Genomic DNA, 54,313 nt, shown 5'->3' on the forward strand with positions numbered 1-54,313 from the left:
GAGACGGGCGAACCCGGCCCAGTCATCGTCGACCTCGATCTCGTCGACGATCGAACGGTTGGTTTCGACTTCCGTCGTATGCCAGCCGGCGTCAATCGCGCCGTACCAGCCGTTCGGATCGGCAGACGCAGCGCCGGCCGAAAACAGCCCGGCCAGCGCGACGCCAGCTAATAGCTTGACCTTCATGATATCCCTCACACTCAAGGTTGCCCGAATGCCCACGCTTTACACGGGACGCTCCGGAGCCGAACGGCAATGTACGGTTCCGGTTCCTCGTTTTCGCTCGGAATGCGGCGACTGTGGCGCCATTCCAACACATTCTCGCAGGGGCTGTCTCAAGCCGGGACGCCTGCTAGGAGGTCTGGCGCATCAAGGAGCAGACGGATGGCGATGAGGTTCGACGGTCGGGTGGCGATCGTAACGGGGGCCGGCGGCGGTCTGGGGCGCGAACATGCGCTGGCGCTGGCGAAGCGCGGCGCACGGGTGGTGGTCAACGATCTGGGTGGCGCCCGGGACGGGTCCGGCGCCTCGGCGACCGCCGCGGAGACCGTGGTGGCCGAGATCGAGGCCGCCGGCGGCGAGGCCATGGCCAACGCCGCCTCGGTGACCGACTGCGCGGCGGTCCAGGCCATGGTCGACGCCGCCATGGCCAGATGGGGCCGGGTCGACATCCTGGTCAACAATGCCGGGGTGTTGCGCGACAAGACCTTCGCCAAGATGGATCTGGACGATTTCCGTTTCGTCATCGACGTCCACCTGATGGGGGCGGTCAATTGCACCAAGGCCGTCTGGGACATCATGCGCGAAGCCAATTACGGCCGCATCGTGATGACCACCTCGTCCTCGGGCCTGTACGGCAATTTCGGCCAGTCCAACTATGGCGCGGCCAAGATGGCGCTGGTCGGCCTGATGCAGACGCTGTCGATCGAGGGTGCGAAGAACGACATCCGGGTCAACTGCCTCGCCCCGACCGCCCACACCCGCATGACCGAGGATCTCGGCGCGCGCCTGCCGCTGGAGCTGCTCGGACCCGAGATGGTCACGCCGGGCCTGCTTCATCTGGTCAGCGAAGACGCGCCCAGCCGGTGCATCCTCGCCGCCGGCGCGGGCGGCTTCGAGCGCGCCTATGTGACCCTGACCCAGGGCGCATGGATCGCCGGCGAGGACGCGCCGGAACAGGTGGCGGCGCGCTTCGCCGAAATCTCGGACCGGAGCGGCGAGATCGTCCCGGATATGGGCGCGGCGCAGGGTTTCACCGAACTGACCAAGGCCCAGGCCGCACACAAGGCTTGACCCTTGCCTTGACGTGGCGGCAGGACGCTAACCTGCAGTCGAACATCTGGAGAGTCCCATGCGTGAAGCGGTTATCGTGTCGACGGCCCGCACCCCGATCGGCCGCGCCTACCGGGGCGCGTTCAACGACACCCAGCCGCAGCAGCTGGGCGCCCACGCCGTGCGTCACGCCGTGCAGCGCGCCGGCCTGGACCCGGCCGAAATCGAGGACGTGGTCATGGGGGCGGCCATGCAGCAGGGGCCGACGGCGCCGAACATCGCCCGCCAGGTCGCCCTCGCCGCGGGCCTGCCGGCGACCACGGCCGGCATGAGCCTCGACCGGCAGTGCGCCTCCGGCCTGATGGCCATCGCCACGGCCGCGAAACAGGTCGTCCACGACCGTCAGGTCGTCGCCGTCGGCGGCGGGCTGGAGTCGATTTCGCTGGTCCAGAACCAGCACATGAACCTGTACCGGATGAAGGACGAGGCGCTGCTCAGACTGCATCCGCACGTCTACATGGCCATGCTGGAGACCGCCGAGGTTGTCGCGGCGCGTTACGGCGTCAGCCGCGAGGCGCAGGACGAGTACGCCCTGCAGTCCCAGCAGCGCACCGCCGCCGCCCAGGCCGAGGGCCGTCTCGACGCCGAGATCGTGCCGATGACCACCACCATGCAGGTCGTCGACAAGGCCACCGGTCAGGCGTCGGCGAAGGAGGTGACCCTCTCGAAGGACGAGGGCAACCGCCCGGACACCACGCTGGAAGGCCTGTCTTCGCTGAAGCCCGTGTTCGGCGGCGGCGAGGAGATCGAGCAGGGCCGCTTCATCACCGCCGGCAACGCCTCCCAGCTTTCGGACGGAGCCTCAGCCAGCGTGCTGATGGATGCGAAGGAGGCGGAGCGCCGCGGTCTCCAGCCGTTGGGCGCCTTCCGCGGCATGGCCGTGGCCGGGTGCGAGCCTGACGAGATGGGCATCGGTCCGGTCTTCGCCGTTCCCCGCCTGCTGGAACGCCACGGCCTGACCGTGGACGATATCGGCATCTGGGAACTGAACGAGGCCTTCGCCGTGCAGGTGCTCTACTGCCGCGACTTGCTCGGCATTCCCAATGACCGCCTCAATGTCTCCGGCGGCGCCATCTCGATCGGCCACCCCTACGGCATGTCGGGCGCCCGGATGACCGGCCATGTCCTGATCGAGGGCAAGCGGCGCGGCGCGAAATACGGCGTCGTGACCATGTGCGTCGGCGGCGGCATGGGCGCGGCGGGTCTTATCGAAATCTACTGACCGGTCAGCCGCGCCCATCCCTGACAAGAAGTCGACCCGCTCTGCGGTTCGGCGGCGGCGCGGCGGGTCTGTTCGAAATCTACTGAGGCCGGGGCGCCGGTCCGTCGCAGCCGCGGCCCCGGCGCTCCGCCTCCATCGCCGTCTGCCAGCGCGCTCTCAGCACCGCCGGCCGGCCCGGATAACGGTCCTCCAGGAACTCCGCCTCGACCACCCGGTCGGTGCGGAAGGTGCGGAAGTCGTTGCGCATCTCGCACCAGCCGACCAGCAGCCGGGTGGTTTCGCGGTAGCCGATCAGGAACGGCCAGATGACGCGCCGGCTCTCGCGCTCCTGTTCGTCGCGGTAGTCCAGCCTCAGCTTGCGCCCGGCGTGGATCCAGGCGCGCACCCGCGACATGTCCAGCGTCTCGGCCTTGACGTTCCAGGCCGGCGGCGTCGCCACCGCCGGCTCCAGCACGACGGGCCGCAGCCGCTCCGGCACCGTGGCGGCGATCTTGGCCACCAGATCACGGGCGGCCCGCGCCAGCGCCGGATCGGCCCGGCCGGCGACCCACTGGGCCCCCAGCACCGCCGCCTCGATCTCGTCGGAGGTCAGCATCAGCGGCGGCAGGTCGAAACCGCCTTCCAGCACATAGCCTAGGCCCGCCTCACCCCGGATCGGGACCCGCTGGCCCATCAGGGTGGCGATGTCGCGGTAGATGGTCCGCTTCGACGTCTCCAGCTCCGCCGCGATGGCATCGGCCGTCAGCGGTCTCGACGACCGCCGCAGCACCTGGATGATCTGGAACAGCCTGTCCGCGCGTCTCATTCCGCCAGTCTTGTGTACGCCTGCTGACAGCATGGTGGCAGCAGGGTGGCAGTAGTCAATCTCATCGGCGCGGCGAGGGGCCGCCCATTCCCGGAGGTTGATCATGCTGACCCTGTTCCACGCCCCCTGGTCGCGGTCGTCGCGTCTGGTCTGGTTGCTCGAGGAAATCGGCGCGCCCTACGACATCTGCTACTGCGACATCGCCCGGGCGGACGGCTCCGGCGCCCGCGACCCGCGCAATCCGCATCCCGACGGCAAGGTCCCGGCCTTGCTGCACGGCGACGCCTTGGTGACGGAGTCTGCCGCCATCGCCCAGTATCTGACGGACCTCCTGCCTGAGGCCGGGCTCGGCGCCCCCGTCGGCTCGCCCGAACGGGCGGCCTATGTGACGTGGCTGGCGTGGATCGCCGGTGAGATGGAGCCCGCCCTGTGGTCGAAGATCAGCGGCTCGATCGAGGGCGACGCCCAGGCCCTGGCCCGCTATGACGCCGTGGTCGCCCGCCTGTTCACGGCGCTGGAGCGCGGCCCGTACCTGATGGGCCAGAGGTTCACCGCCGTCGACGTCATGGCCGGCAGCGCCCTTGCCTGGGCCCGGGACCACGTCCCGGCCAGCGCCACGGTCGACGCCTGGCTGGAGCGGATTCTCGACCGGCCGGCCAATGCCGTGGCCGCGACGAAGGACGGGACGCCGCCGGCGCTGGCGCAGGTCGCCTGAGGCGGATCAGGCCGCGTTGACGGCGTCGCTCGCGGCGCTGTCGGCCGGCTTCTCCACGGCCCGCAAGGTGGCCACGAAATCGTTGCGCCAGACGCCGACGTCCGTGTCCTGCACCACCTGCATCAGGCACTCCCATTTCCGCTTGCGCTCGGCCAGCGGCATGGTCAGGGCCCGCTTGATGGCGTCCGCCACCTCTTCGCGGCTGAACGGATTGACCAGCAGCGCCTCGCCCATCTGTTCGGCCGCCCCGGCGAACCGCGACAGCACCAGCACCCCCGGATCGTCCGGGTTTTGCGCCGCCACATACTCCTTGGCGACCAGGTTCATGCCGTCGCGCAGCGGCGTCACCAGCCCGACCTTGGCGGCGCGGTAGATGCCCGCCAGCTGGTCGCGCCGGTAGGTCCGGTTCAGGTAGCGGACCGGCTGCCAGTCCATGTCGGCGTATTCGCCGTTGACGCGGCCGGCCAGGGCGTCGAGCCGGGCGCGGATGTCCTGGTAGGTGTCGACGTCGTCGCGGCTGATCGGGGTCACCTGCAGCAGGAACACCTCGCCGCGCATGTCGGGGTTGTCCGCCAGGAACTGTTCGAAGCCGAGCAGCCGCTCCTCCAGCCCCTTGGAATAGTCCAGCCGGTCGACCCCGACGATCATCGAGCGGAAGGCCGACGACGCCGCCATCCGGTCGTAGGTGCGCGCGCCGAAAGTCGAGTTGCGCGCGGCGAGGAAGGCCTCGACATCGATGCCAATCGGGAACACGCCCGTCTGGACCGTCTTGCCGAAGGCCTCCAGCGCGTCGTTGGGCAGCAGCCGTCCGTGCACGCTCGGCTCCGAGGCGACATAGTCCCTGAACAGGTCCAGCCACTCCCGCGTCTGGAAACCGATCAGGTCATAGTCGAACATCGATTCCACCAGCCGCCGGTGATGGGGCAGGGTCACCAGCAGCTGCCGCGCCGGCCACGGCGTGTGCAGGAAGAAGCCGATCCGGTTCCTCACCCCCAGCCGGCGCAGATCCCGGGCCAGCGGGATCATGTGGTAGTCGTGGATCCAGATCAGGTCATCCGCTTCAAGCAGGGGCGCCAGCACCTCCGCAAAGCGGGCGTTGGTGCGCTCGTAGCCCTCGCCGTACGACCGTTCGTAGGACGCCAGGTCGGTGCGGTGGTGAAACAGCGGCCACAGCGTCTTGTTGGCGTAGCCGTTGTAGTATTCCTCGACGTCCTGGGCCTCGAGATCGACGAGGGCGACGGTGACCCCGGCCCGGTCCTCGACCTTGGCTTCCGGCACGAAGCTCTCGACGGTCTCGCCCGACCAGCCGAACCACAGGCCGTCATACTTCCGCAGCGCCGCCGACAGGGCCATGGCGAGCCCGCCCGCCGACCCGGCCCCCGGATCCTTGGGGGCCGAAACACGATTGGAAACAACGATCAACCGGCTCATGGCGTGCAAACGCCTCCCACCGGCCCAAGGTCGCAACGCAATGTCGTGAAACCGCTCATCGGGCGTCCGTCCACGACCGGCTCAGCAGCACCGCGCAGTTGATGATGCCGACGAGCGAGTAGGTCTGCGGGTAGTTGCCCCACAGCTCATTGTCGCCCAGCGAGATGTCCTCCGACAGCAGCCCCGCGTGGGTGCGCCGGCTCAGCATCTCGGCGAAGATTTCCCGCGCCTCCTCGACACGACCGTTCTGGTGCAGGGCCTCGATGAACCAGAAGGTGCAGAAGTTGAACGCCGTCTCCGGTTCCCCGAAGTCGTCCGCCTCGACGTAGCGGAACAGGTAGGGGCCCTTCTTCAGGTCACGCTCGATGGCCTCGAAGGTCTTGACCTGCCGCGGGTCCAGCGCATCGAGGAAGCCGAGGTCGGTCAGCTGCAGCAGCGAGGCGTCCAGCTCGCGGTTCCCGAAGCTGGCGGCGAACCGGCCCTCGTCCGGCAGATAGGCTTCCGCCTCGATCCGCTCGCGGATCGCTGTCGCCCGTTCGCGCCACAGGCCCGCCCGCTCGGGCAGGCCGAGATGCTCCGCCGCCTTGGCGAGACGGTCGCAGGCGGCCCAGCACATCACCGACGAATAGGTGTGCACCCGGGCGATGGTGCGGAACTCCCACAGGCCGGCGTCGACCTGGTCGTGCATGGCGAAGGCGCGCTCGCCGACCTTCTCCAGCGCATAGAAGTCGTCGATCGTACCCGGGCGCAGCAGCCGCTGGTCATAGAAGGCCTGCACCAGCGGCAGAACGATCTGGCCATAGACGTCGTGCTGCAGGTGTTCGTGCGCCTGGTTGCCGATGCGCACCGGCTTCATGCCGCGATAGCCCTCGACGCTCTCGATGATCCGCTCGCCGATGCCCGGCTCCAGCCCGACCCCATAGACCGGCTGCACATGACCGCCCGCCGAGTTGTCGACGAGGTTGCGCAGATAGCTGAGGTAGTTCTCGAGGATGTCCACCGCGCCCAGCCGGTTCAGCGCCCGCACCACATAATAGGCGTCGCGGATCCAGCAGTAGCGGTAGTCCCAGTTGCGCCCGCTCTCCGGGAACTCGGGCACCGACGTGGTCAGCGCCGCCACGATCGCCCCCGTCTCCTCGTAGGCGCACAGTTTCAGGGTGATGGCGGCGCGGATGACCGCCTCCTGCCAGTCCAGCGGCAGATACAGGGTGCGGACCCAGTCCTGCCAATAGGCGATGGTGCGGTCGAGGGCGGCCGCCACCCCCGGCCCGACGTCCTGGTCGTAGCCCTCGTCCGGCCCCAGGAAGAAGGCGTGCGGCCGCTCCAGCCGGAACACCCGCTCGTTGAGGACATGCGACACCGGGCAGTCCGTCGTCAGTCGGAAGGTCACGTCGGTGCACAGATAGCGGATGTGGTTCGAACCGCTGGTGCGCTCCGCCGGCCGCGCGCCCCAGTCGGCCGAGGGCCGCAGCCGCACCCGGATGCGGGGCGAGCCGTTCAGCGGCCGCACCACCCGGGCGAAGGCGAGCGGGCGATAGATCCGGCTGTGTTTGGGGTGGCGCGGGGCGAAGTCGAGAATCTCGACCGAGGCCCCGTCCTCGGCCGTCAGCACCGTCCTCACCACCGGCGTATTGCGGACGTAATCCTGCGAGACCTGCGTCTGCCCCTCCAGCACGATGTCCCAGAAGCCGTGGCCGGGGTCGTCCCCGTCCATCAGGGCCGAGAACACCGGGTCCCCGTCGACCCTCGGCGCGCAGGCCCAGACGTAGCGGCCGCCGCGGTCGATCAGGGCCGAGATCGAACAGTTGCCGATCGGGGCGAGGTCCAGATTGGCGGTCATGCGCTCTCCTCGACGGCGTTCAGCCAGGCCAGCACGGCCTCCACGTCGGGCAGGCCGTAGCGGGCGGCGGTCTCCCGGGGCGAGCCGACCAGCACGCCGAACCCGCCCAGGGCCTCGGCGGCGCGAAAGCCGTCCTCGTCCGTCAGATCATCGCCCAGCATGACTGGAACGGCTCCGGCGAACGGAGGCTCCCGCATGAAGGCGGTGAGGGCGGTGCCCTTGCTGGTTCCCGGCGTCTTCAGCTCCACGACCAGATTGCCGGCCTGCAGCGTCAACCCGGTCCGGGCGGCCAGCCGACGGGCCAGCGTCATGGCCGCCTCCGCCTCGCCCGGCGCGCCGCGAAAATGCAGACCGGCCGACACCGCCTTGTCCTCGACGATGATGCCGGGCCGCGTGCGGGCGAAGGCTTCGAACGCGGCGACGGCGTCCCGCACCTCCGGCGCGGCCTCGGCCCGGTGCAGCGAGCCGTCCGCGCGACGGCGCTCCAAGCCGTGCACGCCCGACGCCGAGGCGGCGCTGGCCTCGGCGATGCGGTCGATCTCGGCGATGGTCCGGCCGCTGATGATGGCGACCCGATGATCCAGCCGGTCCGCGACGGCCCTCAACGCCGCCGTCCGTTCCGGATGAGGCAGGACGGCGTCGGGCGTCTCGGCCAGCGGGGCCAGCACCCCGTCCATGTCGAGGAACAGGGCGGGGCGGGGCAGGCGGCTCGGAGGGGGCGGCAGATGCGACGCGGCTTCGAGCGGCGCGGGCGCGCCGTCGGCGATCAGGTTTGAGGTTCGCATGGCTCCTTCTAACGCAGTCCTGCGGCAAAGGTTGACCCCGGTGGGGCATTTTCTCGCATCGCAGCAATCTTCGACACCGGCCCGGGAGATTGTGAATCTCCGCCCGATGCGCCACATCGCGGGGATGAGCGACGCTGCACGACCTGTCCTGTCCGCCGATCCCGCCGCCATGACCGCCCGCGCCCGCGAGGTCATCCGTCTCAACGTCGAGGCGCTTCAGGCGCTTGAGGCCGGCCTCGACGACAGCCTCGGCAGGGCCTGCGACATCATCCTGTCCCGACCCGGCTATGTCGTCGTCACCGGCATGGGCAAGTCGGGCCACATCGGCGGCAAGATCGCCGCCACCTTGGCCTCGACCGGCACCAACGCCTTCTTCGTCCACCCGGCCGAGATGAGCCACGGCGACCTCGGCATGCTGCGCAAGGACGTCACCCTGCTGGCCATCTCCAACTCGGGCGAGAGCCGCGAGTTGCGCGACCCGCTGATCTTCTGCCAGCGCGAAGGCATACCGGTCATCGGGCTGACTCAGCGACCGAACAGCTTCCTCGGCCGCTCCTCCGCCGTCTGCCTGACCCTGCCGCAGGTCGCCGAGGCCTGCCCCAATGGCCTCGCCCCCACCACCTCCACCCTCATGACCCTGGCCATGGGCGACGCCCTTGCCATGGTGCTGATGGACCGCCGCGGCTTCACCGCCGAGGACTTCGGCATGCACCACCCCGGCGGCAAGCTGGGCATGAGCCTGCAGAGCGTCCGCGACTGGATGGGCGACCGCCCGCCCGCGCCGGCGACCGTGCCGCTGACCGCCGGCTTCGCCGAGGTGGTCTCCGCCATCACCGAGGGCCGCAAGGGCGCCGTCGCGGTGCTCAACGACGACGGAACGCTGGCCGGGATCGTCACCGACGGAGACGTGCGCCGCGCCTTCTCCCGCGGCGAGCTGACCGGCCTGACCGCCGCCGACGTGATGAGCCCGCGTCCGAAGGTCATCGGCCCCGATGCGCGGATGAGCGACGCCATCGACCTGATGACCCAGAACAAGATCGCCACCCTGCTGGTCGTGGAAGAGGACCGCCCCGTCGCCATCGTCCACATCGCCGAGCTGATGCAGGCGGGGTACGTCAGCTAGCCCTGGTCCCTTTCAGTACGCCATCCGCCCGTCGATATTCCCCGGCGGCGCATAGCGGCAGGCCAGCACCGACCGGTCGCCCCGCGTCTCGATGGCGCAGCCGACGTGGGTCGTGCTGCTCCAGACCAGCTGGGTGTAGTGGCCCACGTCGCTCCACTTCCCGGTCCGGCTGACGTTCGGGAAGACGCCGTGGCGATAGTCGGCCTTCTCGGCGATCCAGTCGCCGACCATGTCCTCCGGGGTCCACGTCCGCCCGCCCCAGCCGGTCCACAGGTTCTCGCCGTGGCCATGCCGGGCCGGATCATGCGCGAAGCGGTTGCTGGCGATCAGCTCCCTCGCCCACACCCGGGCCTCGGCTTCCAGCGAGTCGGCCCAGCGCAGGGGCGGAGAGCCGACGCGCGCCCGCTCGGCGTTGTGGGCGGACAGCAGCCGGGCCTCGATCTCGCTGGAAGGTTCGGTGGCGCGCGGCGGCGCGACGGGTTGAACCGGACGGGCCTGCTGCGGCGGCGGTCGTGTCAGGACCGGGCCGGGCGCGGGCGCGCAGCCGGCGGTCCCCGCCATCACGCACAGGACCGCCGCGCCCGCAGCGGTTTGCCGGTAGCGCATCGCCGGGCTCAGCGCAGGCTGGCCCCGTCGCCGAACGGCTGGTCGGTCAGGGCGCTCTCGACGTCGTCGCCCTCCAGCGTCCGGGTCTCGGCGGGCTTGCCGGCCTGGAACTCCTCCATCGCCGTCGCCTTGCGGGCCCGCATCTGATCGGCCAGCAGATCCATGTCGAGGCCGGCCGCGCGGGCCTGGCTGAACATGCCTTCCGAGCGCTTCTCCTCTTCCTCGACGTGGTGCTCGATCATCTCCGACAGCACCTTGACCTTGGCATCGTAGAAATCCTCCTGGGGACCGCCGGCCTCGATCTCGTTGATCAGCAGCTTGGCGCTGTCGTGCTCGACATAGGCCTCGTTGACCAGGTCGTCCTCGATCTTGCCGCGGCAGGCCGGATAGAAGATCTCCTCCTCGATGGCGGTGTGCACCTTCAGTTCGAGGCAGATCTGCTCCGCCAGCCGCTGCTTGGTGGCCTTGCCGTTGGTTTCCTCGAACTTCGCGAACAGCTCCTCCACCTTGCGGTGGTCGGCCTTCAGCATCGCGATCGCGTCCATCTCTTCGTAGCTCTGGGCCATGGGGTGCTCCTCCTGCGGCGGTATGCGTTGCCGGTGTAAGGCGCTCGCGGGCGTCGCGTTCCCGACATAGGGCGACCTGAGAATCGTTCGCTCGTTGTGTGCGTCGGAAGGCCGCCCGCCGCGAAAAAACTTGACGTTGACGTAAACGTAGGTTTTCTGACCCCAACGCCTCGAACCGTCCTTATTGGAGACTGACTCCCATGGCCGACGCCTACATCTACGACGCGGTCCGCACCCCGCGCGGCAAGGGCAAGAAGGACGGAAGCCTGCACGAGATCACGGGTCTGAGCCTTGCGACCCAGGTGCTGGAGGCGCTGCGCGATCGCAACGACCTCGACACCTCGAAGGTCGACGACGTCATCCTCGGCTGCGTCACCCCGGTGGGCGAGCAGGGCGCCGACATCGCCCGCACCGCCGTGCTCAACGCCGGTTGGGCCCAGACCACCGCCGGCGTCCAGATCAACCGCTTCTGCGCCTCGGGTCTCGAGGCCGTGAACATGGCCGCGGCCAAGGTGAAATCCGGCGAGGCCGACTTCGCCGTCGGCGGCGGCGTGGAAGCCATGAGCCGCGTCCCGATGGGGTCCGATGGCGGCGCCTGGCCGGTCGACCCCTCCAGCGCCTTCCAGACCTATTTCGTGCCGCAGGGCGTCTCGGCCGACATGATCGCCTCCAAATGGGGCTTCAGCCGCGACGACGTCGACGCCTACTCCGTCGAGAGCCACAAACGCTCCGCCCGCAGCTGGGACGAAGGCCGCTTCTCGAAGTCGGTGGTGCCGGTGAAGAACCAGCTCGGCCTCGTCCAGCTGGACCGCGACGAGACCATTCGTCCGAACACCGACATGCAGACCCTCGGCGCCCTGAACCCGTCCTTCGCCATGATGGGCGAGATGGCCTTCGACAGCGTCATCAACCAGCGCTACCCCGAGGTTGAGCGGGTCAACCACGTCCACACCCCGGGCAACTCCTCGGGCATCGTCGACGGCTCGGCCGGCGTCCTGATCGGTTCGCTTGAGGCCGGCCAGGCTCTGGGCCTCAAGCCCCGCGCGCGCATCGTCGGCGCCGCCTCGATCGGCTCCGAGCCGTCGATCATGCTGACGGGCCCCGAGTTCGTCACCAACAAGCTCCTCGGCAAGCTGGGCATGACCCCCGCCGACATCGACCTGTGGGAGCTCAACGAGGCCTTCGCCGCCGTGGTGCTGCGCTACATGCAGGCGCTCGACATCGACCACGACAAGATCAACGTCTGCGGCGGCGCCATCGCCATGGGCCACCCGCTCGGCGCCACCGGCGCGATGATCACTGGCGTGGTGCTCGACGAGCTGGAGCGCTCCGGCAAGTCGACCGCCCTGATCACCCTGTGCATCGGCGGCGGCATGGGCACCGCCACCGTCATCGAACGCGTCTGATCGGGAGCTTGAGAGCCATGGAAAACTTCAAGATCGACGTCGACGCCGACGGCATCGCCCTGATCACCTTCGACGTTCCCGGACGGTCGATGAACACCCTGACCTCGGGGGTGATGGCCGAGATCCCGCAGTGGGTCGAACGCATCAAGACCGACGACGCCATCAAGGGCGCGGTCCTGACCTCGGGCAAGGCGAGCGGCTTCTGCGCCGGCGCCGACCTCGGCGACATGGCCGGCGGCATGCTGGGCGGCGCCGACCTGCAGGCCGCCTATGACGCCGGCTGGCGGCTGAACGGCGCCCTGCGCGCGCTGGAGACCTGCGGCAAGCCGGTCGCCGCGGCGATCAACGGTCTGGCGCTGGGCGGCGGCCTGGAGCTGACGCTGGCCTGTCACTACCGCGTGGTCGGCGACAGCCCGAAGATCCAGCTCGGCCTGCCGGAGATCAAGGTCGGCCTCTTCCCCGGCGGCGGCGGCACCCAGCGGCTGTCGCGCCTGATCGGCGTCCAGGCCGCCATGATGGCGATGAGCGAGGGCAAGTCGTTCCGCCCGAATGACGCCAAGGGCGCCGGCATCGTCCATGAGGTCGTCCCGGTCGGCGGCGAGGTCGAGGCCGCCAAGGCGTGGATCAAGGGCGGCGGCAAGGCCGTCCAGCCGTGGGACGACAAGTCCTTCAAGCTTCCCGGCGGCGGCCCCTACCACCCGGCGGGCATCCAGAATTTCCTCGTCGGCAACGCCATGATCCGCAAGCAGTCGTACGGCAACTACCCGGCCGTGCTGAACCTGATGAAGGCGGTCTATGAGGGCGTGCAGGTCCCCATGGACGCGGCCCTGCGCATCGAGACCCGCTACTTCATCAAGACCCTGATGACGCCGCAGGCCCAGGGCATGATCCGCAGCCTGTTCCTGTCCAAGCAGGAGCTCGACAAGGGCGCGGTGCGTCCCGCCGGCGTGCCGAAGTCGGACCCGAAGAAGGTCGCCGTCATCGGTGCCGGCATGATGGGCGCAGGCATCGCCTATGTGCAGGCCATGGCCGGCATCGAGACCATCCTGATCGACCGCGATCAGGAGAGCGCCGACAAGGGCAAGGCCCATGTCGAGGAGCTGCTCAAGAAGCGCCTCTCGCGCGGCCAGCTGACCCAGGACAAGTTCGACGCCCTGCTCGCCTCAGTCACCGCCACCACCGACTATGACCTGATCAAGGGCTCGGACCTGGTCATCGAGGCCGTGTTCGAGAACCGCGAGATCAAGGCCGAAGTGACCAAACGCGCCGAGGCCCAGCTCGAGCCCGGCGCAGTGTTCGGCTCCAACACCTCGACCCTGCCGATCACCGGCCTGGCCGAGGCGTCGGTGCGGCCAGAGGACTTCATCGGCATCCACTTCTTCTCGCCGGTCGACAAGATGATGCTGGTCGAGATCATCCTCGGCGAAAAGACCGGCGAGGCGGCGATCGCCAAGTCCCTCGACTACGTCATGAAGATCAAGAAGACCCCGATCGTCGTCAACGACGGCCGCGGCTTCTACACCTCGCGCTGCTTCGGCACCTATGTCGCCGAGGGTCTGGCCATGCTCGAGGAGGGCTACGCCCCCGCCCTGATCGACAACATCGGGCGCATGACCGGCATGCCGCGCGGTCCGCTGGAGATGCACGACGACGTGGCGCTGGACCTGTCGGTCAAGATCGCCAAACAGACGAAGGAAGATCTCGGCGACGCCTATGAGCCGCTGCCGGGCTGGAAGATCGTCCAGACCATGGTCGAGGACCTCGGCCGCTACGGCCGCAAGAACGGCAAGGGCTTCTACGACTACGAAACAAAGCCGAAAAAGCTGTGGTCCGGCCTGTCCGATCTGGCTCCGGTGAAGATCAACGACTCCACGCCCGAGATGGTCGAGGACCAGAAGCGGCGTCTGCTCTACCGTCAGGCGGTCGAAGTGGCCCGCTGCTGGGAAGAGGGCGTCATCGACGATCCGCGCGAGGCCGACGTCGGCGCCATCCTGGCCTGGGGCTTCGCCCCCTGGACCGGCGGCCCGATCACCCTGATCGACCAGACCGGGCTGAAGGCCTTCGTCGAACAGGCCGACAAATACGCCGCGAAGTACGGCGACCGTTTCTCGCCGCCGCAGCTGCTGCGCGACATGGCCGAGCAGGGCCGCACCTTCTACGGCGACTTCGCCGGCCAGAAGGCCGCGGCGTAACGCGTTCCTTCTCCCCTTGCGGGAGAAGGTGGCCCGCGAAGCGGGTCGGATGAGGGGTCTCTCGGTCGCCGCCGGTACGACCCCTCACCCGACCGCACAAGAACGACGGCTGCGCCGCCGTGTGCGGTCTCCCTCTCCCGCAAGGGGAGAGGGGCGCAGTTACAGGTTCACCACCTCGAACCCGTCCTCGGCCTGCAGCCGCTCCGCCAGGATCGCGCGGTGGCACCCCGCGTGGTCCGCCTCGAAGCAGAGCAGGGCCGTCGGCCGGTCCTTCGCGATCTCCCGCAGCCGTTCGAAGGCCAGCTGCGACGGCGGCTCCTGCATGTGCTCGGCGAAGATGGCCCGCATCTCCCCGACATGCCCCTTGCGCGCCGCGTCCCGCCCGGCCTTGGGCGTGCCGAGGTCCCGCATATGGACATATTCGATCCCGGTCTCGGCAAGGCTGGAGCCCAGCACCGTCTTCGAAAATCCCGCCCGTCGCGAAGCCGCCACCGCCCGCACATCCGCCAGCACCTTGACGCCCGCCGACTTCAGCCGGTCGATCACCGCCGCCTGCGGTTCGCCCTCATAGCCGATGGTGAACAGCTTCATGCCGGCCCCATCCCCGGCACGGCGCCGGCCTCGATAGCCTTGTCGACGCAATCCTGGCGGCCGGCGGCGAACCTGTCCGGCGCCTCTGTCCGCAGCTGTTCGAGATTCGACTTCAGCGCGGTGAGCGCCGCGCCGTCGTCGTCCGGCGCGCCCGCCTCGACCGCCTTCCGTTCCCACCAGCTGCTGATGAACCACGTTGGTCCGGCGACCTGTTCACCCTCCCGGGCCACGTCCTCGATGAACAGTTCCATGTGCGCGCGGCAAGCCTGCGCCTGCTCCAGCGTCGGATCGGCTGTGGTGAGGGCGAGCAGGGCTGAAAGGATCATCGGGGGCTCCTCTGTCCCTCCAAACTTGACGCAGGCCCGATCATAAGGCGAGTCCGGTTTCCGCCAGACTCAGGAATCGTCAGATGCGCCGCACCCTCCTTCTCGCCCTTCTGCTTTCGGGCGCGGCCGCTTCCGCCGCCGCCCAGGACCTGCTGATCCGCGGCGGGCCGATCTACACCGGCTCCGATGCCGCCCCGACCGCCCAGGCGGTGCTGGTGCGCGATGGCCGCATCGTCTGGGTCGGCGCTGAACGCGATCAGCCGGCAGTCCCGACGACCGTTCCGACCATCGACCTCAAAGGCGCCGCCCTGTTCCCCGGTTTCACCGACGGCCACGCGCACCTCGACGGCATCGGCTGGCGCGAGCTGACGCTGAACCTCGAGGGCTCGGCCTCAGTCGCGGAAGCCATGGCCCGCCTGACCGCCTGGGCCGAGGCCCACCCCGACGGTCCGATCGTCGGGCGCGGCTGGATCGAGACCCACTGGCCTGAGGCCCGCTTCCTGACGCGTCAGGACCTCGACGCCGCTGCGCCCGGACGGGTGGTGCTGCTGGGCCGCGCCGACGGCCATGCCGTGGTCGCCTCCAGCGCCGCCCTCGCCGCCGCTGGCGTCACCGCCGACACCGTCGCTCCGTCGGGCGGTGAAATCCTCAAGGACGAGGCCGGTCAGCCGACCGGTCTGCTGGTCGACGCCGCCGAGTCCCTCGTCGGCGGCCTCATGCCCCAGGCCGATCCCGCCGCCCTGCGCGAGGCCTACCGCGCCGGCTTCCGCGTCGAGGCGGCCTATGGCTGGACCGGCCTGCATTTCATGAGCGCCCCCTGGCGCGACATTCCCCTGCTCGAACAGATGGCCGAGGCGGGCGAGGCGCCCCTGCGGGTCTACAACAGCATCACCCCCGATGGCGCGGCCGAACTGATCGCCGGCGGTCCGCGCAGCGTCGCCGACGGCCGGATCATCACCCGGGCGGTCAAATACTACGCCGACGGCGCGCTGGGCTCGCGCGGCGCGGCCCTGTTCGAGCCCTATGCCGACCGGCCGGATACCACCGGCCTGATGCAGATCACCGAGCAGGAGATCGTACCCCTGTATCAGGCGGCCCTGCGCGGCGGCATCCAGATCGCCACCCACGCCATCGGCGACCGCGGCAACGCCTCGGTGATGGAGTGGTACCAGCAGGCCATGGCCGGCGTTGCGCCTTCCGAGCGGCCGAACGGGGCCGACGTGCGCTGGCGTATCGAGCACGCCCAGATCCTGCGCCCGTCTGACTATCACTGGTTCGTCGACCTGCCGATCATCGCCTCGATGCAGCCCAGCCACGCCATCGGCGACCTGCATTTCGCGCCCGCCCGGCTCGGCGACGCCCGCCTCGACGGGGCCTACGCCTGGCATAGCCTGATCGACCGCGGGGTCATCGTCGTCGGCGGCTCCGACGCCCCGGTCGAGCGCGGGGCGCCGCTGATCGAATTCTACGCCGCCGTCGCCCGCCGGGACCTGGAGGGCTTCCAAGGCCCCGACTGGCGCCCCGGCGAAGCGGTCGACCGCCTGACCGCGCTGAAGATGTTCACCCTCTGGCCGGCCTACGCCAGCTTCCGCGAGGCCGAACTGGGCACCATCGAGGTCGGCAAGCGGGCCGACTTCACCGCCTTCGACGTCGACCTGATGACCGCGCCTGAAGCCGACATCCCCAAGGGCCACGCCGTGTTGACGGTGGTCGACGGCGTCGTCGTCCACCGGGCGGAATAGAAGACCCCGCCGGCTTTCGCCGACGGGGCCGTCCAGCCTGCGGGGGCTGCCTCTGGGGGAGGTCTTGCGCAGGCGGACCCTAGAAGGTCTTGCGGACCCGGACCTGGAAGAAGGTCCGCGGGTCGATGTAGCGGTGCTCGACGAAGGCGATCGGCCGGGCCGGCGTGCGGTCGGCGTAGACCGTCCGTTCGACGTCGAAATCGTTCCAGATGTTGACCTGGGCCCGGATCGCCAGGGTCTCGGTGGGCTTGTACTCGGCCCAGGCCTCGAAATAGTCGTGCCCGCGCCAGCCCGAGGTCTGGTCCGGATCGAAGCCCTTCTGGCCGAGGATCGGGATGTAGGCCATGCCGTACTGGAGCTTCCAGCTGGTGATGTCCTGCTCCCAGGAGAACACCGCCTGGCTGGGCCGCACGTTGGAGATCGGGCGGATTTCCCCGGTGGTCGGATCCGTCACCTCGGTGTGGTTCCAGGTGTTGCGGAAGCGGAACATGCCGCCGGCGATCCCCAGCTTGTCCGTCGGCACGGCCACGTTCAGGTTCAGCTGGTCCAGCGTGCCGTCGCCGATGTTGCCGACCGCCGACAGGCCCTGATCCAGCGGGATGACGTCGATCACGTCGGTGATCTCGTCGTGACGCAGGCCGATGCTGACGATGCCGTCGCCCCAGAAGCGCCGCTCGTAGATCAGTTCGCTGATCCAGCGCTGCTCCGGCTCGAGGTCGACATTGCCGCCGAACACGTTGCCGTCCGCCAGTTCAGCGGAGGCGGCGAAGTCGCCGAAGTCCAGCTGGCCGACCTCGCGCTCGAAGCGCACCCGCACCTGGTTGTTGGCCATCGGCGTCCAGGTGGCGAGGAAGCGCGGCTTGGCGAAGAAGAAGCTCTTCTCCTGTTCGGCGTCGCCGGACTGGCTGATGGTCGAGCTCTCCAGCCGCAGCCCGCCTTCCAGCGTCAGCTCCGGCCGGATCCGCCAGGTGGCCTTGCCGAAGGCCTCCCCGCGCGTCTCCTCGACCTTGACCGAGGCGGAGGGCAGGGCGACGGGCGCGCCGCCGACCGTGAAGGCTTGGTCGACCTCCAGCATGTTGTAGGCGACCTCGCCTCCCGTTTCGAAGGTCACGGCCGCCGAGCGTTCGAACCGCACCAGGCCGCGCAGGATGGATTCCGAAGCCTCGCCTTCGGCGGTGAACAGCTGTTCCGGACCGTCGACGCCCCCGATCCGGTCGCGCGAGGTCGACTCCGACTCGAAGGCGTTCCACTCGTGGATCAGCCGGGTCTCCATGGTCAGCCGCTCACTCAGCGGCCGGGTGTAGACGGCCCCGACCTCGCCCCCGTCGCCGTCCTCGGCGTAGAGGCTCTCGCGCCGGACATCGGTCGCGGTCTGCAGGTTGACCGCCTCGAAGTCGTTGAGGCCATAGCGGGCGGTCAGGTCGATCTTGCCGCCGAACAGCGGGGTCGCGTAGTTGCCGCGAACGGACTGGCCGCCGCCCCAGGAGTCGTTGAAGTAGTTCTCGTTGCGGGTGACGTTCCCGTTGGCGTCGGTGCGGACCACCGGGCCCACGCCGTTGGCGTCGCTCATCGACAGGCCGTCGCTGAGGGTCACGCCCCAGGTGCGCTCGCCCTCGCGGGCGGTGAACTGGTAGGAGCCGTTGAACTGGTCCCGGCCGCCTTCGAAGAAATAGCCGGCGGCGGTGAGGATCGACTGGCGGGTGTTCTCCGTCTTCAGGATCACGTTCACGACGACCGAATAGCCCTGCATGTCGATGCCGGGCGCGCCGCCGCGGATCAGTTCGATGCGCTCGACCTGGCTGGCCGGCGTGCGCGACAGCACGTTGGAGCCGGTGTCGTTCTTGGACGCCGGGCGGGCGTTGTTGATCAGGATGTTGCCGACCGCGCCCTCGAAGCCGCGGTTGCCCGACCCGTCGCTGATGGAGAAGCCCGGCACCCGCGAGACCATGTCCAGCGCCGTGTTGGGGCGCTGGTCGGCGAAGAAGTCGGGGGTGAAGACCAGAACGCCCTGCTGGACCGAGTCGGTCTGCACATCCTGCCCGTTGACGGGGACGGGCGCCTCGGCGACCTGCGGATCGGGCCCATCCGAGGCGGTCTGGGCTGTCGCCGCGCCCCCGGTGAGCAGGATGGCGGTCGTGGCCAGCAGGATGGTCTTGGTCATTGCAGGATTCCCCTCGTCGTGTGACGAAGGTGTGGCGTCCTGACGCGAGCGGCTCCAGTTACAAGACGGCAAGGTGGATTAAAAAGCAGACAGCATTACAGGACTGTCATGCTGGTGTTCTGATAAAGGCGCGCTCTTTTCTTTCTATATTAACGGCGGCAGGTAATCGTGAAATCATTGTTCGGACTGCTTTTCGCCCTCGCGCTTCTCGGCGCTGCGCCGCAGGCCGCCCTGGCCCAGACCGCGGACGACCAGGAGCCGATCGCCGTCGAGGACGTGGTGGTGCTGGCCCGGCGCTCCGGCGCGCCGATGTGGACCGTCAACCGGGGCGACAGCACCCTGATCCTGGTCGGCGCGATCACCGGCATCCCCCGCGACCTGCCATGGCGGCCCGATGATCTCGAAGCCGCCGCCGCGCGGTCGCAGCTGATCCTGACGCCCCAGGAAGGCCGCGCCTCGATCACGGATGTCCTGCGCGTCATCTGGCGCATCCGCACCATCGCCCGCATGCCGCGCGGCCAGACCAGCGCCGACTATCTGACGGCGGACTGGCAGAGCCGGCTCGAGGCTCTGATGGCCGGTGAGCGCAATCAGGACTGGCGGACGAAGAGCCTGCTCATCCTCGGCTTCGACCTGATGCAGGACAAGGCCGGCTACACCGGGCGGGGCGGCGGCGACACTGCCGTGGATGTGATCCGGCGCGCCGCCCGCCGCGCCCGGGTGGAAACGCGCCCGGTCGGCACGGTGCGCGGCGACGAATTGATCGACAGCCTGATCGAGGCTCCGCAAACCGCGCACGTCGCCTGCGTCCAGGCGGCCATCGCCGCCGCCGAGCATGGCTCCGACGCGGCCCGCGAGCGGGCGGAGGACTGGCGCGCCCTGCGCGTCGCCGAGGTCGTCGCCTCGCCGCTCGACCAGGCCCTGAACCAGTGCTGGCCGTGGGGCGATCCGGAGATCGCGCCGCAACTCCATCAGCAATGGGCGGCGGCGATCGAGACCGCCCTGATCTCCCCCGGCGTCACCATGGGCGTGGCCCCGATCCGCCTGCTGGCCGAAGAGGGCGGCGTTCTGGACGGACTGGAGGCCCGCGGTCTCGACGTGACCGGGCCGGAATGGAAGGTGAGGGAGTAAGGCGGCAGGGACCAGGAACAAGGGACTAGGGACTAGGGATGAGGGTTACGGGCCAAAGCTCCAGAGCGGTCCTAGCGGTCCGAACTCATCCCTAATCCCTAATCCCTAATCCCTAGTCCCTCGCCCCTAGACCGCCGTCCCGCCCACCGTCAGCCCGCCGATCTTGAGGCTCGGCTGGCCGATGCCCACCGGCACCCCCTGACCCGCCTTGCCGCAGACGCCGACGCCCGGGTCGAAGGCGAAGTCGTCGCCGATCATCTGCACGTGCTGCAGCGCCGTCGCGCCGTCGCCGATCAGGGTCGCGCCGCGCACAGGAGCGGTGATCCGCCCGTCCTCGATCAGATAGGCCTCGGTGCACTGGAAGACGAACTTGCCGTTGGTGATGTCCACCTGCCCGCCGCCGAAATTGGCGGCGTAGAGGCCGCGCTTCGTCGAGGCGATCATGTCCGCCTGCGAGTCCTTGCCCCCTTCCATGAAGGTGTTGGTCATGCGCGGCATCGGCATATGGGCGAACGACTGGCGCCGGCCGTTGCCGGTGGCGCGGGCCCCCAGCTGACGCGCCGACAGCCGGTCGTGCATCAGCCCGACCATGACGCCGTCCTCGATCAGCACCGTGCGTGAGGTCGGCGTGCCCTCGTCGTCGATGCTCAGCGAGCCCCGCCGCCCGGCGATGGAGCCGTCGTCGACGACGGTGACGCCCGGCGCGGCGACGCGCTGGCCCATCTTGCCGGTGAACACCGACGACCCCTTGCGGTGGAAGTCGCCCTCGAAGCCGTGGCCGATCGCCTCGTGCAGCAGCACGCCGGGCCAGCCGGCGCCGAGCACCACGTCCATTTCGCCGGCGGGGCAGTCGATGGCTTCCAGATTGACGAGGGCCTGGCGCAGCGCCTCGTCGACCTGCCCTTGCCACCGCTCCGGCGCGATCCAGGTCTCGAATCCGGCGCGCCCGCCGGCCCCCGCCGAGGCGCTCTCGCGGCGGCCGTCCTTCTCGACCGTGACCGAGACATTGAGCCGGACCAGCGGACGGATGTCCGCCACGCGCCGCCCGTCGCCGCGCAGGATTTCGATATTGCGGCGCTCGCCGACCAGCGAGGCCGAGACCTGCACCACGCGCGGATCGCGGGCCCGCGCCCAGGCGTCGATCTCGGACAGCAGGGCGATCTTGTCCGAGAAAGCGGGCGAGGCCAGCGGATCGACGGCGTCGTAGAGCTTCTGGTTGGTGGCGCGCGGGGCCTCGGCGGTCACGCCGGCGTGGCCGGCCTTGGCCAGGGCGGCGCTGTTGGCGGCGCGGCGGATGGCCGGGCCGCTGATCTCGTTGGCGTGGGCGTAGCCGGCGGTCTCGCCCGCCACCACCCGCAGGCCGAAGCCCTCGGCGGCGTCATAGGCCGCGGACTTGAGGCGACCGTCGTCGAAGACCAGCGATTCCAGCTCGGACCGTTCGAGGAACAGTTCGCCGTCGTCGGCGCCGACCAGGGCGTCCTGCAGGATGGAGAGGGCTTCGTCGGCGCCGACATCGGCGGAATCGAGAATGGCGGGCGGCGCGGCGTGCAGGGTCATGGCGCTGAAATAGGGTGTGGGGCCGGCGAAGTCACCGGCCCCACGATCGTCCGAAGCGGATTCGGCGTCCTAGCGCTGGTTGACGTCGCCGGACCCGGAGATGTTCTGGGTCACGCTGGCCGGCCGGCGGGTCAGTTCGACATCGCCCGAACCGGTGATGGTGATGCGGGCGGCCCCGGTCGGTCCGACGGCCGCCTCGCCCGACCCGGAGATCTCGACGTCCGCATCGCGGGCCTCGAGGGCCGACAGGTCGGCCTCGCCCGAACCGCGGATATCCAGTTCGAGCGTCTCGGTCCGGCCGGCCGCATCGACGTCCCCCGAGCCGCGGATGCTGACCGCCATCGACGGCTGGTCGTAATCGCGGATGCTGAGGTCGCCGGAGCCGGAGAGGGCGAACGCCCTGACCGACGGCGCCGTGACGGTGATGCGCAGGCCGGGGCTGTTGTGCCAGCCGAACACCACGTGGTCGCTGTCGTCGTCGGCGAAGGCGATGCGGCCGCCGGTGACGCGGATGCGGTCGACCTGCGAACGGACGCCCGAGACCTCGACGGAAGCCTCGGCGCCCTGGACGTAGACGACTTCGGCCGGGACCCGGATTTCCAGTCGGTCGCCGCCGGTCCAGGCGAGGGTGCGGCTCACCCGCGGACCGCGCTCCGCACGGTCGAAGTGAACGGTGTGTTCCTCGCCGTCGTCGTTGAAGGTCCAGGCCCAGCCGTGGCGCGCCAGGTCGTTGCCGCCAAGGGCGGCGGCTCCGCCGAGGGAGGCGGCGCAGAGCACCAGGCTGGCGCCGGTGATGATCAGAAGGGTGCGGATCATGCGGACTCTCCTCAGGCCTGGTCTTGGGTTTGAAGGGCCGGCTTGAGCAGCCGGTAGTGCAGGCGGGCGTACCAGACGGTGGCGTTGACCAGCAGGATGGTGAAGACGGCGGTCAGGGCCCCGATCGCCGTCGCGCCGGCCATCATGCCGAGGCCGCCGAGAATGGCCGCCAGCGGTCCGCCGGGGAAGCCGGCGAACGGTCCGGCCACCATCACGGCGCCGCCGCCGATGAACAGGCCGATGGCGGCCATGAAGAAGCCGAACAGGGCGCCGACCACGCCCATGGCGATGGGCAGCAGGATCAGGATGTCGATCGCGCCCAGCCCCAGCACCGCGAACACGGCGGCGGCGGCGGCGGACGGGTTCTTCTCCTGGTCCCAGCGGCGGGCGCCGGCCTCGGCGCGCAGCTCGCGGGCCAGCCGGTCCGGATCGCCGAGCGCCGCGGCGACTTCAGCTTCGGTGCGGCCGGCGGCGGCGCCGTCCTCGAAATGCATCTCGTAGTCGGAGGCGATCTCGGCGGCGGTCGCGGTCGGCATGCCGACGAGGCCTCGCCTCAACCGGCCCATGAATTCGGCGCGGGTCATTGTTCAGCTCCCCTTTCAGCGGTCTTGGCGGGTTTGGCGGCCGGCGGCGCCGGCTCCGCGTCGGCGTTCATCACGCCCTCCACAGCGGTGACGAAGGCCCGCCATTCGTCGGTCTGCGCCTCGAGGGCGCGGCGGCCGGCGTCGGTCAGGCGATAGTATTTGCGCGACGGGCCGGATGGCGATTCGACCAGATAGGTCTCGACCTGGCCGTCGGACTGCATGCGGCGCATCAGCGGGTAGATGGTTCCCTCGCCCATGTCGATCGCGTCCGCCAGGGTCGAGGCGATTTCGTAGGCGTAGCTGTCGCGGCGGTTGAGCAGGGCCAGCACGCACAATGTGAGCACCCCCTTCTTCAGCTGGATTTCAATGGTTTCAGGCACCTCGGCGTCTCCTTTGATGGCCAAGGGATATCGCAAGGTATCTGGTCATACAAGGTAGCTGTCCAAACATGACAGTCATTTAATCTCCTTGCGAGGGGCGGGTGCGGCGTCCAATCGCTTGGCAAGCGCGGGGCGGGGCGATATGGACCCCGCAAGAACCGCCGCGGCCTCCGCCCCGGCGCCTGCTTGCGATTCAATCGCAAGCGCTTGCGACAGAACGGTTTATGAGGATGTCTCGTATGGGGATGGGCACGCGGGCCCGGGGTCTGATCGGCGGCGGCATGGCCGCCCTGGCCCTGGCCCTTTTCGCCGCCGGACCGGCCACGGCGCAGGAACTGGTGGGTCAGCCGACCGACGGCAACCTCGGCCTGCAACCGGCCGCCTCGCCGCTGATGGTCGAGGCGCACATGTTCCACAACGCCGTCCTGATGCCGATCATCACCTTCATCTGCCTGCTGGTGCTGGGCCTGATCGTGTGGATCGTGATCCGCTACAACAAGAAGGCCAACCCGGTGCCGGCGCGGTGGAGCCACAACACCCTGATCGAGGTGATCTGGACCATCGTCCCGGTCCTGATCCTGGTGTTCATCTCGCTGTTCTCGTTCCGCCTGCTGTTCAACTACCACGACATGCCGCGCCCGGACCTGACCGTGAAGGTCACCGGCAACCAGTGGAACTGGGCCTACGAATATCCCGACCAGGGCATTCCGGAATACATTTCCAACATGCTCCCGGAAGAGGAACTGGAGCAGCGGGGCATGCCGCACAGCCTGTACCGCCTCGCCGCCGACGAGCCGATGGTCGTGCCGGTCGGCGCGACCGTGCGGCTGCTGGTCACCGGCGCGGACGTCATCCACGCCGTGGCCTTGCCGGCCTTCGGTCTCAAGACTGACGCCGTTCCCGGCCGGGTCAACGAGACCTGGTTCCGCGCCGACCGCCCCGGCGTCTATTACGGCCAGTGCTCCGAGCTGTGCGGCGTCGACCACGCCTTCATGCCGCTCCAGATCAACGTCGTCTCGCGCGCCGAATTCGCCAGCTGGGTCGCCTCCAAGGGCGGCTCGATGACGCCGAAGACGCCGGAACAGGCCCCTGGCGGAACGGCGGCGCAGGTCGAGGCCGGCACCACCGGCGCCCCGACCGTCGCCGACGGCGCGACCGCCATCCCGACGGCCCAGACCGCCACCACCCCGACCGTCCAGCCGACCGGAACCGCCGCCGCGCCCGCGCCGGCCGACACCGCCGCCGCTCCGGCCGCCCAGTAACGATACGCGAGAGCCCCAAAGACCATGGCCACCGCAGCTGCGAACCTCGCCCACGACCACGACGGGCATCACGACCACAAGCCGGGCTTCTTCACCCGCTGGTTCCTGTCGACCAACCACAAGGACATCGGCACCCTGTACCTGCTGTTCGCCATCATGGCGGGCATCGTGGGCGGCGCCCTGTCCGGCCTGATCCGCTGGGAACTGGCCGAGCCGGGCATGCAGGTGTTCGTCCCCGGCGGCCTGATCGAGCAACTAGGCTTCGTCGAGGCCTCCAAGCACGGCTACAACGCCACCGTCACCGCCCACGCCCTGATCATGATCTTCTTCATGGTCATGCCGGCGATGATCGGCGGCTTCGGCAACTGGTTCGTGCCGCTGATGATCGGCGCGCCGGACATGGCCTTCCCGCGCATGAACAACGTGTCGTTCTGGCTGCTGGTCGCCGCCTGGATCCTGCTGATCGCCTCGATGTTCGTCGACGGCGGACCGGGCAAGGGCGCCGGCACCGGGTGGACCCTGTATCCACCCCTGTCGAGCACCGGCCACACCGGACCGGCCGTCGACCTGGCCATCTTCTCGATCCACGTCGCGGGGGCGAGTTCGATCCTCGGGGCCATCAACTTCATCACCACCATCTTCAACATGCGCGCGCCGGGCATGACCCTGCACCGCATGCCGCTGTTCGCCTGGGCGATGCTGATCACCGCCTTCATGCTGCTGCTGTCGCTGCCCGTGCTGGCCGGCGCCATCACCATGCTGCTGGCCGACCGCAACTTCGGCACCAGCTTCTTCAACCCGGCCGGCGGCGGCGACCCGGTGATGTACCAGCACCTGTTCTGGTTCTTCGGTCACCCCGAGGTCTACATCATGATCATCCCGGGCTTCGGCATGATCAGCCACATCGTCTCGACCTTCTCGAAGAAGCCCATCTTCGGCTACCTCGCCATGGCCTACGCCATGGTGGCCATCGGCTTCGTCGGCTTCATCGTGTGGGCCCACCACATGTTCACGGTCGGCATGAGCGTGAACCTGCGCGCCTATTTCGTCGCCGCGACGATGATCATCGCGGTCCCGACCGGGGTGAAGATCTTCAGCTGGATCGCCACCATGTGGGGCGGCTCCATCAGCTTCAAGACACCCATGCTGTGGGCCGTCGGCTTCATCTTCCTGTTCACCGTCGGCGGCGTCACCGGCGTCGTCCTGGCCAACGCCGGCATCGACTACCCGCTGCACGACACCTACTACGTCGTCGCCCACTTCCACTATGTGCTGTCGCTGGGCGCCGTCTTCTCGATCTTCGCCGGCTTCTACTACTGGTTCGAGAAGATGTTCGGCGTGAAGTACAACGAGTTCCTCGGCACGCTGCACTTCTGGGTCATGTTCGTCGGCGTCAACGTCGTGTTCTTCCCGCAGCATTTCCTCGGCCTGCAGGGCATGCCGCGCCGCTACGTGGACTACGTCGACGGCTTCGCCTTCTGGAACCACGTTTCATCGGTGGGCTACGTCATCACCATCGTCGGCGTCGGCATCTTCCTGGTCATGCTGATCGAGGCCGCCATCCGCCGCCGTCCCGCGGTCGCCAACCCGTGGGGCGAGGGCGCCACGACGCTGGAGTGGACCCTGTCCTCGCCGCCCCCGCACCACCAGTTCAATGAACTGCCGGTGGTCAAGAGCGACGAACACTAGGACCGGTTCGCCGGACCGGAAGCATCGGGGGCCGCTCCTTGCACAGGGGGCGGCCCTCAAGCGTTAAGAAAGCCCATGACCCGACCCGCCGCCCCGACGATCACCACGGCCCAGCCGGAAGACTTCTTCCAGCTGCTGAAGCCGCGCGTGATGTCGCTGGTGATCTTCACCGCCGTCACCGGTCTGGTGGTGGCGCGGGGCGACATCGACCCGCTGAGCGCGGCCATCGCCATCCTGTGCATCGCCGTCGGGGCCGGGGCGGCGGGGGCGCTGAACATGGCGCTGGAAGGCGAGACCGACGCCCTGATGCGCCGCACCCGGGGCCGCCCGGTGGCGGCGGGGCGGGTGCGCCGGAACGACGCCATGGCCTTCGGAGTCGTGCTGTCCCTGTTCTCCGTCATGCTGCTCGGCATGGTCGCCAACTGGCTGGCCGCCGGGCTGCTGGCCCTGACCATCGTCTACTACGCCGGCTTCTACACCCTGCTGCTCAAGCGCCGGACGCCCCAGAACATCGTCATCGGCGGCGCGGCGGGCGCCTTTCCGCCGGTGATCGGCTGGGCCGCCGCGACCGGCACGGCGCCGTGGCAGGCCTGGCTGCTTTTCCTGGTCATCTTCCTGTGGACCCCGCCGCACAGCTGGGCCCTGGCGCTGTATTCCGCCGGCGACTACGCCAAGGCGGGGATCCCGATGATGCCGGTGGCCCGCGGGGCGAAGTCCACCCGCCTGCAGATCCTGCTCTACAGCCTCGTCTTCGTCCCCGTGGCCGTCGCGCCCGGCCTGACCGGACTGGGCGGGCCGATCTACCTGGCGGTGTCGGTGGTCGGCGGGCTGGGCTTCCTGTGGCTGGCGGCGCGGCTGTGGCGCTCGCGCGCCGGCGACCAGCCCGACAAGGCCGAGGCCGTGGGGCGAGAGGCCGCATTGTATGATGTGCGCGCGGAGGCCAAACCGGCGAGGAACCTGTTCGCCTTCTCCATCCTGTATCTGATGGCCCTGTTCGCGGCCCTGCTGGTCGAGAGCATGACCTCGATGATGAGCCTGTAGCCGCCATGCGTCTGACCCCCGAAGAGCTCGCCGCCCGCAACCGGCGCAACCGCGCCATCGCCGCCGGCCTGGTCGTCTTCATCCTGCTGGTGTTCGGGGTCACCATCCTGAAGCTGGCCAACAACGCCGCAGGCCCGGACGCCGCCGCCCCCGCCCCCGCTCCCGCCTCGGGTCAGGTCCGATGAAGGGCCGCAATTTCATCGCCATCGCCTGCGTGCTGACGGTGATGGCCATGACCGGCGCGGCCTTCGCGGCCGTTCCCCTGTACCGCATGTTCTGCCAGGTCACCGGCTTCGACGGCACGGTGAAGCGGGCCGAGGTCGCGCCCGACACCGTGCTGGACGAGACGGTGTTGATCCGCTTCGACACCAATGTCCGCGACCTGCCGATGACCTTCCGGGCCGAACAGGTCAGCCAGCGGGTGCGCATCGGCGAGACCGGCATCGCCTTCTTCGACGTGACCAACACCTCGGACCAGCCGATCCAGGCCCGCGCCGTCTACAATGTGGTGCCGGAACGGGCCGGGCCGTATTTCCAGAAGCTGCAGTGCTTCTGCTTCGACGCCCAGACCATCCAGCCCGGCCAGACGATGAAATTCCCCGTCCAGTACTTCGTCGCGCCCGAGATCGCCACCGACCGCGAGAGCCGCGGCGTGCGCGAGATCACCCTCAGCTACACCTTCTATCCGACGAAGGACGGCGAAGACGCCGCAAACCCCGTTCCAGCTACTGGCGCGCCCGCATAGCGGACGCTATAGCCTCCCCACCACGACTCTCGACCGTTGCAAGAGACCCAGATGGCCGACGCCCACGCAGTTCCGCATCACGACTATCACCTGGTGAACCCGAGCCCGTGGCCGCTGGTTTCATCGATCGCCACCGTCGTCATGATGATCGGCGCCGTGGTGTGGATGAAGGGCCTGGCGCCCGCCGATTCCGGCCCGCTCGCCGCAGCCCTGCTGGCCGACGGCAGCAAGCCCCTGTTCTTCGCCGGCCTCGCCGGGGTACTGGTGTCGATGTTCGGATGGTGGGCGGACGTGATCAAGGAAAGCCGCCAGGGCGACCACACCCCGGTCGTGTCGATCGGCCTGCGTTACGGCATGATCCTGTTCATCGCCTCGGAGGTGATGTTCTTCGCCGCCTTCTTCTGGATCTTCTTCGAAATGGCGGTCTTCAACGAGGCCCGCGCCCACGTTCCGGAGATCAGCGCCTGGGCTGACACCGCCTCCGCCTGGCAGACCTGGCCGCCCAAGGGCATCGAGCCGCTCGACGCCTGGCAGCTGCCGCTGCTCAACACCATCATCCTGCTGCTGTCGGGCACGACGGTGACCTGGGCCCACCACGCCCTGCAGGTCGGCGACCGCAAGGCCACGAAGATCGGCCTGGCCATCACCATCGCCTTGGGCGTGCTGTTCACCGCCATCCAGGCCTACGAATACAACCACATCATCCACGAGAACCTGTTCTTCAACGAAGAGGCGCTGAACTCCGGCCTGTACGGTTCGATCTTCTTCATGGCGACCGGCTTCCACGGCTTCCACGTGCTGATCGGAACCATCTTCCTGACCGTCTGCCTGCTGCGCATCCTCGCCGGCCAGATGAGCCCGGAGAAGCATTTCGGCTTCGAGGCCGCCGCCTGGTACTGGCATTTCGTGGACGTGGTCTGGCTGTTCCTGTTCGCCTTCGTCTACGTCACCTTCGGGTGACGGAAGGGCCGACAGGCCTTGATCTTCAGCCGGCGCGGATCAACCCGATCCGCGCCGGTCTGCTTTGCCGCTGCCCGAACTGCGGCGAGGGCCGCTTGTTCGCGGGCTTCCTGAAGGTGGTCGACCGCTGCGAGGCCTGCGGCTTCGACTTCACTCGGCTGAACACCGGCGACGGGGCCGCCGTTTTCGTGATGCAGATCGCCGGCGCGCCCGTCGTGTTCGGGGCCCTGTTCGTGCAGGTGGCGTACAATCCCCCGATCTGGGCCATGCTGGCCGTGGCCCTGCCCCTCGTCGGCGGATTGTCGCTGGGCCTGATGCGGCCGGGGAAGGGCGTGATGATCGCCCTGCAGATGAGGAACAAGGCCGGACAATCCCACCATGGCTGACACGATGAAGAACCCCTTCCCGTGGGTCCTGACCGTCGCCTCGGCGCTGGTTTTCGCCGTGCTGATCGCCCTCGGCGTCTGGCAGGTGCAGCGACTGCAATGGAAGCAGGGACTGATCGCCGCCGCAGCGTCTGCGGCCGCGCGTCCTGCAGCCCCGCTGGACGAGGCGATGGCGGGCGGCGCCCCGGAGTTCCGGCGTGTCGTGATCGACTGCCCGGGCCTCGCCACTGCCCCATATGTCGAACTGCGCAGCATCCAGGACGGAAGCGCCGGCGTCCGCCTCATCTCGGCCTGCGCCCCTGACGCCTCCGATGATGTCTATCTGGTCGACCGCGGCTTCGTGGCGGACGAGATCTCGGCCCGGCCCCCTGTGCTCGCCAGGACGGACGCGACCCGGATCGAGGCCGTGATCCGCGCCGCCGCCGCGCCCGGACCGATGGCGGTCGCGCCCGAAGGCCGGCATTTCTACGCCCGCGACAACGCGGCCATGGCCCGCGCGCTCGGCCTCGATCGCCCCGTCGCGCCCTGGACGCTGTACGCGGTGAGTTCGTCCAACCCCGAATGGCTCGCCCTGAAGCCGTCGGCGCCTCCGGCGTCCTTCTCCAACAACCACCTCGCCTACGCGATCACCTGGTTCGGCCTGGCGCTGGCCCTGATCGCCTTCTACGTCGCCCTGCTGCGGCGGAAGGCGAAATCCCCCTCCCGGGAAGAGAGACCCTCCTGACCACCTCGCTCCACACCCTGTCGAACGGCGTCCGGGTCGTCTGCGACCCCATGCCCGGCCTGCGCACCCTCGCCCTGACCGTGACCGTGCGCGGCGGGGCGAAGTGGGAATCCGAGGTCCAGTCCGGCTGGTCGCACTGCCTCGAACATCTCGTCTTCAAGGGCGCCGGCGACATGGGCGCGCGCGACATCGTCGAGCGCATCGAGGCCGAGGGCGGCTCGCTGAACGCCTCCACCGGCTACGAGCGGACCAGTTTCGAGGTGCGGGCCCTGCACGGCTCCCTGCCGCTGGCCATGCAGGTCCTGTCCGATCTGGTGTTCCGCCCGACCCTCGATCCGGACGAGATCGAGCGCGAAAAGGATGTCGTGGCCCAGGAGATCGCCGAGGCCTTCGACACGCCCGACGACCACGTCTTCGAAATGGCCCAGACCCAGGCCTACGCCGGCCAGCCTCTGGGACGGCCGGTTCTCGGCTCGGTCGAAAGCCTGAAGCCGATCACCCGGGCCCTGATCGCCGACTGGCGAGCGCGCCTGTATTCGCCCGACCGGATGGTGGTCGCCGCCTCGGGCGCGGTCGACGAGAGCGAGCTTCTCGCCCTCGCCGAGCGCTGGTTCGGGGGCGAGACTCCGACGCCGGCCGAGGCTCCAGCCCGGCCGCGCTTCACCGGCGGCGACGCCGCCCTGACCCGGCGGATCGAGCAGGCCAATATCGTCTTCCAGCTGCCCGCCCCGTCGGCGGTCGATCCGTCCTATGCGGCGGCCCGGCTGATGACCGAGATTCTCGGCGGCGGCATGGCCTCGCGCCTGTTCCAGAGCGCCCGCGAGGAGCGCGGTCTCGCCTACGCCATCGACGCCTACCACGAGCCCTACGAGGACGCCGGCCTTCTGGGCGTCTATGCCGGGGCCTCTGCGGAGCGGGCGGTCGAACTGGCCCGGGTCTGCGCCGCCGAGCTGAAGGCCCTGGCCGAGAGCGGGCCGACGGCAGCCGAGCTCTCCCGCGCCAAGGCCGTGATGAACGCCGGCCTGTGGATGTCGGACGAGAGCCCGGCCGCGCGCGCCGGACGGGCGGCGGCCCAGGTGCTGATCTTCGGCGAACTCATCTCCTCCCAGACCATGGCCGACCGGATGCTGGCCCAGACCGCCAACGATGTGCGCGCCGCCGCGGCCGCCTCGCTCGCGCCCGGCCTCGCCGCCACCGCCGTGCTGGGACCGAAGGCCGCCGCCGCCGCCGGCCCGGCCTTCCGCGAGGCGCTGTTCGGATCGTGAAGCGGCCGGGTTGCCAGTGCTAGTGAGCAAGAGGTGAGCAAGGCGGAGCCCGACGCCGGCTACATCGGCTCACCCCTCGCTCACTAGCACTGGCGCTCCGGCGCAACGGACCGGTTCACCCGCGGTGAACAGTCGGCTACAACAGGCCATGGCCCTGCTGGACTGGATCAACGAGCCGACCGGTGCGGTGGTGAAGGGCGAAGGCGTGACCCTGCGGCCCCCCCGCGCCTCCGACTATGAGGCTTGGGCCGCGCTGCGCCAGCTGTCGTACGCCTATCTGCAGCCGTGGGAGCCGAGCTGGCCGGAGGACGACCTGACCCGGGCCGCCTTCAAGCGTCGCCTGTCGATCTACGCCCGCGAGATGGACGCCGGCAACGCGTGGCCGTTCTTCATCTTCTCGGCCGCCAGCCAGGCCCTGGTCGGGGCCATCACCCTGTCCAACGTGCGCCGCGGCGTCGCCGAGTCGGGCACGCTCGGCTACTGGATCGGTCAGCCGTTCGCCGGCCGTGGCCACGCCACGGCGGCGGTGCGCGGGGTGGTGGCCCACGCCTTCGACGAGCTCAAGCTGCATCGGGTCGACGCGGCCTGCGTCCCGACCAACGTCGCCTCGCGCCGCGTGCTCGAAAAGGCCGGATTCACCCTCGAAGGGCAGGCCCGGGCTTATCTCAAAATTAACGGCGCTTGGGCAGATCATCTGCTGTTCGGCGTCGTCAACGACGGGGCTGGACGCGGCGGCTGACCTCGGGTGATCCTTGGGGCCGCTTCTCGGGACCGGTCACGCGTTTTGAACACTCGCTCCAGAAGTCTGGCCTGGGACGCGACGACCGCCATCGAGGCGCTGGCCGCCGCGGACACGGCCCTGTGGATCTGGACCCCGTCCGACGACCAGATGCGCTTCACCGGCGCGACCCGCGCGCTGGGTCTCGGCCCGCTGGCGCCGGAGTGTTCGGGCGCCGCCTTCACCGCCGTGGCCGTGCCGCAGGACCGCTCGCTGGCCGAGCGCATCCTCAAGCCCCAGGCCGAAGGGACCGAGGTCGCCGTGCGCCTGCGCATGCGCGAGTCCGAGACCTGCCTGTGGCGCGGCGTCTGGCTCGAGGACGGGCTGCGCGCCGCCGGGGTGGTGGCGCTGGAGACCAAGTTCGCCGCCTCGCACCGCGACCACCTGACCGGCCTGCTGGACCGCCGCACCTTCCTGACCCGCGCCGGCGAGACCCTGACCCAGCCCGGCGACTATGAGCTGGTCGTGGCCGACGTCGACCGCCTGCGCCGCCTCAACGAGGCCCTGGGTCACGAGCGGGCCGACCTGGTGCTGGCGGCGCTGGGCTCGCGCCTGAACGGCGCCTTCGCCCAGGAAGCCAATCCGGCCCGCGTCGGCGAGGACGAGTTCGCCGTCATCGTGCCGCGCGGCTCCGGGGCCGCCTCCGAACGCCTGCGCGAGGCGCTGGAGCAGCCGCTGCGGGTCGCCGGCTTCGACATCTATCCGACCGTCTCGATCGGCGCCGTGGCCGCCGAGGGCGGGCCCGACGCCTCCGATCCCGCCGAACTGCTGCGCCGCGCCGAGCTGGCCGTCGAACAGGCCAAGACCGCGGGGCGCGGCGGGGCCGCCGCCTACGGCCGGGCCCTGGAATCCGACAGCCTGTCCCGGCTGGCCCTCGAGGCCGACCTGCGCAACGCCTTCGTCCGCGGCGAGATCGAGCCCTTCTACCAGCCGATCGTCAACCTGAAGACCGGCGCCGTGGCGGGGTTCGAGGCTCTGGCCCGCTGGCGCCATCCCCAGCGCGGCCTGGTGCCGCCCGACGAATTCCTCGGCCTCGCCGACGAGATGGGGCTGATGAACGACCTCGGCCTGCTGATGATGGGCCAGGCCTCGCGCCAGCTGGCCGAATGGCTGGCCCGGCACCCCTCCGCGGGCAAGCTGTTCTGCAGCGTCAACCTGTCGGTCGGCGAGATCGAGCGGTCCAATCTGGTCGAGGACGTGGCCCGGATCATCGCTGAGGCCGGCCTGCCCAAGGGCGCGCTCAAGCTGGAGGTCACCGAGGGCGACATCATGCGCGACACCTCGCGCGCCGCCGACACCCTGACCCGGCTGCGCGAGGCCGGCGCCTCGCTGGCGCTCGACGATTTCGGCACCGGCTTCAGCTCCCTGACCTGGCTGGCCAAGCTGCCGTTCGATACGCTGAAGATCGACCGCTATTTCGTGCTGACCATGGACAAGGACGAGGGCTCGGCCAAGATCGTCAAGTCCGTGGTCAACCTCGGCCGCGACCTGTCGCTGGAGGTTGTCGCCGAGGGGGTCGAGAACGCCGGCCTCGCCGCCCTGCTGCTGGACGCCCAGTGCCACTACGGCCAGGGTTTCGGCTACGCCCAGGCCCTGCCGGCCCAGGAGGCCGAGGTCTATCTCAACGAGTCCCTCGCCGACGGCACGGCCCCGCTGAAGGCGCGGTCGGCCTGATCCTGCCGATGCGCCCCGGCGCTTCAACCTCAGGCTGGCCCCGTCAACCTTGACGAGCGAAGTCCGTGGCTGTCTTGTCGGGACAGGCCGGTCCCGGCCTGTGCGGGAGGACGACGTATGCGTGTCTCGATCGCGTCCATTCTTCTGGCCGGAGGGGCGCTGGGCCTCAACGCCTGCGCCGCCACGGCCGACCAGAGCCCGCTGATGACCATGGCCGAGCGCGCCGCCGAGTGTCGCGCCGCAGGACAGGCCCCCACCGGCCGGAATACCGGCAACCCCAGCAATGACTGCCGCGGCGTGGGGCTGCACGATCAGCGCGCCGCCCGCGAATCCGGAGCCCGCGGCGCCGCGTCGACCGCCAACGCCGTGGTCGACCGGTCCCTCCGCCGAGGCTACTAGCCGGCCGCCCGCCTACGCCCGCCCGCTCTGCCCCGACAGCTGCGCCGGATCGACGCCCAGCCCGGCCAGGGCCTTGCCCCATTTCCCCTCGTAGTCGGGGTCGAAGATCAGGTCCGTATCGGCCTCGGCGGTCAACCAGACGTTCTCGCCCAGCTCGTCCTCCAGCTGGCCCTCGCCCCAGCCGGCGTAGCCCAGCAGCAGCACCGCCCGGCTCGGACCTCCGGCCGGATCGACCATGGCCGCCAGCGCCTCGCGCGTGCCGGTCATCGCCAGGCCCTCTCCGAAGGCCAGCGAGGCGTCCTCGGCCAGCCAGTCGTCGGTGTGCAGCACGAAGCCGCGCTCGCGCTCGACCGGCCCGCCGACCAGCACGGCGCGCTCGGCGGCGAAGTCCGGGGCCGCCGTCTCCAGCTTGGTCAGGACCGCCTTCAGGTTCACGCCCGGCGCCGGCCGGTCGAGCCGCAGCCCCATCGCATGGTCCGGGCGGTGGGCGCAGACGAGGATGACGGCGTGCTCGAAACGCGGATCGCTGATGCCGGGCATGGCCACCAGCAGCCGGCCCGTCAGGGAGTGGAATTGGTCCATGCCCCTATCATCGGGACGGGGCGCGGCGGGCGCAAGGCCGGGCGGCCACGATAAGGTTGGCGCGGCCTCCCGCAGCGCCTATCTGGACCGGGAGATCCCCTTCAAACCCCGCTTCCGGAGCCCTGCCATGACCGTCCAGATCGGCGACCGCATCCCCTCGGCCACCCTGACCCGCGCCACCGACGACGGTCCCAGGCCGGTGTCCACCGACGACGTCTTCGCCGGCAAGACCGTGGCCCTGTTCGCCGTGCCCGGCGCCTTCACCCCGACCTGTTCGGCCAAACACCTGCCGGGCTTCAAGGATCACCGCGAGGACCTGACGGGCAAGGGCGTCGACACCGTCGCCTGCCTGTCCGTCAACGACGCCTTCGTCATGGGCGCCTGGGCCGACAGCCAGGGCATCGGCATGGACGACATCGTCATGCTGGGCGACGGCAACGGCGACTTCACCCGCGCCCTCGGCCTGTCGATGGACGCCAAGGGCTACGGCATGGGCGAACGCTCGCAGCGCTATTCGATGATCGTCAGGGACGGCGTCGTCGAGCAGCTGAATGTCGAACAGCCGGGCGAGTTCAAGGTCTCGTCGGCCGAGCACATGCTGACGCAGCTCTGAAAACGGGCGCTATCGCTCGCGACGCGGCCGCTTGCGGGCGCGAGGCCGATGTCATGACCGATGTCTTCACCCCCGAGCAGCGCAGCGCCGTGATGCGCCGTGTGAAGGGCCGCGACACGGCGCCGGAGATCGCCGTGCGGCGCATCCTGCGGGCGGCGGGGATCGGCTATCGTCTGGGCGGCGGCGGTCTGCCGGGTCGGCCGGATCTGGTCATGAAGGGGCGGCGCGTGGCGGTGTTCGTGCATGGCTGCTTCTGGCACGGTCACGACTGCGCTCGCGGGTCGCGCAAGCCCAAGGCCAACGCCGACTACTGGACCGGCAAGATCGGGCGCAACCGGGTCCGGGACGCGGCGGCCGTTTCGACGCTGGAGGCGGCCGGCTGGCGGGTGGTCACCGTCTGGGAATGCGGCATGAAGGCCGCGGACTTCGCCGACCGGCTGGTCGCCGAGGTGCGCGGTCAGGCGGCGGCGGTCTCGACCCCGGCGTCCCCGGCGGCCTGAGCCATGGTCATCACGTGGGTGATGGCTCCCAGCAGCATCGGCGGCGTGATCGGCTTGGGCACGAAATAGGTCATGCCGGCGTCGGTGCAGGCGGCGATGTCCTCGGGCGAGGTGTCGGCGGTCACCGCGATCACCGGCACGGCCGCGTTCAGCCCGCCCCCGGCGCGGATCCGGCGGGTCGTCTCGCGCCCGTCCAGCTCCGGCATCCGCACATCCATGAAGATCAGGTCGAAGCTGGAGGTCTCGCAGATCTTCAGCGCCGCCATGCCGTCGGCGGCCGTGGCGATGTCGCAGCCCAGCGGCTGCAGGATCAGCTGGATGGCGCGGCGGTTGATGTCGTGGTCGTCGACCACCAGCACCCGCATCGGCCGGCCCTCGTCCTCATCCTCGTCGGCCGCAGCCGGTTCGTCGTACGCGACGACCGGCGCGACGGCCCGCGCCGGCTCCGTCGCTTCGGGCGCGGCGGGCTCCGCCAGCGACTGCGCCGGAGGGGCGGGCGAGGCCGGGCTGGACGGCCGGTTCGAGACGCGGGTGGACAGGGCGCGGGCGACGGCGTCGCGGCTCTCCTGGTCCAGCGCGGGGGCGACGGCGGCGGCCGTTTCCCCGGCCTCGAGCCGCAGGGCGAGGGTGAAGCTGGCGCCTTCGCCCACGGCGCTGCGCGCGGTCAGGCGGCCGCCCATCAGTTCCGCCAGCTGGCGGCTGATGGACAGGCCCAGGCCGGTGCCGCCATGGCGGGCGCTGACGCCGTCGGCGGTCTGGTCGAACGGCGTGAACAGACGGGCCAGCTGGCCGCGGGTCATGCCGGGCCCGGTGTCCGAGACCTCGATCAGCACGGCGTGGCCGCCGGTGTCCTCGGGCCAGGCCCGGAAGCGCAGGGTGATCGCGCCCTGCTGCGTGAACTTCATGGCGTTCGAAATCAGGTTGTTCAGCACCTGCCGCAGCCGCATCGGGTCGCCGCGGACCGACATCGGCACCACGGAGGCCCCCTCGATGCGCAGCTTGAGTCCCTTGGCCCGGGCCGGGCCGCGCCATAGCCGGGCCGACTGGTTCAGCAGGTCGCGCAGATTGAAGTCGACCGCCTCGACCGTCATGTGGCCCGCCTCGAGCTTGGCATGGTCCAGCAGGTCGTCGAGCAGGGCCTTCATCATGAAGCCGGCGTCGCTGATCAGCCGGGCCTGGGCCCGGGCGGCGCCGTCCGAGGCGCCCCGCTCCAGCTCGGCCGAGCCGGTCAGGATGGCGCTGATCGGGGTGCGCAGGTCATGGCCGACGGTGGCGAGAAAGGCGCTGCGGCCCTCCATGATGCGCTCGGCGTCGGCGCGCTTCTCCTCCGCCTCGATCCGGGCCGCGGTTTCGGAGACCCGTGACTGGTTCATCCGCTGCCAGGTCGACAGGCAATAGGTGATGAACACGGCCACGGCCACCGAGGCCGCGGTGATGAAGGCGGGCGAGGCGCCGAACGCCGCCATGAAGAAGGGCGTCGAGGCCAGATAGAGGAACTGCGGCGTTACGGTGAGGACCAGCACCGGCAGCGAGCGCGGCGCGTTGATCATCGAATAGATGGCCCCGGCCGACAGCAGCATGGCGGCGCAGATGCCGCCCATCGGCCCGCCGACGATCCACAGCGGCACGGACAGGCTGCCGAAATACCCCGCGTTGATCACCAGCAGGGCGCCGCCGGCGAGGTTGCGGACCCCGCGCAGGCGATCCGCGCCGCCGTTGTTGACCGGGCCGAACACCCACAGGTCCAGCAACTGGACGAGGAAATAGCCCAGCACCCAGCCCACGCTGAGGCTCCAGCCGAGCAGCGGGCTGAACACCAGGGCGCTGGCCGCGGCCATGCCCAGCCGCTGCAACAGCGCCTTGCGCCGCTGGCGGATGGCGCCGGCCCAGGTCTCGCCCAGGACGGCGGCAGGCATGTCGGCTTTGGCGATCGCCATGCGGCTCCCCCGAACCGGGCGTATTCGCCCGTGCAGCATCATGCCCCGGGGGCCCTAACGCTCCGTCAACGGCCGGTCCCCACGGCCTCGCCGACTGTGGAAAAGCCGTCGGCCCTGAGCCGCGCCGCGAGGTCGCGCTTGATCCGGCCCACGAGTCCCGGACCCTCGAACACCAGGGCGCTGTAGACCTGCACCGCCGACGCTCCGGCGCGGATGCGGGCATAGGCCTCGGCTCCGGAATCGACGCCGCCCACGGCGATCAGAGGCAGACGCCCCGCTGAAACCTCGGACGCGGCCCGCAGGGCCGCCATGGCCCGGGCCCTGAGCGGCGCGCCTGACAGCCCGCCCGCCTCGTTCCGTTGCGGCGACCGCAGGCTGTCCGGCCGGTCCAGCGTGGTGTTCGAGACGATCAGGCCGTCGATGCGATGGTCGAGGGCCGCCTCGACGATCAGCCCGATCTCGGCCCCCGTCAGGTCGGGCGCGATCTTGAGGAATACCGGCGTCGGGTCGCCCGCCCGCGCCTCGGCGAGGCGGCCGAGCAGGTCGTCCAGCGCCGCGCGGCCCTGCAGGTCGCGCAGGCCGGGGGTGTTGGGCGACGACACATTGACGGTCACGTAGTCGGCCAGTCCCTTCAGCCGTTTCAGCCCGGCGACATAGTCGGCGGCCTTGTCCTCGGTGTCCTTGTTGGCCCCGAGGTTGGCCCCGATCACCGCTGCGGCGGGCCGGCGGGCGAGCCGGGCGGCGAAGGCCTCCAGCCCCGCGTTGTTGAACCCCATGCGGTTGATGACGGCCCGGTCCTCGCTGAGCCGGAACAGGCGCGGCCGCGGATTTCCGGGCTGCGGGCGCGGCGTCACCGAGCCGCATTCGACGAAGCCGAAGCCGAGCCGCGACAGGCCGCGCAGGGCCTCGCCGTTCTTGTCCAGCCCGGCGGCCAGCCCGAGCGGGTTCGGCAGGGACAGGCCGGCGACGCGGGTCGCCAGCAGCGGATCGTCGGCGCGGGCCGCGGGCAGGGGCAGAGCCCTCAGCGCCAGGATCGCGGCCCGGTGCGCCGTCTCCGGATCAAGGGTGCGCAACAGGGCGGCGCCGAGGTCGGTCAGGGCCATCCGACCGCTCCGTCGTCGAAGATCATCGCCCCGTCGTCCCGCACCGCCAGGCCGCGTTCCGCCTCGACCGCCGACAGGGGCAGGGGGCCGTACAGGTGGGGAAACAGGTCGCCGCCGCGCGACGCCTCCCATCTGAGCCCTTCCCCGAGTCGCGTCGTGTCCACCGTGACCAGCACCAGTCCGGACTGTCCGGCGTAGTGGCGGCGCGCGGTCTCGGCCAGCTGCCCGGCCGTCGACATGTGGATGTAGCCGTCGGCGTGGTCCACGGCCGAGCCCTCGAATACGCCCGACGCGCGCGCCCGCGCCCAGGCCTCCCGGTCCACAAGCTTGTAGACCGGATCGGTCATCCGGCGGCGACGTCGCGCGGCTGAAGATAGCCTTCCAGCATGCGGCGGCCGGCGGCGTCGACGCCGAAGATCGCGGCCGCCCCGGGCGGGAAGCCGCCGCTCATCCGGTCCAGCACGGACGGCGAGGCTGCGCCCTCGACCAGATAGTCCACCGCCAGCAGATGGATGCCGGGGTTGTGCGCAACCACCATCAGACAGCCCGCCTCGTCTTCCACGGCCTCGACGAGGCGGCGAAGCGTGTCCGCGCCCCCGTTGAACAGCGCCTCGTCGTCGCGAATCTGGACATCGCCGAAGGCGTCGTGAAGCAGGTCCCAGGTCTGGCGGGTGCGCAACGCTGGCGAGACCAGCGCCAGGTCGGGCCGCAGGCGCCGGGCGGCGAGCGCCTGGCCCATCGCCGCGGCATCCGTCCGGCCGCGGGCCGACAGGGCGCGGTCCCTGTCGCGGCCCGAGCCGGCGGCCCGTTCGGCCTCGGCGTGCCGCATCAGGATCAGTCTCTGCATGTCCGCCCTTTACGGCTTGCCGCCGCGCCTGCAAAGCGTCCGCCAGCGCAAAACCGGGGCGATCGTCAGTCGGGAAGGCGGTGGTCGCGAGACGCGGGCTGGGGTTGCAGGGCCGGCGCCAGAACGGGAGCCGTGGCGACCGCGCCGCCCGGGTGAACCCGGGCGTAGGCCTGCCGCGTGGCTTCCAGCAGAATCACGCCCGCGGCGCCCGGCATGATGCGGCGGCCCACCTGTTCGAAGCCGTCGGCGAACGGCAGCAGCAGGTTCCACGGCGGCACATACAGGGTCTGGGACCAGGCCGTCGGCTCCAGCCCGGCCTCGCGGACCAGCCGCTCGAGCTGGCGGCGGGTGAACGGCCGTCCGTAGCCGAACGGGGTGGTCTCGACCCGGGACCACAGCCCGCCCCGGGCCGCGGCGACCAGGATGATCCGCCCCGCCGGCGTCAGCGCCCGCACGGCCTCCAGCAGCAGGTCGGCGGCGTCCTCCGCCTCCTCCAGCGCGTGGACCAGCAGGATGCGGTCGAAGCTCCCCGCCGCGAACGGCAGGCGGCGGTCGTCGACCAGCACGGTGCGGTTGCGGCCGACCGACGGCCAAAGCTCGACGCCCTGTCCGCCCGGCATGGCGGCCACGACCCGGCGCGCCCCGACGAAGGCGTCCAGCCACGGCGTGGCGTAGCCCAGTCCCAGCACGTCGCAACCGGCCGCCTCGCCCCAGGCGTCGTCCAGACGCCGCGCCAGCAGGCGCCGCGCCAGCGCGCCCGCCGGTTCGCCGTAGAAGATCCGAAGCTCCTCGATGCTGCGCCGCATCCGCTCACCATAGGCCGTGGAAGAGGCCGCTGCTAGAATGCGGCATGACCCTCGACGTTCGCCTGTTCCCCTGCCTTTCCGACAACTACGGCTTCCTGGCGCGGGACGCCGCCAGCGGCCGGGTGGCCGCGGTCGACACGCCCGACGCCGACGCCATCCTCGCGGCGCTGGAGCAGTCGGGCTGGGGACGGCTGGACCTGATCCTGAACACCCACTGGCACCCGGACCATACCCAGGGCAATGCGGCGCTGAAGGCGGCGACGGGCTGCGAGATCATCGGACCGGAGGAGGTGCGCCGGGCCGCCCCGCTGGACCGGGTGGTGCGCGGCGGCGACATCGTCAGTCTCGGCGAAACGACGCTGGAGGTGACCGACACGCCCGGCCACACCCTCGGCCACATCGTCTATCGGGACGCCGCCGGCGATCAGGCCTTCGTCGGCGACACCCTGTTCGCCCTCGGCTGCGGCCGTCTGTTCGAGGGCACGCCGGAACAGATGTGGGACAGCCTGCGAAAGCTCTCCGCCTGGCCCGACCAGACCACCGTCTGGTGCGCCCACGAATATACGGCCGCCAACGCCCGTTTCGCCCTCAGTCTCGATGATCGGCCGGAGATGGCCGCCCGGGCCGCGGCCATCATGGCCGCGCGCGAGCGGGGCGAGCCGACGGTGCCGACCACGATCGGGGCGGAGAGGGCCTTCAATCCGTTCCTGCGCGCCGCCGACGCCGCCGACTTCGCGGCCCGCCGGGCGGCCAAGGACGGCTTCGCGGGCTAGCGCTAGCCGCGGGGCAGGATGGCGCGGATCACCCGGGCCGACGACGGCCGGCCGGCCATGCCCTCGTCCGGATCGACGGTGACGGTCAGAACGCCGCGCGAATAGGTGACGCCCGCGCGTGAGCCCTCCACGATCGATATGCGGCGAAGCTCGGCGACGTACTGCCGGGCGGTGGGCGAACGGGCGACCCGGATGACGGCCTCGGTGGTGACGACCAGGGCCTCGACGCACAGGGCTTCGGACTGGTCGCCGTCCAGATTGACCTGGACCAGGTGGCCGACGACCTGGCTGACCATGGCGCTGCGCTGGGCCATCAGGCGGAACAGCAGCATCGGGCCCAGCGTCGGCGGGGTCAGGCTCTGGCCCGCGCCGGTGAAGGAGGCGGGCGAGCCCCCCGGCGAGCGCGGCGTATAGACCGTCATGCCGCCGCTGGGCGTGACCCGCAGCACCTGGTCGCCGGCGTCGTTGCGGTAGATGACGTCGCCGCGCGGCGCGGCGGTGGGCCTCAGCACCCAGGTCTCGTCGCGACGGTCGAAGCGGAGCAGCGGATGCCGCCCGGAACGGTCGAGGATGAAGCCCTCGCCGGACTCGGCCACATACCGGCCCACGGGGGGCAGGGCGGGCGAGGAGGCGCGCCGGTCCCGCAGGCTCCGGCTCTGTTCGGCCTGGGCGTTGCCGCGGTTCTGGGCGGCCGCTTCGGAGTGCGCGAGAAGCGGCGACAGCACCGCCGCCGCGAGGGCGATCGCCATCGCGGTCAAAAGCGGCCGTCCCGCCGTCCTGACCCTCGCCGTCAACTCCATGGCGACTTTCGTGGAATCGCCGCGCGGCGGATTTTGGGCGGCGAAGCCCTAGCCGACGAGATACTGACCGCCGTTCAGCGACAGGGTGCAGCCTGTGACATATCCGGCACGTTCACCGGCCAGCCACGACACCATGTCGGCGATTTCTTCGCCTTTTCCGAGCCTTCCCACCGGGATCTGGGCGATGATCCCGGCCAGCACCTTCTCGTCCATGGCCCCGACCATCTCGGTGTCGATATAGCCGGGCGCGATACAATTCACCGTGACCCCCTTGCGGGCGTTCTCCAGCGCCAGCGCCTTGGTGAAGCCGATCATCCCCGCCTTGGCCGCCGAGTAGTTGGTCTGGCCGATCTGGCCCTTTTGCCCGTTGATCGAACTGATGTTGACGATCCGCCCGAAGCCGCGATCGCGCATGCCGTTGATCACCTGGCGCGTCATGTTGAAGACGCTGTCCATGTTGACCCGGATCACGTCCGACCACTGCTCGGCGCTCATCTTGTGGAAGAAGCCGTCGCGGGTGATGCCGGCGTTGTTGATAAGGATGTCGATCGGCCCCAGCTGCGCCTCGACCTCGGCCACCGCTCGCTGGCAGTCCTCGAACGAGCCGACGTTGCCCTTCACGACCATGACGCCGAGCGCCTTCGCCGTCGCCTCGGCCGCCTCGACATTGCCGGAATAGCCGGCGGCGACGGCCATGCCGTCCTCCTTCAGCCGCTGCACGATCGCCTTGCCGATGCCGCGGGTGCCGCCCGTGACCAGAGCCACTCGTGCCATGTCCGTTTCCCTGTCCTGCATGGCCCGCTCTGACGGAAGGCCTTCATGCACAGATGTAGCGGCGGGAGGGTCGAGGGTCGAGGGGCGAGGGTCGAAGCAAGGGGCGACCCGCTCCGGGCTGCACCTTTCTCCCTCGCCCCTCGATCCTAAAGCCGCGCCATGTCGATGACGAACCGGTACCGCACATCCGACCGCTCCATCCGCCCATAGGCCTCGTTGATCTGGTCCGGCGCGATCACCTCGATGTCGCAGGCGAGGCCGTGCTCGGCGCAGAAGTCCAGCATCTCCTGCGTCTCGCGGATGCCGCCGATCAGCGACCCGGCGATGCGCCGCCGCCGCCACAGCAGCGGCATGGCATAGACCGACAGGCCTTCGGTGGTCAGGCCCAGCATGACCATGGTCCCGTCCCGCGCCAGCAGGTTCACATGGCTGGCGATCTCGTGGGTGGCCGAGACGGTGTTGATGATCAGGTCGAATTTTTCCGCCGCGGCCTTCATCGCCGCCTTGTCCGAATTGATCAGGAAATGCCTCGCGCCCATCCGTTCGGCGTCGGCCTTCTTGCGGTCCGAGGTCGACAGCACCGTCACCTCGGCGCCCATCGCCGCCGCCAGCTTGACGGCCATATGGCCCAGGCCGCCCAGACCAATCACCGCCACCTTCGAGCCCGGCCCCACGCCCCACTGCTTCAGCGGGCTCCAGGTGGTGACGCCCGCGCACAGCAGCGGCGCGGCGGCGTCCAGCGGAAGGCTGTCGGGGATGCGCAGCACATAGTTCTGATCGACCGTGATCCGGTCGGAATAGCCGCCCTGGGTCATCGTCTGCCCGACCTCGGCGCCCTTCGGATCGGCCGAGCCGTAGGTCTGGGTCATGCCGGGCGCGCAATACTGCTCCTCGCCCTCGAGGCAGGCCGGGCAGGTCCGGCAGCTGTCGACCATGCAGCCGACCCCCACCCGGTCGCCGACCCTGAACCGGCTGACGTTGCCGCCCACCGCCGTCACCACGCCGGCGATCTCGTGCCCCGGCACGATCGGATAGCGGCTCCCGCCGAGGTCGTTCCTGGCCACGTGCAGATCCGAATGGCAGACGCCGCAGAATCTGATCTCGATGGCGACGTCGTCCGGGCCCGGATCGCGGCGCTCGAAGCGGTAGGGCGACAGCGGCGCGTCGGCGGCGGTGGCGGCGAAGGCGCGGGTGGCGATGGGCATGAGCAGGCCTCGGGCGTGGGTAAGGGGAGGGGGTGAGCATGGCTGAACCCGCAGGATCACCAGCCGTTGCGGCCGTCGACCCGACGCACGGGCACGGCCTCCAGGTCGAAGTCGTCGAAAAGGCGCGCGTTGAGCGTGATCCGCGCCGGCCGGGCCTCGCCCCCATCCGTCGTCCACGCGTCGGACTCGGCGAAGACCGCGCAGCCGCAGGTCACGCAGTGGTGGAAGGTCATCATCCGGTCGCCCCACTGGTAGCTGGCGAGCGTTTCCCGGCTCAGGCTGAACTCCACCTCCCCGGGCGCATAGTAGGCGGCCACCGTCCCTCGCTTGCTGCAGGTCGAGCAGTTGCAGTGGGTCACCTCTGCCGGCGGCGGAGCGGCGAACCGCTGCGCCCCGCAATGGCAACTGCCCTGAACCGGTGCGGTCATCGCCCCAGTTTGTCGATCAGCGCCATCGCCGCGGCCGGGTTCCGCACCTTGGCCCCGGCGATGAAGTAGGCGAACACGTCGCCGCGTCTCGCCCAGGTCCGCGCCCGATCCGCGATGGCGTCCAGTTCGGCCGAGGTCATGCCGGTCGGCTCGTCCTCGCGGCTCGACATCAGCCGCGCATAGGTGAAGTCGGCCGTCGGCTGATCGATGCGCGGCCACTCCGGCGCCTCCTCGTCCTCGCCATAGACGATGGCGACGCCGTATTTCGCCGCCAGATCAAAGAACTGCGGCGTGTCGAAACTGGCGTTGCGCACCTCCAGCGCATGCCGCAGCCGCACCCCGTCCTTCTCCTTCGGCAGCAGCTTCAGAAAGCCCTCGAAATCCTCCGGGTCGAACTTCTTGGTGGCCATGAACTGCCAGTTGATCGGCCCCAGCTTGTCGCCCAGCGCCGTCAGCCCCTGGTCGAGGAACCGCCCCATCGACTCGCCCATCTCCGACAGCACCTTGCGGTTGGTGCAGTAGCGGCTGGCCTTGACCGAAAAGACGAACCCCTGGGGCGTCTCGTCGCGCCATTTCATCCAGCTGTCCGGCTTGAAGGTCGAGTAATAGGTCCCGTTGATCTCGATGCTGGTCAGCGCCCGCGAGGCGAACTCCAGCTCCTTCTTCTGGCTCAGGTTCTCCGGATAGAAGACGCCCCGCCACGGCTCATAGGTCCAGCCGCCGACGCCGACTCGAATGGTTCCGGTCATGGAGCGCTCCGTCAGGGCTGGACGAACTGCAGGGTGTCGACCGAGTGGCGGGTGGCGGCGTCGAGCCCGCCGACGCCCTCCGTCGTGATCACGACCGAGCGGCGGCCGTCGCTGAGAACGCCCCAGTAGCATTCGCCGGCGGCGGCGTGGAAACCGTTCTCGTCACTGATCCCGCAGGTGATCACCGCCTGCATGCGCTCGAGTCCCTGGCTGCGGGACCGCGCGACCGCTTGCGGTTCGAAGCGGCCGTAGGTCGTGAACCAGCCGCCGTCCCGCGCCTCGAACCCCGCTTCGGATTGCGCCACCGCCTCCAGCGGCCCGTCAAAGCGCTGGAACATCATCAGCGGCCGGTCGGGCTGTCCTCCAAGCCGGCCATGGAGGGAGACGCAGCGCTCGAATCCCTCCGGGCAGGCGCGCACCTCGCGGTTGGCCAGATATTCGAACGTCAGCCCCAGCGCCGGATTGCGGTAGACCGACCACCCCGCCCGCGGAGAGGCCCGCACCACGCGAATGCGCGCACGGTAGGCCGCGGCGACGCAGGCGCTGTCCGGGCAGGCGTTGCGGGTGCGCAGCCAGGCCCGTTGCGACCGCATCAGCGCGGCCGGATCCGCGGCCATGTCGATGGTATCGCTCCACGCCTCGTTCATCTCGTAGTCCAGCGCGCCCAGCGCGTCGTCGGTGCAGATCATCACCTCCACCCGCTCGAACGCCGCCTCGCAGTCGAAGCTCTGGGCCCGGGCTGGCCCCGTGGCGGCGAGGCCGGCGAGACTCACCGCCAGCGGCAGCGCCAGGCGGAGCAGGATCGGCGTCAGGGTCATGAAGCGCATTGAGGTCTCCGGCGGCAGGCGATCGCCACCATCCGCCGGTGACGCTTGCCGATCAAGCCGCCCCGACCAGCATCCGGTAGGCCGCGGTCGCCTGCGCCCGCGCCGTCTCGTCGTCCAGCAGCCGGCGCGAATGGCCGTAGGCCAGGACGATGCCCTTGAACTGGAACACCAGCACCTCCAGCGTGGCGTCGTCGGCGTTCGGATTCAGCGTCCGGAACTCGCGCTTCAGCACCTTCGCCCAGCGCACCTGGCTGGCCTTCAGCGTGTCGCGCAGCGGACCCGGCTGGTCGTCCAGCTCCATGGCCGCCGCCTTCAGCGGACAGCCTCCGGGCCGGTCCTCGCCGTCGATCCAGTCCAACTCGCCCTGGAAGATGCGGTCCAGCCGCTCCCGCCCGGCGGGCAGGGGCTCGGCCGGGCGCCACACCGCCTCGGTGAAGCGCTCGATCATCGCATCGACCACCTCGGCCTGCAGCGCCTCCTTGGACTGGAAATGCTTCAGCACCGCGCTCTTCGACACCCCCGCCGCGCCGGCCACGTCCTGCAGGCTGACGGCGGCGAGGCCGCGCACGGTGACCTGCGTCATCGCCTCGTCGATCAGCCGGGCGTGGGTGGCGGCGCCTTTGGGCGGCATGGGGCTTCTCCGGAACAAAAGTGATCATGCGGTCACTTTTGTATTGACTCAAAGTGACCGAGTGGTCACTCATATGTGCACGGTCGGTCACTTTCGCACGAACCGCCCGCAATGAACAGCCCCAGATGAGCCAGGAGGCTCCCATGCTTCTCATGACCCTGATGACCGCGGCCCTCGCCGTCGCCCAGCCCGCGCCGATGCTCGACGCCGCCGCTGTCCTTGCGGCCCCGGGCGAGGCGCGTCGCGTCGTTCTTGACGGCCGTTCCTGGGCCTGTGGCCCCGACGGCGTCTGCGTCGCCCGCGGCTCCGGCGCGTCCCAGCCGGTGTTGCGCGAGTGCCGCCGCTTCGTCGCCCGCTTCGGCGCCGTCACCCGGTACGAGCGGGGCGGCGTGGCCCTGACCGGGGCCGAACTGGCCCGCTGCAACGCGGCCGCCGGCTGACGTCGGACGTCAGGTTCCGATCACGGCCTCGATGCCGGCCAGCAGGCTGGCCGCCGTGATCGGCTTGGCGAGGTGGCTGTCGGCTCCGGCGGCGAGGGAGTCGTCGCGGTGTTCGGCCATGGCGTTGGCGCTCAGCATGACCACCGGCGTGCGGGGTCGTTCCGGCGTCGCCGTTTCGTGGGCCCGGATGGCGCGTGTGGCGCTCAGCCCGTCCATGACCGGCATCTGCATGTCCATCAGGACAACGTCGAAGACCCCGGACTCGAAGGCCGCCACGGCCTGGGCTCCGTCGCCGGCGACCACCACCACCGCGCCCTGGCTGGCGAGGATCAGCTGGACGACGCGCTGGTTGGTCGGGTGGTCCTCGGCCAGCAGCACGCGCAGGGCCCGTCCCGCCTCCGGCGAGGCCAGCACCGCCTCCTCGGGTTTTCTGGCGTCATACTCGGCCAGGCTCACGGCCCGCCGCAGCGGCAGGACGAAGCGGAACCGGCTGCCCGCGCCCGGCGTGGAGCGGGCCTCGATATGCCCGTCCATCATCTCGACCAGCGACCGGCAGATGGACAGGCCCAGCCCGGTGCCTCCGAAGCGGCGGGTGATGGTGCTGTCGGCCTGGTTGAAGCGGTCGAACAGCCGCGCGGCGTGGGCCGAGCCGAAACCGACCCCGGTGTCCTCGACCGTGAGCGCAAGGTGATGCGCGTCGCCCCGGCCTTCCGGATCGTCCGACCAGACCTCGACAGAGACCGAGACCGACCCCTCGGCGGTGAATTTGACCGCGTTGGACAGCAGGTTGCCCAGCACCTGCCGGATGCGCGTGCTGTCGCCCAGGAAGACGCCCCGTGCTTCCGGCGAGCGCCGCACATGGAACGTCAGCCCCTTGTCTTCGGCCCGGGCCCGCATCACCGCCAGCGGCTCCAGCGCCTCCTCCAGATCGAACGGACGGCACTCGAGGTCCAGCTGCCCGGCCTCGATCTTGGAGACGTCGAGAATGTCCGACACCAGCCGCTCCAGGGTGACTCCGGAGCTGCGGATCAGACCGACCATTTCGGTCTGGTCGTCGGACAGCGGCGTCCGGGAAAGGGCGTCGACGATACCGATCACCCCGTTCAGCGGGGTGCGGATTTCATGGCTCATATTGGCCAGGAAGTCGGACTTGGCCTGGTTGGCCGCCTCCGCCGCGGCCTTGGCGTCGCGCAGCGCCTGTTCCGCCGCCATCCGGTCGGTGACGTCCCGGGCCACGCCGTAGATGCGGTCGCCGAATCGCTGCGCCCGCCATTCGAGCGTCCGGTAGTGCCCGTCCTTGTGGCGATAGCGATTGATCTGACCGACGACCGGGTCGTCGGCCTGGCGGTTCTCCACCTCCAGCACCCCGTTCTGCGTCGCCGGCAGGTCCTCGGGATGCACCAGGCGCAGCAGGATGGTCCCCTGCAGCTCCTCGGGGGAATAGCCCAGAGCCGGCTGCCACGACTGGCTGACGCGGACGATCCGGCCATCCAGATCGCGGATGACCAGCAGGTCTAGCGAAACATCGAAGAAGCGGGCGAGTTCGGCGTCATCGCCGTCGACCTGCGCGCCGCCGGCGTCGTCGAACAGGGCGGCCGGCGCGCTGCAACTCATGCTGGTGACCGCCTCCCGCCCCTGAGAGCTCAGCCATACCCCGTTCCGGTTAAGACCGCATTGCGTTTCAGTAGGCGAAGTCCCGATATATTCGGGCCACGTCGCCATCCCAGTCGCCGTGATACAACTCCAGCAGCCGGTCGGCCGGGGTGATCCCGCTGTCGGCGATGTCCTCCAGCTCCGACAGATAGCCGCGCTCGTCGACCATGCCGCCCGAGAAACGGGCCCGGTTCTTCAGCCCGTGCCTGGCGATGTCGATCAGGTCGACCGCCACGTCGCGCACCGATCGTCCCGCCACCTCGGCCTTCAGACCCAGACGGGTGACGTCCCGGCGCAACCGCTCGTGGTCCGCAATGTCCCAGTCCTTGACCAGGTCCCAGGCCGCCGCCAGCGACGGCGCGTCGTACAGAATGCCGGCCCACAGCGCGGGCAGGGCGCAGATGCGGCTCCACGGACCGCCGTCGGCCCCGCGCATCTCCAGATACGACTTCAGCCGCACCTCGGGAAACAGCGTGGTCAGGTGGTCGGCCCAGTCCTTGGCGTTGGCCCGCTCGCCGGGCAGGGCGTCCAGCCGGCCCTCCATGAAGGCGCGGAACGACTGGCCCGACAGGTCGACATACCGCCCGTCGCGCTTGGCGAAATACATCGGCACGTCCAGCGCATAGTCGGCATAGGCCTCGAAGCCGAAGCCGTCGCGAAACACGAAATCCAGCATGCCGGTTCGGTCCGGATCGGTGTCGGTCCAGACATTGGCGCGGGCCGAGAGGAAGCCGTTCGGCCGCCCTTCCGTGAACGGCGAACAGGCGAACAGGGCGGTGGCGATGGGCTGCAGCGCCAGCGAGGTGCGGAACTTGGCCACCATGTCCGCCTCGCCGTCGAAGTCGAGGTTGGCCTGGATGGTGCAGGTCCTCAGCATCATGTCGAGGCCCAGCGAGCCGCGCTTGGGCATATAGGCCCGCATGATGTCGTAGCGGCCCTTGGGCATGACCGGCACGTCCTCCCGCCGCCACAGCGGATCGAACCCGGCCCCGAGGAAGCCGAGGTTCAGCTGGTCGGCGACCTGCTTGACCTCCATCAGGTGCTGGCCGGTCTCGTTGCAGATCTCGTGCACGTCCAGCAGCGGCGCGCCCGACAGTTCGAACTGCCCGCCCGGCTCCAGCGAGATCGAGGCGGTGAAGCCCTCGGCGTTCTCCCGCTCGAGGGCGATGACGTGGTCGCCCTCGTACACCTGCCGCCAGCCGAACCGGGTCAGCCCCTCCAGCATCGCCTTGATGCCGTTCGGCCCGTCGTACTCCGGTCGGCGCAGGGTGGACCTGTCGAAGCCGAATTTCTCGTGCTCGGCGCCGATGCGCCATTCGGACTTGGGCTTGGACCCCTTCGACATGGCGCCGATCAGGTCTTCGCGGGTCAGCGGTTCGGCGTCAGCCATGCGGTGGTTCAATGCCCCTGTGTCGCCGCTAGATGGGCGGGCCGACGGCCCCGCTCAAGCCCCATTCTGCTCCGCTATCGATAAGCGCGCCTTGGGCCTATCGTTCCCAGTCGCCGACCGCGGCCTGCCACAGCGTCAGCGCCGCCGTCGCCGCGGTGTCCGCCCGCAACACCCGCGGCCCCAGCGACACCGCCGTGGTGAAGGGCAGGGCCCTCAGCCGTTCCCGTTCCTCCGGCGCGAACCCGCCTTCCGGCCCGATCAGGATGGCCCAGGGTCCTCCCCCCGCCTCGGCCAGCGCCGTCATCGCCGGTTCGCCGCCCGTCTCGTCGCAGAACATCAGCCGCCGCCCGGAGTCCGCGCCTGCGTCCCAGCCGTCCAGCAGCGCCTCCAGCTTCACCGGCAGGTCGATCGCCGGCACGTCCAGCCGCCCGGTCTGCTCGGCGCTTTCGACTGCGATGGCCTCCAGCCGGTCCATCCGCACCCGGTCGCCCTGCGTCCGCCGCGTCGTCACCAGCCCGATCCGCGCCGCCCCGAGCTCCGTGGCCTTCTCCACCGCGAACTCCAGCGCCGCCTTCTTCACCACCGCGATCAGCAGATGCACGTCCGGCCCGGCGTCCTGCGCCCGGACCTGCTCCTCCGCCTTCAGCACCACGCCCTTCTTGAGCACCTCAGCGATGGTGCAGCGCCACTCGCCATCCGCGCCGTTGAACACCAGCAGGGCATCCCCCGCCTTCAGCCGCATCACCTGCGTCAGATAGCGCGACTGGTCGAGCGTCGGCAGGACCGCCGCGCCGGCGGACAGGGGCTGGGGAACGTGCAGGCGGATCATGACCGCCTGTGTGGGCTCAGAGCGTCCGCGCGATCAAGAGCTTCATGATCTCGTTGGTGCCGCCGTAGATGCGCTGCACCCGCGCATCCTTGTACAGCTGGGCGATCGGATATTCGTTCATATAGCCGTAGCCGCCGTGCAGCTGCAGCATCTCGTCGATGACCTCGCCCTGGATGTCGGTGACCCAGTATTTGGCCATCGAGGCCGTTGCCGCGTCCAGCCTGCCCTGCAGATGCAGCCCCAGGCAGTGATCGACGAACACCTTGGCCACGGTCAGCTTGGTCTTCACCTCGGCCAGCTTGAACTGGGTGTTCTGGAAGTCGATCACCCGCTTGCCGAACGCCTTGCGCTCCTTGACGTAGGCCAGCGTCTCCTGCAGCCCGCGCTCCGCCGCCGCCACGCCCTGGATGGCGATGTTCAGCCGCTCCTGCGGCAGCTGCTGCATCAGCTGGATGAAGCCCTGGCCCTCGCCGCCGCCGATGATGTTCTCGCCGGGGACCTTCACGTCGTTGAAGAACAGCTCGGAGGTGTCGTTCCCCTCCATGCCGATCTTGTGCAGGTTCCGCCCCCGCTCGAAGCCCTCCGCCCCGTCGGTTTCGACCACGATCAGCGAGGTGCCCTTGGCCCCCTCGGACGGATCCGTCTTGGCCACGACGATGACGAAGTTCGCCAGCTGTCCGTTGGTGATGAAGGTCTTGGACCCGTTCACCACATACCCATTGCCCTGTTTGATGGCGGTAGTCTTGACCCCCTGTAGGTCGCTCCCGGCCCCCGGCTCGGTCATGGCGATGGCCCCGACCAGCTCGCCCGAGGCCAGCCGCGGCAGCCAGCGCGCCTTCTGCTCTTCCGTGCCGTAGTGCCAGATGTACGGGGCGACGATGGCGTTGTGCAGGCTGATGCCGAAATGGTCCGCGCCCTTCCAGCCCAGCTGGCGCATCAGCACCACCTCGTGCCGGTAATCGCCGCCGATCCCGCCGTACTCCTCCGGCATCGACAGCCCCAGCAGCCCCGCCTCGCCCGCTTGGGTCCACAGCTCGCGCGGCGCCGACGAATTGGCGATCCACGACTGCACCGCTTCCGGGGACGCATGCTCGTCGATCCATTTGCCGACGGAGTCGGAGAAGAGGATGATCTCCTCCTCCTGCATGAAGTCGGGCTCGGGGACGTTGAGGACGTTCATGGGCTCACTCGAATATCTCCCTCCCCGTCCCGGGGAGGGGGGCCGCGAAGCGGCCGGGTGGGGGCGGCTGGGCGAGACAGGCGCGGCGTCGCCGAGCCGTTCCCACCTGGTCGTCGCTGACGCGCCGACCACCCTCCCCGAACGGGGAGGGAGAACTCAGCGCAGTGTCAGAACGCCTCGGCCGGCAGCGCCATCAGCACCTCCGCGCCGGTCTTCAGCTTGGCCAGATGCGCCCCCGCGTCGGGCAGGATGCGCTCCACGAAATACCGGCCGGTTGCCAGCTTGTGGGCGTAGAAAGGATCGCTCGATCCCCCGTCCACCGCCTTCTGCGCCGCCAGCGCCATCTGGGCCCAGACGTAGGCCAGCGCCGTCAGGCCGAAGATGTTCAGGTAATCGGTCGAGGCCGCGCCCGCGTTGTCCGGGTTCTGCATGCCGTTCTGCATCAGCCACATGGTGGCCTCCTGCAGCTTCTTCTTGGCGTCGGTCAGGCCATCGATGAACGGCTTCACCGAGTCGTTGGCGCCGTGTTCGGCGGTGAAGGCGTCGATCTCGGCGAACCAGGTCATGATCGCCCGCCCGCCGTTGGCCGGCAGCTTGCGCCCGACCAGATCCAGCGCCTGGATGCCGTTGGCGCCCTCGTAGATCATGGTGATCCGCGCATCGCGCAGATACTGGCTGGCCGGGAAATGCTCGGTGTAGCCGCTGCCGCCGTGCACCTGCATGGCCAGCGAGGCGGCGTGGAAGCCCTTGTCAGTCAGATAGGCTTTCAGCACCGGCGTGATCAGGCCCATGTAGTCGCGGGCCTTGGTCGCCACCGCCTCGTCTTCCGACCGCTGCAGGTCGGCCTGCAGCGCGGTCCACAGGATGAAGGCCTGGCCGCCTTCGACGAAGGCCCTGGCCTCCATCAGCATGCGGCGCACGTCGGGGTGGACGATGATCGGATCGGCCGGGCCGTCCGGGTTCTTCGGCCCGGTCAGCGAGCGGCCCTGCAGCCGGTCCTTGGCGAACTCCGCCGCCGCCTGATAGGCCGCGGTGCCGATCGACAGACCCTGCAGGCCTGTGCCGAGCCGGGCCTCGTTCATCATGACGAACATCGCCGCCATGCCCTTGTTCTCCTGGCCCACCAGCCAGCCCCTGGCCCCGTCATAGGCCATGACGCAGGTGGCGTTGCCATGGATGCCCATCTTGTGCTCGAGCCCGGCGCAGCCGACGCCTTCGTTGCGCTCGCCCACGCCGCCGTCTTCGGTGACGAAGAATTTCGGCACGACGAACAGGCTGATGCCCTTGATCCCCGCCGGCGCCCCCTCGATCCGGGCCAGCACCAGATGGATGATGTTGTCGGTGAAGTCGTGCTCGCCCGAGCTGATCCAGATCTTCTGGCCGGTGATCGAATAGCTGCCGTCGCCGTTCGGAACCGCCTTGGTGCGGATCATGCCCAGATCGGTGCCGCACTGCGGCTCGGTCAGGTTCATCGTCCCGCCCCACTCGCCGGTGGCCAGCTTGGGCAGATAGGTCTTCTTCTGCTCGTCGGAGCCGTTGGCGTGCAGCGCCTCGTAGCAGCCGTGCGTCAGGCCCGGGTACATCGAAAAGGCGGCCGAGGCGGCGGCGGTCATCTGGCCGAAGGCCATGCCGACGATCGAAGGCATGCCCTGGCCGCCGTATTCCGGATCGGAGCTCAGGCCGGGCCAGCCCGCGGCGACCATCTGCTGATAGGCCTCCTTCCAGCCGGTCGGGCCGGTGACCTTGCCGTTCTCCCATTTGCAGCCTTCCAGATCGCCGACCCGGTTCAGCGGGGCGATGACCTCCTCGGCGAATTTGGCGCCTTCCTCGAGGATCTGGCCGACCAGTTCGGACGACACGTCGGCGAACCCGGGCTGGTTGGAATAGCGGTCGATCTCCAGCACCTCGTTCAGGACGAACGTCAGGTCGCGGACAGGCGCCTTGTAGGCCATGGAGTTACGCTCTCGCTTTGAAGGGCTGGACGGTGTGGTCCGGGTTGAGGCGCGACTTCA

At 69.7% G+C, this 54,313-nt stretch carries 56 protein-coding genes and 1 pseudogene (1 of these 57 cut by a window edge); 24 read left to right on the forward strand and 33 right to left on the reverse strand.

The genetic code is table 11. The annotated features are described in order from the left end of the window. Positions 1-186, reverse strand: a pseudogene (locus VEA98_RS14835) (cell envelope biogenesis protein OmpA); the annotation flags it as partial. Positions 187-384: 198 nt separating this feature from the next. Here VEA98_RS14835 and VEA98_RS14840 point away from each other — a divergent pair. Together VEA98_RS14840 and VEA98_RS14845 are read left to right on the forward strand one after the other, a co-directional pair. Next, entirely contained in the window at positions 385-1,293 is a 909-nt protein-coding gene (locus VEA98_RS14840; RefSeq protein ID WP_324816094.1) for an SDR family NAD(P)-dependent oxidoreductase, read from the forward strand. 58 nt (positions 1,294-1,351) lie between these two features. Beyond that, positions 1,352-2,554 carry an acetyl-CoA C-acyltransferase gene (locus tag VEA98_RS14845; protein WP_324816097.1) on the forward strand — a complete coding sequence of 401 codons (1,203 nt, stop codon included), beginning with the start codon at positions 1,352-1,354 and terminating at the stop codon, positions 2,552-2,554. Between the two features lie 79 nt (positions 2,555-2,633). Here the strand turns inward: VEA98_RS14845 and VEA98_RS14850 are convergent, their stop codons facing one another. Next, positions 2,634-3,359: a YafY family protein gene (locus VEA98_RS14850; RefSeq protein ID WP_324816099.1), complete on the reverse strand. Its 726-nt coding sequence runs from the start codon at positions 3,357-3,359 to the stop codon at positions 2,634-2,636. A gap of 103 nt (positions 3,360-3,462) precedes the next feature. On the opposite strand from VEA98_RS14850, the gene VEA98_RS14855 reads away from it, so the two are divergent. Next, on the forward strand, positions 3,463-4,074 hold the full coding sequence (locus VEA98_RS14855) for a glutathione S-transferase family protein (RefSeq protein WP_324816101.1): 612 nt from the start codon (positions 3,463-3,465) through the stop codon (positions 4,072-4,074). Between the two features lie 6 nt (positions 4,075-4,080). On the opposite strand, the gene VEA98_RS14860 is transcribed toward VEA98_RS14855, so the two are convergent. From VEA98_RS14860 to otsB, 3 genes are read right to left on the reverse strand one after another with little or no spacing between them, the layout of a single operon-like run. Beyond that, positions 4,081-5,505 (reverse strand): alpha,alpha-trehalose-phosphate synthase (UDP-forming), encoded by a 1,425-nt coding sequence (locus VEA98_RS14860; protein WP_324816104.1) that lies wholly within the window; start codon positions 5,503-5,505, stop codon positions 4,081-4,083. Positions 5,506-5,560: 55 nt separating this feature from the next. Next, positions 5,561-7,345, reverse strand: a complete 1,785-nt coding sequence (locus tag VEA98_RS14865) for a glycoside hydrolase family 15 protein (protein ID WP_324816106.1) — start codon at positions 7,343-7,345, stop codon at positions 5,561-5,563. After that, on the reverse strand, positions 7,342-8,130 hold the full coding sequence (gene otsB / locus VEA98_RS14870) for a trehalose-phosphatase (RefSeq protein WP_324816109.1): 789 nt from the start codon (positions 8,128-8,130) through the stop codon (positions 7,342-7,344). Before otsB ends, VEA98_RS14865 begins: the two co-directional genes overlap by 4 nt. Positions 8,131-8,236: 106 nt before the next feature. Between otsB and VEA98_RS14875 the strand changes: the two genes are divergently transcribed. Continuing rightward, positions 8,237-9,253 carry a KpsF/GutQ family sugar-phosphate isomerase gene (locus VEA98_RS14875; protein WP_324816112.1) on the forward strand — a complete coding sequence of 339 codons (1,017 nt, stop codon included), beginning with the start codon at positions 8,237-8,239 and terminating at the stop codon, positions 9,251-9,253. Positions 9,254-9,265: 12 nt separating this feature from the next. Here VEA98_RS14875 and VEA98_RS14880 read toward each other — a convergent pair whose 3' ends face one another. Next, positions 9,266-9,859, reverse strand: coding sequence for a CAP domain-containing protein (locus tag VEA98_RS14880; RefSeq protein WP_324816114.1), 594 nt, complete (start codon positions 9,857-9,859; stop codon positions 9,266-9,268). A gap of 8 nt (positions 9,860-9,867) precedes the next feature. After that, positions 9,868-10,425: a hemerythrin domain-containing protein gene (locus tag VEA98_RS14885; protein WP_324816118.1), complete on the reverse strand. Its 558-nt coding sequence runs from the start codon at positions 10,423-10,425 to the stop codon at positions 9,868-9,870. Positions 10,426-10,625: 200 nt separating this feature from the next. Here VEA98_RS14885 and VEA98_RS14890 point away from each other — a divergent pair, with 200 nt between their 5' ends. Together VEA98_RS14890 and VEA98_RS14895 are read left to right on the forward strand one after the other, a co-directional pair. Further along, on the forward strand, positions 10,626-11,831 hold the full coding sequence (locus VEA98_RS14890) for an acetyl-CoA C-acetyltransferase (RefSeq protein WP_324816120.1): 1,206 nt from the start codon (positions 10,626-10,628) through the stop codon (positions 11,829-11,831). A gap of 17 nt (positions 11,832-11,848) precedes the next feature. Next, positions 11,849-14,023: a 3-hydroxyacyl-CoA dehydrogenase NAD-binding domain-containing protein gene (locus VEA98_RS14895; RefSeq protein ID WP_324816123.1), complete on the forward strand. Its 2,175-nt coding sequence runs from the start codon at positions 11,849-11,851 to the stop codon at positions 14,021-14,023. Positions 14,024-14,182: 159 nt separating this feature from the next. Here the strand turns inward: VEA98_RS14895 and VEA98_RS14900 are convergent, their stop codons facing one another. Both VEA98_RS14900 and VEA98_RS14905 read right to left on the reverse strand, forming a co-directional pair. Then, positions 14,183-14,614, reverse strand: coding sequence for a DUF488 domain-containing protein (locus VEA98_RS14900; protein ID WP_324816125.1), 432 nt, complete (start codon positions 14,612-14,614; stop codon positions 14,183-14,185). Beyond that, positions 14,611-14,940 carry a hypothetical protein gene (locus VEA98_RS14905; protein WP_324816127.1) on the reverse strand — a complete coding sequence of 110 codons (330 nt, stop codon included), beginning with the start codon at positions 14,938-14,940 and terminating at the stop codon, positions 14,611-14,613. Before VEA98_RS14905 ends, VEA98_RS14900 begins: the two co-directional genes overlap by 4 nt. 83 nt (positions 14,941-15,023) lie before the next feature. Between VEA98_RS14905 and VEA98_RS14910 the strand changes: the two genes are divergently transcribed. Then, the gene (locus tag VEA98_RS14910) at positions 15,024-16,682 is read left to right on the forward strand and encodes an amidohydrolase (protein ID WP_324816129.1); all 1,659 of its coding nucleotides are present in this window, start codon (positions 15,024-15,026) and stop codon (positions 16,680-16,682) included. Between the two features lie 79 nt (positions 16,683-16,761). Here the strand turns inward: VEA98_RS14910 and VEA98_RS14915 are convergent, their stop codons facing one another. Continuing rightward, the gene (locus tag VEA98_RS14915) at positions 16,762-18,843 is read right to left on the reverse strand and encodes a TonB-dependent receptor plug domain-containing protein (RefSeq protein WP_324816132.1); all 2,082 of its coding nucleotides are present in this window, start codon (positions 18,841-18,843) and stop codon (positions 16,762-16,764) included. 177 nt (positions 18,844-19,020) lie between these two features. Between VEA98_RS14915 and VEA98_RS14920 the strand changes: the two genes are divergently transcribed. Next, positions 19,021-19,974, forward strand: coding sequence for a TraB/GumN family protein (locus tag VEA98_RS14920; RefSeq protein WP_414642188.1), 954 nt, complete (start codon positions 19,021-19,023; stop codon positions 19,972-19,974). 126 nt (positions 19,975-20,100) lie between these two features. On the opposite strand, the gene tldD is transcribed toward VEA98_RS14920, so the two are convergent. From tldD to VEA98_RS14940, 4 genes are all read right to left on the reverse strand, one after another. Further along, a complete protein-coding gene (gene tldD / locus VEA98_RS14925; RefSeq protein WP_324816138.1) occupies positions 20,101-21,531 on the reverse strand; it encodes a metalloprotease TldD in 1,431 nt (476 codons plus the stop codon). Between the two features lie 69 nt (positions 21,532-21,600). Continuing rightward, on the reverse strand, positions 21,601-22,347 hold the full coding sequence (locus tag VEA98_RS14930; protein WP_324816140.1) for a GIN domain-containing protein: 747 nt from the start codon (positions 22,345-22,347) through the stop codon (positions 21,601-21,603). A gap of 11 nt (positions 22,348-22,358) precedes the next feature. Further along, a complete protein-coding gene (locus VEA98_RS14935; RefSeq protein ID WP_324816145.1) occupies positions 22,359-22,931 on the reverse strand; it encodes a DUF1700 domain-containing protein in 573 nt (190 codons plus the stop codon). Next, entirely contained in the window at positions 22,928-23,311 is a 384-nt protein-coding gene (locus VEA98_RS14940) for a PadR family transcriptional regulator (RefSeq protein WP_324816149.1), read from the reverse strand. Before VEA98_RS14940 ends, VEA98_RS14935 begins: the two co-directional genes overlap by 4 nt. A 245-nt stretch (positions 23,312-23,556) precedes the next feature. Between VEA98_RS14940 and coxB the strand changes: the two genes are divergently transcribed. The 12 genes from coxB (at position 23,557) to VEA98_RS15000 (ending at position 34,234) form a co-directional block, all read left to right on the forward strand. Beyond that, on the forward strand, positions 23,557-24,573 hold the full coding sequence (gene coxB, locus VEA98_RS14945; RefSeq protein ID WP_414642189.1) for a cytochrome c oxidase subunit II: 1,017 nt from the start codon (positions 23,557-23,559) through the stop codon (positions 24,571-24,573). 24 nt (positions 24,574-24,597) lie between these two features. After that, positions 24,598-26,262: a cytochrome c oxidase subunit I gene (gene ctaD / locus VEA98_RS14950; protein ID WP_324816152.1), complete on the forward strand. Its 1,665-nt coding sequence runs from the start codon at positions 24,598-24,600 to the stop codon at positions 26,260-26,262. Between the two features lie 75 nt (positions 26,263-26,337). Then, a complete protein-coding gene (locus tag VEA98_RS14955; protein ID WP_324816155.1) occupies positions 26,338-27,303 on the forward strand; it encodes a heme o synthase in 966 nt (321 codons plus the stop codon). Positions 27,304-27,308: 5 nt separating this feature from the next. Next, complete coding sequence (locus VEA98_RS14960) at positions 27,309-27,488, forward strand: hypothetical protein (protein WP_324816158.1); 180 nt, start codon at positions 27,309-27,311, stop codon at positions 27,486-27,488. Further along, a complete protein-coding gene (locus VEA98_RS14965; RefSeq protein WP_324816160.1) occupies positions 27,485-28,048 on the forward strand; it encodes a cytochrome c oxidase assembly protein in 564 nt (187 codons plus the stop codon). The genes VEA98_RS14960 and VEA98_RS14965 overlap by 4 nt, the downstream gene beginning before the upstream one ends. A gap of 51 nt (positions 28,049-28,099) precedes the next feature. Continuing rightward, positions 28,100-29,008 (forward strand): cytochrome c oxidase subunit 3, encoded by a 909-nt coding sequence (locus tag VEA98_RS14970; RefSeq protein ID WP_324816162.1) that lies wholly within the window; start codon positions 28,100-28,102, stop codon positions 29,006-29,008. 95 nt (positions 29,009-29,103) lie between these two features. Continuing rightward, positions 29,104-29,394: a DUF983 domain-containing protein gene (locus tag VEA98_RS14975; protein ID WP_324816164.1), complete on the forward strand. Its 291-nt coding sequence runs from the start codon at positions 29,104-29,106 to the stop codon at positions 29,392-29,394. Then, positions 29,387-30,118 carry an SURF1 family protein gene (locus tag VEA98_RS14980; RefSeq protein ID WP_324816166.1) on the forward strand — a complete coding sequence of 244 codons (732 nt, stop codon included), beginning with the start codon at positions 29,387-29,389 and terminating at the stop codon, positions 30,116-30,118. The genes VEA98_RS14975 and VEA98_RS14980 overlap by 8 nt, the downstream gene beginning before the upstream one ends. Positions 30,119-30,168: 50 nt before the next feature. Next, positions 30,169-31,383 (forward strand): pitrilysin family protein, encoded by a 1,215-nt coding sequence (locus tag VEA98_RS14985; RefSeq protein ID WP_324816168.1) that lies wholly within the window; start codon positions 30,169-30,171, stop codon positions 31,381-31,383. Positions 31,384-31,531: 148 nt separating this feature from the next. Then, a complete protein-coding gene (locus VEA98_RS14990; protein ID WP_324816170.1) occupies positions 31,532-32,122 on the forward strand; it encodes a GNAT family protein in 591 nt (196 codons plus the stop codon). Positions 32,123-32,167: 45 nt separating this feature from the next. Then, positions 32,168-33,835, forward strand: a complete 1,668-nt coding sequence (locus VEA98_RS14995) for a bifunctional diguanylate cyclase/phosphodiesterase (protein WP_324816173.1) — start codon at positions 32,168-32,170, stop codon at positions 33,833-33,835. Between the two features lie 117 nt (positions 33,836-33,952). Beyond that, the gene (locus VEA98_RS15000) at positions 33,953-34,234 is read left to right on the forward strand and encodes a hypothetical protein (RefSeq protein ID WP_324816175.1); all 282 of its coding nucleotides are present in this window, start codon (positions 33,953-33,955) and stop codon (positions 34,232-34,234) included. A 12-nt stretch (positions 34,235-34,246) separates the two neighbouring features. On the opposite strand, the gene VEA98_RS15005 is transcribed toward VEA98_RS15000, so the two are convergent. Beyond that, positions 34,247-34,816 carry a YqgE/AlgH family protein gene (locus tag VEA98_RS15005; RefSeq protein ID WP_324816177.1) on the reverse strand — a complete coding sequence of 190 codons (570 nt, stop codon included), beginning with the start codon at positions 34,814-34,816 and terminating at the stop codon, positions 34,247-34,249. Between the two features lie 127 nt (positions 34,817-34,943). On the opposite strand from VEA98_RS15005, the gene VEA98_RS15010 reads away from it, so the two are divergent. Both VEA98_RS15010 and VEA98_RS15015 read left to right on the forward strand, forming a co-directional pair. After that, on the forward strand, positions 34,944-35,429 hold the full coding sequence (locus VEA98_RS15010) for a peroxiredoxin (RefSeq protein WP_324816179.1): 486 nt from the start codon (positions 34,944-34,946) through the stop codon (positions 35,427-35,429). Positions 35,430-35,482: 53 nt separating this feature from the next. Then, a complete protein-coding gene (locus tag VEA98_RS15015; RefSeq protein ID WP_324816181.1) occupies positions 35,483-35,929 on the forward strand; it encodes a very short patch repair endonuclease in 447 nt (148 codons plus the stop codon). Here VEA98_RS15015 and VEA98_RS15020 read toward each other — a convergent pair. From VEA98_RS15020 to VEA98_RS15040, 5 genes are all read right to left on the reverse strand, one after another. Beyond that, positions 35,887-37,866 carry an ATP-binding protein gene (locus VEA98_RS15020; protein ID WP_324816184.1) on the reverse strand — a complete coding sequence of 660 codons (1,980 nt, stop codon included), beginning with the start codon at positions 37,864-37,866 and terminating at the stop codon, positions 35,887-35,889. The two genes, VEA98_RS15015 and VEA98_RS15020, sit on opposite strands and share 43 nt — an antisense overlap. 65 nt (positions 37,867-37,931) lie before the next feature. Further along, a complete protein-coding gene (locus tag VEA98_RS15025; protein WP_324816188.1) occupies positions 37,932-38,969 on the reverse strand; it encodes a quinone-dependent dihydroorotate dehydrogenase in 1,038 nt (345 codons plus the stop codon). Further along, the gene (locus VEA98_RS15030) at positions 38,960-39,316 is read right to left on the reverse strand and encodes a DUF952 domain-containing protein (RefSeq protein ID WP_324816191.1); all 357 of its coding nucleotides are present in this window, start codon (positions 39,314-39,316) and stop codon (positions 38,960-38,962) included. The genes VEA98_RS15025 and VEA98_RS15030 overlap by 10 nt, the downstream gene beginning before the upstream one ends. Further along, a complete protein-coding gene (locus tag VEA98_RS15035) occupies positions 39,313-39,816 on the reverse strand; it encodes a SixA phosphatase family protein (protein WP_324816194.1) in 504 nt (167 codons plus the stop codon). The genes VEA98_RS15030 and VEA98_RS15035 overlap by 4 nt, the downstream gene beginning before the upstream one ends. Before the next feature lie 65 nt (positions 39,817-39,881). After that, the gene (locus VEA98_RS15040) at positions 39,882-40,622 is read right to left on the reverse strand and encodes a class I SAM-dependent methyltransferase (RefSeq protein WP_324816197.1); all 741 of its coding nucleotides are present in this window, start codon (positions 40,620-40,622) and stop codon (positions 39,882-39,884) included. 44 nt (positions 40,623-40,666) lie between these two features. Here VEA98_RS15040 and gloB point away from each other — a divergent pair, with 44 nt between their 5' ends. After that, complete coding sequence (gloB, locus tag VEA98_RS15045; protein ID WP_324816199.1) at positions 40,667-41,395, forward strand: hydroxyacylglutathione hydrolase; 729 nt, start codon at positions 40,667-40,669, stop codon at positions 41,393-41,395. Between the two features lie 2 nt (positions 41,396-41,397). Here the strand turns inward: gloB and VEA98_RS15050 are convergent, their stop codons facing one another. The 7 genes from VEA98_RS15050 to VEA98_RS15080 form a co-directional block, all read right to left on the reverse strand. After that, positions 41,398-42,144 carry a DUF4908 domain-containing protein gene (locus VEA98_RS15050; RefSeq protein ID WP_324816201.1) on the reverse strand — a complete coding sequence of 249 codons (747 nt, stop codon included), beginning with the start codon at positions 42,142-42,144 and terminating at the stop codon, positions 41,398-41,400. A gap of 99 nt (positions 42,145-42,243) precedes the next feature. Then, the gene (gene phbB, locus VEA98_RS15055; protein WP_324816203.1) at positions 42,244-42,969 is read right to left on the reverse strand and encodes an acetoacetyl-CoA reductase; all 726 of its coding nucleotides are present in this window, start codon (positions 42,967-42,969) and stop codon (positions 42,244-42,246) included. 146 nt (positions 42,970-43,115) lie between these two features. After that, on the reverse strand, positions 43,116-44,174 hold the full coding sequence (locus tag VEA98_RS15060; RefSeq protein WP_324816205.1) for an NAD(P)-dependent alcohol dehydrogenase: 1,059 nt from the start codon (positions 44,172-44,174) through the stop codon (positions 43,116-43,118). Positions 44,175-44,230: 56 nt separating this feature from the next. Then, a complete protein-coding gene (locus VEA98_RS15065) occupies positions 44,231-44,602 on the reverse strand; it encodes a GFA family protein (protein ID WP_324816207.1) in 372 nt (123 codons plus the stop codon). Beyond that, positions 44,599-45,351, reverse strand: a complete 753-nt coding sequence (locus VEA98_RS15070) for a DUF72 domain-containing protein (protein WP_324816209.1) — start codon at positions 45,349-45,351, stop codon at positions 44,599-44,601. Before VEA98_RS15070 ends, VEA98_RS15065 begins: the two co-directional genes overlap by 4 nt. 11 nt (positions 45,352-45,362) lie before the next feature. Then, complete coding sequence (locus VEA98_RS15075) at positions 45,363-46,178, reverse strand: lysozyme inhibitor LprI family protein (RefSeq protein ID WP_324816211.1); 816 nt, start codon at positions 46,176-46,178, stop codon at positions 45,363-45,365. A gap of 52 nt (positions 46,179-46,230) precedes the next feature. Next, positions 46,231-46,809, reverse strand: coding sequence for a TetR/AcrR family transcriptional regulator (locus tag VEA98_RS15080; RefSeq protein ID WP_324816213.1), 579 nt, complete (start codon positions 46,807-46,809; stop codon positions 46,231-46,233). Positions 46,810-46,952: 143 nt separating this feature from the next. On the opposite strand from VEA98_RS15080, the gene VEA98_RS15085 reads away from it, so the two are divergent. Then, positions 46,953-47,249 carry a CC_3452 family protein gene (locus tag VEA98_RS15085; RefSeq protein ID WP_324816215.1) on the forward strand — a complete coding sequence of 99 codons (297 nt, stop codon included), beginning with the start codon at positions 46,953-46,955 and terminating at the stop codon, positions 47,247-47,249. A 9-nt stretch (positions 47,250-47,258) separates the two neighbouring features. On the opposite strand, the gene VEA98_RS15090 is transcribed toward VEA98_RS15085, so the two are convergent. The 6 genes from VEA98_RS15090 to VEA98_RS15115 all read right to left on the reverse strand — a co-directional run. Further along, the gene (locus VEA98_RS15090; protein ID WP_324816218.1) at positions 47,259-48,863 is read right to left on the reverse strand and encodes a PAS domain-containing hybrid sensor histidine kinase/response regulator; all 1,605 of its coding nucleotides are present in this window, start codon (positions 48,861-48,863) and stop codon (positions 47,259-47,261) included. A gap of 67 nt (positions 48,864-48,930) precedes the next feature. Further along, a complete protein-coding gene (locus VEA98_RS15095) occupies positions 48,931-50,292 on the reverse strand; it encodes a glutamate--cysteine ligase (protein ID WP_324816220.1) in 1,362 nt (453 codons plus the stop codon). A gap of 97 nt (positions 50,293-50,389) precedes the next feature. Next, positions 50,390-51,121, reverse strand: a complete 732-nt coding sequence (locus VEA98_RS15100) for a 16S rRNA (uracil(1498)-N(3))-methyltransferase (RefSeq protein ID WP_324816223.1) — start codon at positions 51,119-51,121, stop codon at positions 50,390-50,392. A 16-nt stretch (positions 51,122-51,137) separates the two neighbouring features. Beyond that, entirely contained in the window at positions 51,138-52,301 is a 1,164-nt protein-coding gene (locus tag VEA98_RS15105; RefSeq protein WP_324816225.1) for an acyl-CoA dehydrogenase family protein, read from the reverse strand. 167 nt (positions 52,302-52,468) lie between these two features. After that, the gene (locus VEA98_RS15110; protein ID WP_324816228.1) at positions 52,469-54,253 is read right to left on the reverse strand and encodes an acyl-CoA dehydrogenase C-terminal domain-containing protein; all 1,785 of its coding nucleotides are present in this window, start codon (positions 54,251-54,253) and stop codon (positions 52,469-52,471) included. Between the two features lie 4 nt (positions 54,254-54,257). Next, positions 54,258-54,313: the final stretch of a MerR family DNA-binding transcriptional regulator gene (locus tag VEA98_RS15115; RefSeq protein WP_324816230.1), read on the reverse strand. Its footprint extends 430 nt past the window's final position; the window shows 56 of its 486 coding nt (coding positions 431-486); its start codon lies beyond the right edge, outside the window; it ends in the stop codon at positions 54,258-54,260.

Origin of the sequence: Brevundimonas sp., assembly GCF_035627055.1 — a bacterium.
Classification (GTDB): Bacteria; Pseudomonadota; Alphaproteobacteria; order Caulobacterales; family Caulobacteraceae; genus Brevundimonas.

Coding starts and splice junctions, on each gene's coding strand:
- VEA98_RS14840 (WP_324816094.1), top strand. CDS start 385: ATGGCGATGAGGTTCGACGGTCGGGTGGCGATCGTAACGGGGGCCGGC.
- VEA98_RS14845 (WP_324816097.1), top strand. CDS start 1,352: ATGCGTGAAGCGGTTATCGTGTCGACGGCCCGCACCCCGATCGGCCGC.
- VEA98_RS14850 (WP_324816099.1), bottom strand. CDS start 3,359: ATGAGACGCGCGGACAGGCTGTTCCAGATCATCCAGGTGCTGCGGCGG.
- VEA98_RS14855 (WP_324816101.1), top strand. CDS start 3,463: ATGCTGACCCTGTTCCACGCCCCCTGGTCGCGGTCGTCGCGTCTGGTC.
- VEA98_RS14860 (WP_324816104.1), bottom strand. CDS start 5,505: ATGAGCCGGTTGATCGTTGTTTCCAATCGTGTTTCGGCCCCCAAGGAT.
- VEA98_RS14865 (WP_324816106.1), bottom strand. CDS start 7,345: ATGACCGCCAATCTGGACCTCGCCCCGATCGGCAACTGTTCGATCTCG.
- otsB (WP_324816109.1), bottom strand. CDS start 8,130: ATGCGAACCTCAAACCTGATCGCCGACGGCGCGCCCGCGCCGCTCGAA.
- VEA98_RS14875 (WP_324816112.1), top strand. CDS start 8,237: ATGCGCCACATCGCGGGGATGAGCGACGCTGCACGACCTGTCCTGTCC.
- VEA98_RS14880 (WP_324816114.1), bottom strand. CDS start 9,859: ATGCGCTACCGGCAAACCGCTGCGGGCGCGGCGGTCCTGTGCGTGATG.
- VEA98_RS14885 (WP_324816118.1), bottom strand. CDS start 10,425: ATGGCCCAGAGCTACGAAGAGATGGACGCGATCGCGATGCTGAAGGCC.
- VEA98_RS14890 (WP_324816120.1), top strand. CDS start 10,626: ATGGCCGACGCCTACATCTACGACGCGGTCCGCACCCCGCGCGGCAAG.
- VEA98_RS14895 (WP_324816123.1), top strand. CDS start 11,849: ATGGAAAACTTCAAGATCGACGTCGACGCCGACGGCATCGCCCTGATC.
- VEA98_RS14900 (WP_324816125.1), bottom strand. CDS start 14,614: ATGAAGCTGTTCACCATCGGCTATGAGGGCGAACCGCAGGCGGCGGTG.
- VEA98_RS14905 (WP_324816127.1), bottom strand. CDS start 14,940: ATGATCCTTTCAGCCCTGCTCGCCCTCACCACAGCCGATCCGACGCTG.
- VEA98_RS14910 (WP_324816129.1), top strand. CDS start 15,024: ATGCGCCGCACCCTCCTTCTCGCCCTTCTGCTTTCGGGCGCGGCCGCT.
- VEA98_RS14915 (WP_324816132.1), bottom strand. CDS start 18,843: ATGACCAAGACCATCCTGCTGGCCACGACCGCCATCCTGCTCACCGGG.
- tldD (WP_324816138.1), bottom strand. CDS start 21,531: ATGACCCTGCACGCCGCGCCGCCCGCCATTCTCGATTCCGCCGATGTC.
- VEA98_RS14930 (WP_324816140.1), bottom strand. CDS start 22,347: ATGATCCGCACCCTTCTGATCATCACCGGCGCCAGCCTGGTGCTCTGC.
- VEA98_RS14935 (WP_324816145.1), bottom strand. CDS start 22,931: ATGACCCGCGCCGAATTCATGGGCCGGTTGAGGCGAGGCCTCGTCGGC.
- coxB (WP_414642189.1), top strand. CDS start 23,557: ATGGGCACGCGGGCCCGGGGTCTGATCGGCGGCGGCATGGCCGCCCTG.
- ctaD (WP_324816152.1), top strand. CDS start 24,598: ATGGCCACCGCAGCTGCGAACCTCGCCCACGACCACGACGGGCATCAC.
- VEA98_RS14955 (WP_324816155.1), top strand. CDS start 26,338: ATGACCCGACCCGCCGCCCCGACGATCACCACGGCCCAGCCGGAAGAC.
- VEA98_RS14960 (WP_324816158.1), top strand. CDS start 27,309: ATGCGTCTGACCCCCGAAGAGCTCGCCGCCCGCAACCGGCGCAACCGC.
- VEA98_RS14965 (WP_324816160.1), top strand. CDS start 27,485: ATGAAGGGCCGCAATTTCATCGCCATCGCCTGCGTGCTGACGGTGATG.
- VEA98_RS14970 (WP_324816162.1), top strand. CDS start 28,100: ATGGCCGACGCCCACGCAGTTCCGCATCACGACTATCACCTGGTGAAC.
- VEA98_RS14980 (WP_324816166.1), top strand. CDS start 29,387: ATGGCTGACACGATGAAGAACCCCTTCCCGTGGGTCCTGACCGTCGCC.
- VEA98_RS14985 (WP_324816168.1), top strand. CDS start 30,169: ATGCCCGGCCTGCGCACCCTCGCCCTGACCGTGACCGTGCGCGGCGGG.
- VEA98_RS14990 (WP_324816170.1), top strand. CDS start 31,532: ATGGCCCTGCTGGACTGGATCAACGAGCCGACCGGTGCGGTGGTGAAG.
- VEA98_RS15000 (WP_324816175.1), top strand. CDS start 33,953: ATGCGTGTCTCGATCGCGTCCATTCTTCTGGCCGGAGGGGCGCTGGGC.
- VEA98_RS15005 (WP_324816177.1), bottom strand. CDS start 34,816: ATGGACCAATTCCACTCCCTGACGGGCCGGCTGCTGGTGGCCATGCCC.
- VEA98_RS15010 (WP_324816179.1), top strand. CDS start 34,944: ATGACCGTCCAGATCGGCGACCGCATCCCCTCGGCCACCCTGACCCGC.
- VEA98_RS15015 (WP_324816181.1), top strand. CDS start 35,483: ATGACCGATGTCTTCACCCCCGAGCAGCGCAGCGCCGTGATGCGCCGT.
- VEA98_RS15020 (WP_324816184.1), bottom strand. CDS start 37,866: ATGGCGATCGCCAAAGCCGACATGCCTGCCGCCGTCCTGGGCGAGACC.
- VEA98_RS15025 (WP_324816188.1), bottom strand. CDS start 38,969: ATGGCCCTGACCGACCTCGGCGCCGCCCTGTTGCGCACCCTTGATCCG.
- VEA98_RS15030 (WP_324816191.1), bottom strand. CDS start 39,316: ATGACCGATCCGGTCTACAAGCTTGTGGACCGGGAGGCCTGGGCGCGG.
- VEA98_RS15035 (WP_324816194.1), bottom strand. CDS start 39,816: ATGCAGAGACTGATCCTGATGCGGCACGCCGAGGCCGAACGGGCCGCC.
- VEA98_RS15040 (WP_324816197.1), bottom strand. CDS start 40,622: ATGCGGCGCAGCATCGAGGAGCTTCGGATCTTCTACGGCGAACCGGCG.
- gloB (WP_324816199.1), top strand. CDS start 40,667: ATGACCCTCGACGTTCGCCTGTTCCCCTGCCTTTCCGACAACTACGGC.
- VEA98_RS15050 (WP_324816201.1), bottom strand. CDS start 42,144: ATGGCGATCGCCCTCGCGGCGGCGGTGCTGTCGCCGCTTCTCGCGCAC.
- phbB (WP_324816203.1), bottom strand. CDS start 42,969: ATGGCACGAGTGGCTCTGGTCACGGGCGGCACCCGCGGCATCGGCAAG.
- VEA98_RS15060 (WP_324816205.1), bottom strand. CDS start 44,174: ATGCCCATCGCCACCCGCGCCTTCGCCGCCACCGCCGCCGACGCGCCG.
- VEA98_RS15065 (WP_324816207.1), bottom strand. CDS start 44,602: ATGACCGCACCGGTTCAGGGCAGTTGCCATTGCGGGGCGCAGCGGTTC.
- VEA98_RS15070 (WP_324816209.1), bottom strand. CDS start 45,351: ATGACCGGAACCATTCGAGTCGGCGTCGGCGGCTGGACCTATGAGCCG.
- VEA98_RS15075 (WP_324816211.1), bottom strand. CDS start 46,178: ATGCGCTTCATGACCCTGACGCCGATCCTGCTCCGCCTGGCGCTGCCG.
- VEA98_RS15080 (WP_324816213.1), bottom strand. CDS start 46,809: ATGCCGCCCAAAGGCGCCGCCACCCACGCCCGGCTGATCGACGAGGCG.
- VEA98_RS15085 (WP_324816215.1), top strand. CDS start 46,953: ATGCTTCTCATGACCCTGATGACCGCGGCCCTCGCCGTCGCCCAGCCC.
- VEA98_RS15090 (WP_324816218.1), bottom strand. CDS start 48,863: ATGAGTTGCAGCGCGCCGGCCGCCCTGTTCGACGACGCCGGCGGCGCG.
- VEA98_RS15095 (WP_324816220.1), bottom strand. CDS start 50,292: ATGGCTGACGCCGAACCGCTGACCCGCGAAGACCTGATCGGCGCCATG.
- VEA98_RS15100 (WP_324816223.1), bottom strand. CDS start 51,121: ATGATCCGCCTGCACGTTCCCCAGCCCCTGTCCGCCGGCGCGGCGGTC.
- VEA98_RS15105 (WP_324816225.1), bottom strand. CDS start 52,301: ATGAACGTCCTCAACGTCCCCGAGCCCGACTTCATGCAGGAGGAGGAG.
- VEA98_RS15110 (WP_324816228.1), bottom strand. CDS start 54,253: ATGGCCTACAAGGCGCCTGTCCGCGACCTGACGTTCGTCCTGAACGAG.